We start from the raw sequence: 56,176 nt of genomic DNA on the forward strand, positions 1-56,176 counted from the left end.
TGCAAAGAACTGTTCCTTCTGTTCCTGCGTATATCTCCGCCGCCCAGCGGGCTTCTCCGTTAAAGACGACACGGTCGTTGCAACTCCCATAAAATCTGGGTGTTGCAACGACCGCTGGAACCCGCCCGGGAGGGGACGGGCCGCCGTCGTATATTGCGCGTTTACTTGAGGCCGAGCTCGCGGGTGGGAGTCTTGAAGGATTCCTTGGCCGTGAGGGCGGAGATCGCCGCAACGCTGCAGATGACTGCCGTGAAGATGCTGATCTGGACCCAGCCGCCGGGCTTGATGCCGCCCATGGCAGCCACGATCGCCGGGGCGAAGCCGGCCATCAGGAAGCCGAGCTGGGTACCGATGGCCAGGCCGGAGAACCGCACCTTGGTGCTGAACATCTCGGCGTAGAAGGACGGCCAGACGGCGTTGGAGGCGGCGTAGCCGAAGGAGAAGAAACCAATGGCCGCCGCGAACATCAGCGGTACGCTGCCGGACTCGAGGCTGAGCAGGAAGACCGGCGTCAGGATGGCACTGGCCACGGCGCCGTAGATGAAGACGGGCTTGCGGCCGATCTTGTCCGCCAGCATGCCGAACAGCGGCTGGGTGCCGAGGGCCACGAAGTTGGCGCCGACTACGAGCCAGAGGGTGGTGGTGCCGTCCACGCCGGCCACGGTCTTGGCGTAGCTGATGGCCAGGGTGCCGAACACGGTGGAGACTGCGGCGATGAAGGCGCAGGCTACGACGCGGAGGACGTCGCGCCAGTGGTGCTTCAGGAGGTCGGCAACCGGGAGCTTGGAGATGGTGGCGGACTTCTGGGCTTCGGCGAATGCCGGCGGTTCGTGCAGCGTGCGGCGGATGAAGAAGGCCACCAGGACCACCACGGCGCTGAGCCAGAACGGGACGCGCCAGCCGATGCCGTACTTGATCTCGTCGGGCAGCGCGAGCACGGGGATGAAGACGAGGGCGGCGAGGATCTGGCCGCCCTGGGTGCCGGTGAGGGTCCAGGACGTGAAGAACGAACGGCGGTTGTCCGGTGCGTGTTCCAGGGTCATCGAGGAGGCGCCGGCCTGCTCGCCGGCGGCGGAGAGGCCCTGGCAGAGGCGTGCGAGTACCAGCAGGGCCGGAGCCCACCAGCCCACCGTGTTGAAGTCGGGGAGGCAGCCGATGAGGAAGGTGGAGGCTCCCATCAGCACCAGGGTGAACATGAGGACCTTCTGCCGGCCCACACGGTCGCCGAAGTGGCCCAGGATGACCGCGCCCACCGGGCGGGCCACATAGGCGAAGCCGAACGTGGCGAAGGACATGATGGCGGCGTTGGCATCAGCATTGGGGAAAAACACGTGCGGGAAGATCAGCGCTGCGGCGGAACCGAAGATGAAGAAGTCGTAGTACTCGACGGCGCTTCCCAGGAAGCTGGCGAGGGCTGCCTTCTTCGGGGTCCCGGCCGGTGCAACGGTGCCCGGCGTCGTGGACGGGAGTGTCTGGCTCATGGTGTTCCTTTGTGTGACGACATTGTCGCGGATGGATCAGGATTTTCGCAGCTGCCGCGCTTCGTTTCTGGAAACCCCGGCCAAGGCCTTGATGGTTGGCCCTTGCCGGCGGCGGCTGGTGGTCCGTGTAAAGACCCGGACGAGTAGCCACATGGTGGGAGCTACTTGTGCGATATAGCAATGATGGCTGTGAGGACTGTCACTTGTCAAGAAAAATAATCACTATCTAGAAATAGCTCTCACAATGTGGCAACATCAAGGTATGAGTGTGAATCAAGACACAGGGCTGGAAGCCGCCGGACGAGTCGCTGCTGCGGCGGACGGGGGAACCGCAACAGCCAAGGCGCCCAAGGCGACCAAGGAAGACTCCCGCACGGACATGGTGGGCAAGGCGCTGGGCCTGCTTGTCCTGCTGGGCGATGAACCACGCGGAGCCAGTGCTGCGGAGTTATCCCGCCGCGCGGAGCTGCCGTTCAGCACCACCTACCGCCTGCTTGGCTCGCTCACGCGGGACGGTTTTGTGGACTACGAGCCGGACGGCCGCCGCTACCACCTGGGCCTGCGCGTCTTCCAGCTGGGCCAGCGGGTATCCAACCACCATGGATTCGCCGGCACCGCGCTGCCCATCCTTCGCCGGGTCACCGAGAAAACCGGGGAGGCCACCATCCTCTCCGTCCGGGACGGCAACCATCACCTCACGGTCAATAAGGTGGACGGGCCGCAGACGTTCCGTGTGACGAGCGATCCGGGGCACCTCGGCGCACTGCACACCACGTCGGTGGGCAAGGCCCTGGTGGCTTTCGCCGAGGATGCCGAGCGGAAGCGCCTGGTGGAGGAGCTGCCGCTTGACCCGCTGACGGAATTTTCCATCACGGACCGGGAGGCCTTCCGGGCCGAGATCGACCAGGTCCGCCGCCGGGGCTACGCCGTCATGGACGAGGAGAACGAGCTGGGCATGCGCGCCGTGGCCGTTCCCGTCTTCAATGCCCAGGGGTACGCCTTCGCCTCCCTGGCCACGGCCGTTCCGGTCTTCCGGCTCGGCCTGGACGACCTGGTGGCCCTTGTTCCCGTGCTGCAGGAAGCCGCCGCGGAGCTGGCAGCGAGGCTGCCGCAGCGATGAGGTGCGCCGCTCGCGGAACCATGCGCCGTCGTCGTAATTTGTTCGCGATAAGAACAGTAGTGCAACATGTGAACTTTTCCTGTACTGTAATCCCTATCACCCGGCGAGCAGCCGGCGCCCAGTGCGTCCCGGCAAGCCGAGTGCCGTTGTCAAAGGAGCTAAACGGATGAGCAATCGAGCAGAGTCCTTTCTGGTGGGCCTCGTAGGCGATGGCGTGATGCCGTCGCTCACGCCCCACATGCACGAACGCGAAGGCGACGTGCAGGGCCTGCGGTACCTCTACCGCCCCATCGACCTGCTGGAGCTGGGCCTCCCGGGTGAATCCGTGGGCGAGCTCCTGAAGAGCGCCCACCGCCTGGGCTTCAACGGGCTGAACATCACCCACCCGTGCAAGCAGCTGGTCCTGGACCACCTTGACGAAATTTCCCCGGATGCCCGCCGCCTTGGAGCGGTGAACACGGTGACCATCCGGGACGGCCGCTTCATCGGCCACAACACGGACTTCTCCGGCTTCGCTGCCGCCCTTGCCTCGGGCCTCCCCGGGGCCAAGCTGGACCGCGTGGTCCAACTGGGTGCCGGCGGCGCCGGTTCCGCCGTCGCCTACGCCCTGCTCACCGCCGGCGTCCGCCACCTCGACCTTGTGGATACGGATGCGGACCGCTGCGCCGCGCGCGCCGCGGAACTGGCCGGGTTCTTCCCGGACAGCACCGTTGTGGGACGCACGACGGCGGAGCTGCCGCAGCTGATGCCCCTCGCCGACGGCCTGGTGCACTGCACCCCCGTGGGCATGGCCGCGCACCCGGGCGTGCCGCTGGACCTCTCCCTGCTCGAATCCCGTCACTGGGTGGCGGACATTGTCTACCGCCCGATCGAGACCGAACTGGTCCGCGAAGCCCGTGCCAAGGGCTGCGAGGTGCTGGACGGCGGCCGCATGGCCGTGGGCCAGGCGGCCGATGCCTTCAGGATTTTCACGGGGCTGGAAGCGGACGCCGACCGCATGCGCTCCCACTTCCTGGAACTCGTGGCTGCCGAAGAGGTGGCTGCCTGATGCGCACCGGAATCGCCACTGTGTGCCTGTCCGGCACGCTGAGGGAAAAAATGCACGCCTGCGCCATTGCCGGCTTTGACGGGATCGAAATCTTCGAGCAGGACCTGGTCACGTCCTCACTGAGCCCGGAGGACGTCCGGAAGATGGCCTCTGACCTGGGCCTGACGCTGGACCTCTACCAGCCGTTCCGCGATTTCGACAGCGTTCCCGACGACCTCCTCGCGGCCAACCTCCGCCGCGCGGAAGCCAAGTTCAAGCTGATGTCCCGCCTGGGCATGGACACGATCCTGGTCTGCTCCAACGTCGGCACGGCCACGATCGATGACGACGCCCTGCGCGTAGAACAGCTGGGACGGCTGGCCGCACTCGCCGGGGACCATGGCGTGAAGGTGGCCTACGAGGCGCTGGCCTGGGGCAAGTACGTCAATGACTACGAGCACGCCCACCGCCTGGTGGAAGCCGTGGACCATCCGAACCTGGGCACCTGCCTGGACTCCTTCCACATCCTTTCCCGCGACTGGGACACCGCGCCCATCGAAGCGTTCCGCGCGGACAAGATCTTCTTCGTCCAGGTGGCCGACGCCCCGAAGCTGTCCATGGACGTCCTGTCCTGGAGCCGCCACTACCGAGTGTTTCCGGGCGAAGGCCAGTTTGAGCTCGCCAAGTTCATGGGCCATGTGGTCCGGGCCGGGTACACCGGGCCGGTCTCGCTGGAGGTCTTCAATGACGTCTTCCGCCAGTCCGACGTCGACCGCACCGCCGTGGACGCCATGCGGTCGCTGATCTGGCTGGAGGAGCAGAGCGCCAAGTGGCTGGGTGCGAACGCGGCACCTACTGACGGCGCTGCCGCCCCCGGCCGCCGTCGTTATCCCATGGAACTGGCCACCCTCCCGCAGGTGGCCGAACCGGCAGGCTTCAACTTCGCCGAAGTCAAAGCCGCTGACACCGCAGGGCTCGAGACGGTGCTGGGCCAGCTGGGATTCGAATTCAACGGCAGACACCGCACCAAAGACGTGCAATTGTGGAGCATGGGCCACGCGCGCGTGATCATCAACGAGGCGGCGGTGGATGCCGGGGACTCTTCACCCGCGATTGCCGCCCTCGGCTTCGACGTCGATTCGCCCGTGATTGCCGCCGCCCGCGCCCAGCAGCTCAAAGCGCCCGCCGTGCCCCGCAAGAGCCAGGCCAACGAGGAAGTGTTCCAGGGCTTCGCCGCGCCGGACTCCACCGAGATCTTCCTCTGCCAGGGCAGCCCGGACGGCACCGCGGCCTGGACCCGCGAGTTTGGCGAGGGGCTGGAAGTACCGGCCGCCGGCGGCCGCAATGCGGTGATCGACCATGTGAACCTTGCGCAGCCATGGCAGCACTTTGATGAAGCCGTCCTTTTCTACACCAGCGCCCTGGCCCTCGAACCGCAACCGTTCGCCGAGGTGCCCAGCCCCAGCGGACTGGTCCGCTCCCAGGTGATGCTGACGGCGGACCGCGCCGTGCGCCTGGTGCTGAACCTTGCCCCCGTGATCCAGCAGGACGGCGCGGAGGCCGGAACCGCCCACCGGAAGACGTACCAGGAGCACATCGCCTTCGCCGTGGACGACCTTGTGGAGACGGCCCGCGCCGCCCGCGACCGCGGACTGGATTTCCTGCGGATCCCGGCCAACTACTACGAGGACCTGGACGCGCGGTTCGACCTGGACCCCGCCTTCCTGGCCACCCTCCGGGACCTGAACCTGCTGTACGACCGCGATGCCGACGGCGAGTTCCTGCACTTCTACACCGCCACCGTGGGCAGTGTGTTCTTCGAAATGGTGGAACGCCGCGGCGGTTACGACGGCTACGGCGCGCCCAACGCGCCGGTGCGGCACGCCGTCCAGTACGACCACCTGCACCAGCTGAGCCGCTCGACCTGACCAGACCAACCACACCACAACCAACACCAACAATTGAAAGGAGGCTGCTGTGCCTGAAGACATCAACCTTGAGATTTTCAACGCCGACCCGATCACCGAAGACGTGTCGGACGCGGCGCCCCAGGCCGGAACCGAAGCCGCACCCAAGACCTATGCGCCGCTTGATGCCGCTGCGGAATCGCAGGCGGACCTCAGCGCCGAGATGAAGTCGATCGGCGAAGCGTATGCGAAGGCGCTCAAGGACGGCGCGCCAGCGGAAATCCAGCCCCGGCTGGACTACGCCCCGTACCGCAGCAGCGTCCTGCGCCACCCGACCAAGGACCTGCATCACGCGGATCCGGAGACCATCGAGCTGTACTCGCCGGCCTTCGGTCACATGGACGTGCACGCACTGGAATCGGACCTGACCATCCAGCACAACGGTGAACCCCTGGGCGAACGCATCCTGGTCTCCGGCCGCGTGCTCGATGGCGACGGCCGTCCCGTGGCCGGACAGCTCGTGGAGATCTGGCAGGCCAACTCGGCCGGCCGCTACATCCACAAACGGGACCAGCACCCTGCCCCGCTCGACCCCAACTTCACCGGCGTGGGCCGCTGCATCACCGGCGCCGACGGCTCCTACAGCTTCACCACCATCAAGCCCGGCGCGTACCCGTGGAAGAACCACCTCAACGCCTGGCGGCCGGCGCACATCCACTTCTCCCTGTTCGGGCAGGAATTCACCCAGCGCATCGTCACCCAGATGTACTTCCCCGGTGACCAGCTCTTCCCGCTGGACCCGATCTACCAGTCCATCGTGGACCAGGATGCCCGGGACCGCCTGGTGGCCACCTACGACCACGACCTCACCAAGCCTGAGTGGGCGATCGGCTACAACTGGGACATTGTCCTGACGGGCTCCAAGCGGACCTGGACTGAAAATGAAGCCTTCGGCACAGAAGGAGACGAGGAGTAGTCGGATGAGCAACCCCACGAAGCTGACCCCCACACCCGGCCAGACCGTAGGCCCCTTCTACGGCTACGCCCTCCCGTACGACAAGGACCGTGAACTGCTGGCTCCGGGTTCGCCGGGCTCCATCCGCCTGCAGGGCACTGTGTACGACGGCGCCGGGCACCCCATTCCGGACGCGATCCTGGAAATCTGGCAGCCGGATTCCGATGGAAACGTGGTGCACCGGACCGGTTCGCTGGTCCGGGACGGCTACACGTTCACCGGCTTCGGCCGCAGCGCCGTGGGCAACACCGGCGTGTACACGTTCACCACGGTGAATCCCGGCCCCACCGGGCCCGGCGCAGCACCGTTCATCTCCGTGGCCGTGTTTGCCCGCGGCCTGATGAACCGCCTCTTCACCCGGGTGTACCTGCCGGAGAACAAGGAAGCCCTGGCAGCCGATCCGCTGCTCTCCTCCCTGGACCCCGAACGCCGCAGCACGCTGATTGCGCGCCGCGATGCGGACGGCGGCCTCACCTGGGACATCCGGCTTCAGGGCGAGGGCGAAACCGTGTTCCTCGACTTCGAGGGTTCAGGGCGTCCCGAAGGTGCAGCTGCCGGGGGCGCCGCACAGTGAACGGTTTCCACGTGTCCGACGGCGACGTCGGCCTTCTCAGCCCCGTGTCGGCGTCGCCTGCTGTGGCGGCGCTGACGGGGGACCGGGCGGTCCTTGCGGCGATCCTCGCCGTCGAGGCCGGCTGGGCTTCGGTGCTGGAGAAGGCGGGCCTCGCGCCGGCCGGCTCTGCCGCCGTCGTGGATGCCGCCGCGGACGTGGACCGCTATGACGTGGCGGGCATCGCCGTGCGTGCGCAGGGCGGTGCCAACCCGGTCATCCCGCTGCTGGCCGACCTCCGCGCCGAGGTCAAGGCCCTGGACACGGACGGCGTGGGTGCCGGCGGTGTTGGTGCACTGCGTGCCGTGCACACTTCGCTGACCAGCCAGGATGTGCTGGACTCGGCGCTGATGCTCCTGGCCGGGAACGCGGTGTCAGCGCTGCTCCTTGACCTTCGCGGGAGCACGACGGCGCTGGCGGCCCTTGCGGAGCAGCACGCGGACACGCTGTGCGTGGGCAGGAGCCTGACCCAGCATTCGCTGCCGTTTACGTTCGGGCTCAAAGCGGCGCAGTGGTTCCACGGACTGGCCGCTGCCGCGCGGCGCCTGGAAGCTGTCGAGCTGCCGCTGCAGACCGGCGGCGCCGCGGGAACGCTTGCCGCCGCGACCGTGCTGACCCGGGACTCGGTGGACACGCCGTTCGACCTTGCGGGGAACCTGGCCGCGCACCTTGGCCTGGCGGCCGCACCGGGGCCGTGGCACACCAACCGGCTGGCCGTCACGGCGCTCGGCGATGCGCTGACTGCGGTGACGGATGCCCTGGGCAAGATCGCCAGCGACGTGCTGTTCCTCAGCCGGCCGGAAGTGGGCGAGCTCGGCGAACCCCGGGCCGCCGGGCGCGGGGTGTCCTCGGCCATGCCGCAGAAGCAGAATCCCGTGTTGTCCGTCCTGGTACGCAGCGCTGCGCTGCAGGCCCCGAACCTGGCCGCGCAGCTGCACCTGGCGGCGGCCAACTTCAACGATGAACGCCCGGACGGCGCCTGGCACAGCGAATGGCCCGCCTTCCGGCAGCTGCTCCGCCTGGCGCTCGGCTCGGCCGGGCACCTGCGCGAGCTCGCCGAGGGCCTGCAGGTCTTCCCCGCGGCCATGCGGCGCAACCTGGAACTGTCCGGGCCGCTGCTGCTCAGCGAAGGAGTGTCCGCCGCCGTGGCGCCGCTGCTCGCAGAGCGGGACGGCCACAGCGGCAAGCAGCAGCTCCAGGACGTGGTGGACCGGACCCTCCAGGCTCCGCCCGCGGAGAAAGCCGCCACGTACCGCCGGCTCCTGCGCGAAGCGGTCCCGGTCAGTGCCCTTCCCGACGAACGGCTGGAAGAACTCCTGGACCCGGCGAGCTACCTGGGGCAGGCCGGCGAAATTTCCCGCCGCGTCCTCGCCGCCTTCCCCGACTTTGCGCGCACCCCCACCGAAACAGACCCGAACGGAGGCCCCCGTGGCTAGACCAACAGTCAAGGCAGTACTGCTCTCCCCCCAGCGCCCGCTGGGGGACAAGCCCCTGCTGGTGGTGGGGCCGTCACTGGGGACGTCCTCGGTGCTGTGGACGCAGGCCGGCGCACTGCTGGGTAACGACTTTGACGTCGTCGCCTGGGACCTGCCCGGCCATGGCGTCTCACCGGCCGCGAAGGAAACGTTCGACGTCGCCGAACTGGCTGACGCCGTCGTCGAACTTGTCGATTCCATCGCCCCGGGCGAGCGGTTCCACTACGCAGGCGTGTCCCTTGGCGGAGCCACCGGGCTGCAGCTGGGCATCAAGCACGGCGAACGGCTCAAGAGCCTCTCCGTGCAGTGCTCCGGCGCCAAGCTGGGCACCCCCGAAGGCTGGCTGGAACGGGCCGAAAACGTCCGCACCCAGGGCACCGCGGTGATGATCCAGGGGTCGGCGCAGCGCTGGTTCGCGCCCGGATTCATGGAACGCGAGCCCGAGCTCAGCAGCCGGCTGCTGCACTCCCTGCGCGACGCCGACCGCTTCAGCTACGCGTTCTGCTGCGAGGCGCTGGCCGGCTTCGACGTCCGGGCAGAGCTGGGCAGCATCCGGGTTCCCACCCAGGCTGTTGCCGGCGCGGAAGACGGTGTTGCGCCGCCGTCGTTCGCCCAGGAAATCGTGGACGGCATCACCGCCGGCGGGGGAACCGCCAACGCAGTGACCCTGAGCGGTGTGGCCCACCTGGCCCCGTTCGAGGCACCCGGGCACGTGGCAGACCTGCTCAGGAACCTCATCTCGTGGACCGAATCGGCGGGCGGGAAATGAGCGGCGCAGGGGCACAGCGCGCAGGCGCCGAACGGAACGGCGTTGTCCAGCCGGACGCCACCAGCAAGGAAATCTACGACGGCGGCATGGTGGTCCGCCGCGAGGTGCTCGGCGCCGCGCACGTTGACCGCGCCAACGCCAACAAGGACTCGTTCACCGAGGATTTCCAGGACATGATCACCCGCATTGCGTGGGGCGGCATCTGGACGCGGCCGGGCCTGACCCGGCAGATGCGTTCCGCCGTCACCATCACCGCAATGGTGGCGCACGGGCACTGGGAAGAACTGGCCATGCACATCCGCGCAGCCATCACCAACGGCCTGAGCAGGGATGACATCAAGGAAATCCTGCTGCAGACCGCCATCTACTGCGGAGTTCCCTCCGCGAACACCGCCTTCAAGACAGCGCAACAGGTTTTTAAAGAAATGGATGCAACCTCATGAATCAGGCTTTTGTGTACGACGCCGTGCGCACCCCGTTCGGTAAGTTCGGCTCGGGTCTCGCTGCCGTGCGTCCGGATGACCTTGCGGCGCATGTGATCGGTGAGATCGTGAAGCGTGCTCCCGGTTTGGATCCGGAGCGGATTGACGAGGTGGTGTTCGGCAACGCGAACGGCGCCGGGGAGGAGAACCGGAACGTGGCCCGGATGGGCACGCTGCTGGCCGGGTTGCCGGTTTCGATCCCGGGCACCACGGTCAACCGGCTTTGCGGGTCGTCGCTGGATGCGGCGATCATCGCGTCCCGGCAGGTCAACGCGGGGGACGCTGAGCTGATGCTGATCGGCGGGGCGGAGTCGATGTCGAGGGCTCCGTGGGTGCTGCCGAAGACGGAGAAGCCCTACCCGGCCGGGGACTTGAACCTGGCCTCGACCACGCTGGGCTGGCGGCTGGTGAACAAGGCGATGCCGAAGGACTGGACCATCTCCCTGGGCGAAGCCACCGAGCGTTTGGCCGGGAAGTACGGCGTGACGCGTGAGCAGCAGGATGAGTTCTCGGCGAACTCGCACAACCTGGCCGCCGCGGCGTGGGACGAGGGGTTCTATGACAACCTGGTGGCTCCGGTGCCGGGCACGGACCTGGTCCGCGATGAAGGCATCCGGGCGGGGTCCTCGGCGGAGAAGCTTGCGGGGTTGAAGACGGTGTTCCGTGCCGAGAACGGCACGGTCACGGCCGGGAACGCGTCCCCGCTCTCCGATGGCGCGTCCGCGGCGTGGATCGGTTCGGAGAACGCCGCCGGGATCCTGGGGATGGAACCTTTGGCCCGGATCGCGGGCCGGGGTGCGCACGCGAACGATCCGCAGTATTTCGGGTACGCGCCGGTGGAGGCTGCGAACAAGGCCCTCGCGAAGGCGGGCATCAGCTGGGAGCAGGTGGGCGCCGTCGAACTTAACGAGGCGTTCGCCGCGCAGTCCCTGGCGTGCATCAACGCCTGGGGGATCGACCACGAGATTGTGAACCGGCACGGCGGCGCGATCGCGATGGGCCACCCGCTCGGCGCCTCCGGCGGCCGGATCCTGGGCACCCTGGCCCGGTCCCTGCAGGCCTCCGGTGAACGCTGGGGCGTCGCCGCGATCTGCATCGGCGTCGGCCAGGGCCTCGCCGTCGTCCTCGAAAACATGACCGCTGCCGGAACCAACACAGGAAAGGCATAAGCAATGCTGAATTTCATTGACACCGTCGGCGAGGCCGTCGCCGGCATCAAGGACGGTTCCACCGTGATGATCGGCGGGTTCGGCAACGCCGGCCAGCCGTTCGAGCTGATCGATGCACTGCTGGACTGCGGCGCCCGCGAGCTCACCGTGGTGAACAACAACGCCGGCCAGGGTGACCAGGGCCTGGCCTTGCTCATCAAGGAAGGCCGGGTGAAGAAGATGATCTGCTCCTTCCCGCGGCAGTCCGACTCATGGCACTTCGACGCCAAGTACAAGGCCGGCGAGATTGAACTGGAACTCGTCCCGCAGGGCAACCTGGCGGAGCGCATCCGTGCCGCCGGCGCGGGCATCGGCGGCTTCTTCACCCCCACCGGCTACGGCACCATGCTGGCCGAGGGCAAGGAAACCCGCATCCTGGACGGCCGCGGCCAGGTGTTCGAGACCCCCATCCACGCCGACGTCGCGCTCATCAAGGCACTCAAGGCGGACGGTGTCGGCAACCTGGTGTACCGCAAGACCGCCCGGAACTTCGGCCCCATCATGGCGGCCGCGGCGAAACACACCATCGTCCAGGTCTCCGAGATTGTCCCCACCGGCGGCCTCGACCCCGAGAACGTCGTGACCCCCGGCATCTACGTGAACAGCATTGTTCGCGTCAACTCAGTGAAGGTGGCCTGACATGAGCGCACAGACAAGCAGCGAGACCGGCGCGGTCCAGACCAGCGACACGACCCTGGGCCGCGACGACCTGGCCCGCCTGGTGGCCCGCGACATCAAACCCGGTTCGTTCGTGAACCTTGGCATCGGCCAGCCCACCCTGGTGTCCAACTACCTCGAGCCGGAGCAGAACATCACGCTCCACACCGAGAACGGCATGCTCGGCATGGGCCCGGAAGCCAAGGGCGACGCGATTGATGAGGACCTCATCAACGCCGGCAAGATCCCCGTCACCGAACTGCCGGGAGCGTCCTACTTCCACCACGCCGACTCGTTCGCCATTATGCGCGGCGGGCACCTGGACATCTGCGTGCTCGGCGCGTTCCAGGTCTCGGCCACCGGCGACCTCGCCAACTGGCACACCGGGGCACCGGACGCCATCCCCGCCGTGGGCGGCGCAATGGACCTGGCCACCGGCGCCAAGGACGTCTTTGTGATGATGACGCTCCTGACCCGCGACGGTGCGTCCAAGATCGTGGAAGCCTGCACCTACCCGCTCACCGGCGTGGGCTGCGTGACCCGCGTGTACACGGACAAGGCGGTGTTCCTCACGGGCCCCGGCGGCGTCCAGGTGCGCGAAACGTTCGGCTGCACCCTCGAGGAGCTCCAGGCCCTGGTGCCGGTCCCCCTCACAGCAGCCCCCGCCGTCGAACGCTAACGGCCACGCCCACAGCGCGAACGGACACTTAAGCCCCACGCCGCCGGGGCCGGAAGTGTCCGTTCGCGCTCACCCGCCGGGCCGGAAGTGTCCGTTCGCGCTCACCCGCCGGGGCCGGAAGTGTCCGTTCGCGCTCGGGGGACGGCGGAGGCTAATAGGATTAGTAACCATGACCGACGCAGCAGCAGAGACCGCGCCCAGGCCCTCCTCTGCGCCCCAGGCGAGTGACCAGTACGTGCAGTCCCTGGCCCGCGGGCTGGCCGTGATCCGGGCTTTCGACACCGACCATCCGGTGATGACCCTCACCGAGGTGGCGGCACGCACCGACCTGACCCGCGCCACCGCCCGCCGATTCCTGCACACCCTCGTGGAACTGGGCTATGTCCGCACCGACGGGAAAACCTTCGCCCTCACGGCCCAGGTGCTCCAGCTCGGCTACGCCTACCTGTCCGGCCTGTCGCTGCCCCAGCTGGCCCAGCCGCACCTTGAGGAGCTTTCGCTGCGGCTGGGCGAGTCGACGTCAGCCGCTGTCCTGGACGGGAAGGACATTGCCTACATCGCGCGCGTCACCACCCGCCGGATCATGAATATCGGCATCACGGTGGGGACGCGGTTCCCGGCCTACGCCACGTCCATGGGCCGCGTGCTGCTCGCTGCCCTTCCGCCGGCCGCGTTGCAGAAATACCTCGATGAGGCTGAAATCAAGCCGCTCACGCCCCGGGCCATCGGCACCCGGAAAGACCTGGTTGCCGCCCTGGACGTGGTCCGCGCGCAGGGCTGGTGCCTGCTGGACCAGGAGCTCGAACTTGGCCTGATGTCCATCGCTGCGCCGGTCTACCACGGCCCCACAAAGGTGGTGGCAGCCATCAACGTGTCGCTGCAGGCCCAGTCCGTGGCCACCAAGCCGGATCCCAAGGCCTACTTGGAGATGGTGCAGAAGGAAACTGTGGAGACGGCCCGGCTGATATCCGCGGACCTCTCAGCCAAGCACTGAGCGCCCGGCAAAGCCCGCAGGCTCAGTCCTGCTTCCCGTGAAGGGTGATCGGCTCCACGGGCGGCCACCACTTGGTGGGCGGACCGATGACAAACCGGCGCCCGCTCACTTCGGTGGGCGTGATCCGCACCAGGATGTCCTTCGCCCCTTCCTGCCAGGGCGACGGCGTCTCGGCAGGGGCGTCCTCACCGGGCTGCACCGCCTGAGCCGCCCCCTTGACCACCACGCTCCACGCGATGGTCCCGTATACGTTCAGCCCGTCGGCTTCGAGAACCACCGATTCCCCGGACAGCACGGCGTCCAGCTTGGTTCCGGGTCCCGTCCGGAAGATCACCGTGCCTTCATCGGGCAGGTAGTTCACCGGGAAGATTTCCGGCTTGCCATTGCTGATCACGGCCAGCCGTCCCACGGAGGCGGAGCGAAGGTACTGCCAGCATTCACGGACGGTAAGTGCGGCTGTTTCCGGCCCCGGCCCAGAGGTGTTCATGGTGCTGAGCCTAGGCGTCAGGTCCGCGTTGCGGCAAGGCAGTAAGACCCTGATTTCAGTTACGCTTCACTTTGGGGGAATCCCCGGACAATCTGCCTGCGAAGGACGTCATGACCCAGAACAATAAGCGCGCGGCCATCATCATCAATCCTGCCAAGCCGGTGGACGTTGACGTGCGCGCCCTGGCGGCCAAGCACTGTGCGGAGAACGGTTGGGGCGAACCCATCTGGCTGGAGACCACCAAGGAGGATCCCGGCGTCGGACAGGCCAGGGAAGCACTCGAACAGGGTGCGGACATGGTGATTGCCGCCGGCGGTGACGGTACCGTGCGGTGCGTCGCTGAGGTCCTGTCAGGCGGTGACGTGCCGATGGGGTTGCTTCCGTTCGGTACAGGCAACCTCCTGGCCCGTAACCTGGGCATGGACGTCACCGACTTTGACGGTGCCATGGCCGGCGCCCTGGCAGGTACGGAGCGCAAAATCGACGTTGTGCGCGCGGTCCGGAGCGATCCGGACAAGGAACAGCTCTTCCTGGTGATGGCGGGCGTGGGCTACGACGCCACCATCATGGCGGACACCAACGAGGACCTCAAGGACAAAGTGGGATGGCTGGCCTACGTGGACGCCGGCATCCGGAACCTGCCGGGCAAGCCGGTGAAGGCCACCGTCGTGATTGACGGCAAGACCGTGGTCCGCCGTGGAGTCCGCAGCGTGATGATCGGCAACTGCGGCAAGGTCCAGGGCGGCCTTGAAATCTTCCCCGACGCCAAGGTGGACGACGGCCTGATGGACGTCGCCGTGCTCGCTCCCCACCATGGCCGCCTGGGCTGGCTTTCCGTGCTGGCCGGCATCATCGGCAAGGGCCGGAACAAGGACACCTCCGTGGAGTACTTCCAGGGAAAAACGGTGGAGGTAACGCTGGAACACAACGATGACTACCAGCTGGACGGAGATCACGAGGGCGAAGGCAAGCACGTCCGGATGACCATCGAACCCGCAGCGCTGACCCTGCGCATGTAGATCCTCCCTGCTCGCAGTGCCCTACCCGGCCAGCAGCCTGCCCCACTTCGGCGCGAGCAGGGGAGACCCGGCCAGTTTGAGGCAGTGCCACAGCGTCACAGCCACGGAATCCAGCACAGGAACGCCGGTTTCCTCCTCGATCTCCGCCGCGATATTGGCACCGTACAGGTTGGTGCAGAGGTAGATCAGGGCATCCGGGCGGGCTGCTGCGAGCTCCAGCGAGCCCGGCCGCATTTCGTCGTCCGTGACCCGGCCGAATGACTCGTTGTCGCTGAGTCCCAGTGCCCGGTGGTCGATGGTCTTGATACCGTCCCGCTCGTAGGAGGCCATGACGGCGCGGTTGACGTCCTCCGTGTACGGGGTGAAAAGGCCGATCCGCTCCGTGCCGAAGGACTCAAAGGCCGCCAGGTAGGCGAGCGTGGACGTGGTGGCCGGAATGCCGCCCGTCGCGTCCACGATTTCCCGGACCAGTTCGCGGTCGTGGTCCGCGCCGAGCCAGGACCCGGACGTGCCGTTCCAGGCGATGACATCCACATCGGCCGTCGCCAGTTGCTCGGCGGCGGCCCGCATGACGGCGGGATCAAACTGCTTGTCGGAGGAGCGGTCCAACGCGATCCGGGTGACGGGGATCCTGGTGAAATGGATGGTGACGTCGTCCCGGTCGCCCAGGATGCGGTAGCTCTGCGGCTCCAGGCAGGTATTCGAGGACGGCACGATCATGCCGATGCGGGTCTTGCGTGCTGCGGAAGGCATGGATGCTCCTACTTGGCTGTGGAAAGGGTTGCGGGAGTGGCAGTGGACCCGGCGCCGGACGCCAGATGTTCGCGGAAGCCGTTCCGGGCCACGAAGCGCCCCACGGCGCCGGGATCGTGGAAGCCGCCGCCGTCGAGCACAACGCGCCCGGCGGACACCACGACGGCGGGCCAGCCGGTGAGTGCCCGGCCGTCGAAAGGCGAGAAATCAGTTCCCATGTGCAGCGCGCCGCCGTCGACCGTCCGTTCCTCGGCGGGATTGAAGATCACCAGGTCGGCGTCGAAGCCCTCGGCGATGGATCCCTTGCCGGGCACCGCGTTGATGCGGGCCGGCCCGGCGGCGAAGACTTCCACGAAGTCCTCCACCGAACTGCCGGCGGACGCCATGGCCGTGAAGGTGACCGGCATCCGGGTTTCCACGCCGGGCAGGCCGTGAGGCATGGCGCGGATGTCGTCCCTGCGTTCGCGTTTCTGGGACAGGTCATAGCAGGAGTGGTCCGAGGAAACTGTGTGGATGGCGCCGTCGGTCAGCCGTTCCTTGAGCGCGGCGACTGTTTCGGGGCTGCGCATGGGCGGGCAGCAGGCGTACCACTCGGGGAACGCGGAGCCGTATACCCTGTCATCGAGGGTGAGGTAGTGCGGGCAGGTCTCGGAGTAGGCTTCCTGGCCGCGGGCCCGTGCCTCGGTGACCAGGTCGACGGCGCCGGGCGTGGACTGGTGCACGAAGTAGACCGGAGCCTTGGTGTACTCGGCCATGGCCAGGGTTTCCTTGACGGAAATTTCCTCGGCCAGCTCGGGACGGGTCCGGTGCAGGTGCTCGATCCCGATCCTGCCGTCGTCGGCGTGCTGCTGCGTGCAGTCGCTGATGATGGGGTCGTGTTCGGCGTGGATGTAGGTGAGGCCGTCCAGCCTGACCATCTCGCGCATCACCTTCAGGATGGTGTCCCCGTCCGCCATGGTGGTGCCGCGGTTGGTGGTGTACATCTTCACGGAGCGCACACCCTCGGCGGCGAGCTGCTCCAGCTGCCACGGAACGGTCTCGTCCCAGCTCACCACTGAGCCGTGCAGGGCGACGTCGCAGCGGGACTCCTGCGCCAGTTCCTTCTTGTGCAGGACCGCCGCCAGCGGGGTTTCCTGGGCGTCGCGGGGAATGCCGAAGTCGATGATCGTGGTGGTGCCGCCCCAGAGCGCGGCGGTGGAGGTGGTGCGGTAGTCGTCCAGGGTGCGGAAGCGGCCGGTCACCTGGGCCACGTGGCAGTGGCCGTCCACGCCGCCGGGAATGACCAGCCGGCCCGCGGCGTCGATGGTGCGGGCAGCGGCGGGGACGGGTTCGGCAGCGTCGACGAGCTGTTCGATGCGGCCGTCGCGGACCACTACGTGGGCGTTCCTGCGGCCGGAGCTGTTGACCACGGTGCCGTGGGCGATGACGAGATCGGGAATGCGGGACATCCTTGTCCTCCTAGTTCGTTGAAACGGCGCTCGTTGAAGCGGTTTGTGCAGACTGTGCGGCGGCCAGGGCGGCGTCGAGGTTTTCGGAGAGGCCCTTGCGGGCTTTCATGGGCGGCGCCGCGAAGGCACCCGCGCGGTGGGGTCCGGACTGAAGTCCGACGACGGCCTCCGCCATGCGGATGCCGGCGGAGATGCCGTCCACCACCGGAACCGGGATGTGGCCCCGGAGTTCGCGGGCCAGCCCGGCGAGGGGTGCTCCGGCGAGGATGACGACGTCGGCACCGTCCTCCGCGACGGCCTGCCGGCTGAGTGCCAGCAGCGTTTCCTTGAAGTCCTGCTGCACGGAGCCGATGGCGTTGAGGCTCTCGTTGATGGAGCGGATGGAGGCGAGCCGTCCGCTGAGCCCGAAGCGCTCCACGCAGTCGAGGTACCAGGGCCGGATCCGGTCCGAAATGGCGATGATCGAGAAACGGTGCCCCTGCAGGGCGGCGGCGCACAGCGCGGCTTCCGTGATGCCGATGACGGGGACGTCCGTGAGTTCCTTCAGGGCCGGCATGCCGGGATCCCCGAAGGCCGCCACGACGACGCCGTCGATGGATGCGCCGTCGACGGGTGCCGCAGTGTATTCGGCGATCACCTCGGCCACGGCGCCGGCTGCGATCAGGGACTCAAAGCGGGTTTCGATGTATTCGACGCCGTGCCCGGCGGTGCGGACCACCAGTTCGGTGCCCGGCGAGGCGGAGCGCAGGGCTTCCGATTCGATCAGCGCCGTGACGTCGTCGCTGATATTGGGGTTGATGACGAGGAGTTTCATTTTTTCTTCCGGTGAAGGGAGGGTTCTGTTTTCTGGAAGTCGTCCGGGAACTGTTCGCGGTATTTGCCGATGTGCGACGCCGACTGGGCGGCGGCGCGGTCCGGATCGCCGCTGGCGATGGCGGCGTAGAGTTCGCGGTGCTCCTGGATCAGTTCGGGCAGGTCGCTCACGTGGCGGAACAGCCAGTGCATGCGGCCCTGCAGCGGCTCCAGGGCGGACCTGAGGAAGCCGTTGTCCGCGATCCTGGTGATGGCGTCGTGGAATTCGCTGTTGGCGCGGTGGGCCTCCATGACGGCGCCTTTCGCGAGGCAGCGTTCCGCCTCGTCCAGCAGTCCGTCGAGGTAGCTGAGGTCCTCGGCGGTGGCCCGGACGGCGGCGAGCCGGCAGGCCAGCACCTCCAGGGACTGGCGGACATCGAAGAGATCCTCCACGTCCTTGGGGCTGAGGGTGCTGACTTCGGCGCCGCGGGCGCCCCGGTCGCTGAGGAGTCCTTCCTGGCGAAGCATCCTGAGGGCCTCCCGGACGGGGAGCCGCGAGACGTTGAATTCCGCTGCCAGGTCGCGTTCCACCAGCCGGGTGCCGGGAGCGTAGTGCCCTTCAAAGATCCTGGTGCGGAGTGTGTCCCGGACAGTCTCGCGGAGGGGGCGTTCCTTGTCCTGGGTTTCTTCTGCGGCAAGCATGGTGCTCCATTCGGGTTCTTGAGGGGTGGTGCGCTCCCGGCGCCGGGAGGAGGTGCTGCGGTGCCTAGCTTAGGGCCGGTGGCCTAGACGGGCAGGCGCTTGTTGTAATCCAGCAGGAGAACGGACACGCCCATGATGATCGCGGACCCGACGAAGTACAGCAGCGCCCAGGTGTAGGAGCCGGTGGCGCCCACGATCAGGCCGACAGCAATGGGAGTCACGAAGCCGGAGATGTTGCCGCTGAAGTTCATCGCCCCGCCGAGGACGCCGGCGTTGGTCCGGCCGCCCAGGATGGAGGGAATGCTCCAGAAGAGGCCCACCCAGCGGAGGAAGAACATCACCACGGAGAGGAGTACGACGGCGGTGGTCGGGTCAGCGACGACGGTCACCCCGATGAGGCCGCCGATCACGACGACGCTGGAGATGCCCAGCAGCGTCCGCATGACGCGGTTGGCCGAGGCGCCGGCCGCCCGCCACTTGTCGGCGATGGTGCCGCCGAGGATTTCACCGACGAAGCCGGCGCCGAAGATCACGAAGGTGGACCAGCCGATGGTCTTCAGGTCGAAACCCTTGGCCTGGGCGAGGTACAGCGGTCCCCAGGTGAGCAGGCCGTAGAAGACGCCGTTGAAGCCCAGCCAGCCGAAGCACATGGCCCAGAAGGAGCGGAACTTCAGGTACGGGAGCAGGGCGCGCTTGCCTTTGCTGCCGTCCAGTTCGGCTTCGGCATCCTCGGCGGCATGGGAGGCCTCGATGTATTCGGCCTCGGCAGCGTTGACGGCGCGGTGCTGGCGCGGGTTGTCCCGGACGTACCACCAGACGGCGAGGCCCATGAGCACGGTGGCGGCGCCGGCGATGATGAAGGCCGTGCGCCAGCTGCCGGTGGAGGCGATCAGGCCGGCAATCAGGATGCCGCCGAGCCCGGCGCCCAGGGGAGCTCCGGCGTCAAGGATGGTGGCGCCGCGGCCACGTTCGGATTTGTGCATCCAGATGGCGTTGAGCTTGCCGCCGGCGGGCATGACGCCGGCTTCGGTGACGCCGATGCCGAGGCGGGCGATGAACATGCTCAGGAAGCCGCCGGCCAGTCCGGAGGCTGCAGTTGCAGCTCCCCAGCCGACGCAGGAGGCTGTCATGACCTTGCGTGGGCCGAACTTGTCGATCAGCCAGCCGACGGGGATCTGCATCAGGGCGTAGGTCCAGAAGAACGCGGAGAGCAGGAGGCCCACGAGTTCCGGGGCGAGGTTGAATTCCTTTTGGATGATGGGGAGCGCCACCGAGATGGATCCCCGGTCAATGTAGTTGACGGCCACGAGGACGAGGAGCAGGAGGAAGAGCTTCCAGCGGACGTTGGTGCGCCGTTGCACGCCGTCCTTGCCGGTCTGGTCTGTTTGGCCCTCGGGTGCGGAGGGTCCGGTGGATGATGTCTGGGTGCTTGGAAGAGACACAGCTTCTCCTTCACGGGGAAGATTGCGGGCAGGGGTAAGACTCTGGGCCGGCCGCGGCCTGGTTCGGGCGGAGGCCTTGCACTCCCGTGCTGGATCCGGGGATACGCCATGGGTGGCGCCAGCAGCCGGGAGGATGATCATTTTTGGGATCCCGATTTGGGATCCCAAAATCAAAGATAGAAGTGACCCCCGCCACTGTCAAGGTTTTTCGGACGACACCCGCCCGGACCGCCTATTTACCGATTGTGACTGCCGGCCTCAGGCGCGTGCGCCAGGATCTCCGCGAGTTCGGCCAGCCGGTGCGCCCGCGCCGATTCCGCCGGAGTGAACGGCTCGCCCGGCCGGTAGAAGGTGATTGGGCCGTGCCAGGCCGTAGGGATCTTGAGTACCGTTCCGGCGTCGGCCGAGGCCGGAGCTTCCTGGCGGCCCTCAACGGCCTCGGGAACAATCCTGGCCGACAACAGCTCCGCGACGGCCAGGGGAAGCTCATCCGGGTTGCCGGCAATCCGTGCTGCCAGGCTCAGCGCCTTGGTCTGACCGTCCGCCATTGCCAGGGCCGTGGTGGGCCAGACGTGGGGGTGTCTGCCGCCGCCGGCGCGCAGGGCATCCACCAGTTCACGTTCGCCCAGGTTCCCGGGAGCTGACAGGACGAACTCGTCGAGCACGCCGCCTGCCACCGGATGTAGGTGGATGCTGAGGATATTGGTGTCCAGCCGGGCAAGCGCCTGCGTGATTTTCTGGAGTGAGCCGGGCTGGTCGTGCAGCACGGTGCGCGCACGCCACAGGGCCGGTGCAGTGTCCAGCCGTTTGCGGTGCCGCAGGGCAGGAGCGTGAAGCCAGCTCCTCAGCATCCGGGCCGCGGAAGGCTCGGCCACCCAGATCACCAGCACGGTGGCGGTCAGGGTGAGGACCAGGACTTTCGCCACGTAGGGGAGATGCGTCTCCACCACGGCCGCGTGCACCAGCAGCTCGATGGGCAGCATGACGGCGATGTTCGCCAAGGTCAGCCGTGTTTTTGTGGGCTCCGGCATCTGGCCGCAAACCTCGCAGCTCAACTCGGCCGGTTCGGGGGACTGTGCCTTGCGCTTCATACTCACATCATGTCCGGACCCTGTTTCAGGGGCGTTGCGGCCGCGTCACGAACGCCAGCATCGTTGAATTGGCGCGGTTTCTGCACTACTTGCCCGTCCGGACGCCGGCCGCTCGGAGAGGCTCGCGGGGACGCCGGCTGCAGGCGCTGCCACGTAGTCCCGGGTGTCCCGGGTGTTAAGGCGTGCACGTAATTTCCAGCATGACCACCCGACGGCCCGCTTGGCGTCCGGGTACCACACGTGTGCAGCACAGACAGCATGCATTGAAAGCCGGGTAGGTGGCCCTCGTGACGGGGATACAGGCCCACAGCTTGTATAGGGGGAGGCATCAACCGGTGCCGCCTACCAAAGGTCGGGGGGGATAGGCAATGGCGATTTCGTCTGCGGGCATATCGCGTTCATCCGCCGTCGGCTCCGCTGCAGCCGCCCGTTCCGCTGCCGCCGTCGGGCATTCCCCGAAGAGCACGGACGGGCAACCGTCCGCACGCAAGCCGTCCGGCCGCGAATGGGCGCGCTACCTGGCCCGTTTCCTGCGCCTGACCGACTCCCTGACGGTGGTCCTTTCGGTGCTTCTCGGATATGTGCTCCGGTTCGACGGCGGGCACTCCTTTGCGGAAAGCCATGACAACGCGGTGGGCGCCGTCCTGGCGGCAGGCCTCGTGGTGCTGTGGCTCGGCGCCCTCCATTTCTACCGGACGCGGGACCCGAAAGTCCTGGGTGTCGGTTCCAGCGAATACAAGCGCGTGGCTGTTGCCACTACACGGGTCTTTGGCCTGCTGGCGGTGTTCCTGGTGGTATTCCGGCTGGAACCGGCATGGGCGTTCTACGTGGCGTCATTCCCCCTGGGGCTTCTGGCGCTGGTGGGTAACCGGTGGCTCGCACGCCGCTGGTACAACCGGAAGCAGGCCGACGGCCAGTTCCTGGTGAAGGCGATCGTGATTGGCCAGCCGGAGGATGTCCGCTACGTACTCGGCCGGATCGCCAAGAAGACCGGCGCGGCCTACGAAATCCTGGGGGTGTCCCTGCCGGGAGCCCGCAGGGGCATGATGCTCGACGTCGACGGACGCCGGATTCCGGTGCTGTCCTCCACCGACGACGTTGTCCGGACCGTGGGAAAGCACGGTGCCGAGGCAGTCATCGTGGCGGGGCCGGTGCCGGGAGGCAACCAGTACATCCGGGAGTTGGGATGGCGGCTGGAAGAGCACCGCGCTGAACTGGTACTGGCATCCACCCTGACCAACGTTGCCGGCCCGCGGATCCACTGGCGGCCCGTGGAGGGGCTGCCGCTGATGCATGTGGACGTCCCGCAGTACAGCGGCGGCAAACACGTGCTTAAGCGGCTCCTGGACATCGCGGGCGCTTCGGTGGCCCTGGTGCTGCTGTCGCCGCTGTTCCTGGCGCTCGCCGTCGTCGTGAAGCGGAACGGTCCGGGGCCGGTGTTCTTCAAGCAGGAGCGCGTCGGAAAGGCCGGCCGGCCCTTCCGGATGATCAAGTTCCGTTCCATGGTCACTGACGCCGAAGCATCGCTCGGCGCCCTCATGGCAGGCAATCAGGGGGCCGGCGCGTTGTTCAAAATGCGGGACGATCCGCGCGTGACCAGCTGCGGGCGCTGGATGCGCCGCTACTCCCTTGATGAACTGCCGCAGTTCTGGAATGTCCTCACCGGTGAAATGAGCCTGGTGGGACCACGGCCTCCGCTGCAGCGCGAAGTGGAGGCCTACGAACGGCATACCCACCGCAGGCTACTCATCAAGCCGGGCATCACCGGCCTCTGGCAGGTCAACGGCCGCTCGGACCTGCCCTGGGACGAGGCCGTGCGCCTCGATCTCTACTACGTCGAAAACTGGTCGATCATGGGGGACGTCATCATCATGTGGCGGACCTTCAAAGCAATGTGCATGCCTTCGGGCGCGTATTAAGTGGAGGGGACAGATATGGAATCGTCACAGGAGTCCTACCGCCGGGACCTTGACCTGATGGCATCAGCCGCGCCGCTGCGTGCGGCCGTCATCGGTGCCGGCTACTGGGGGCCCAACCTTGCACGGAACTTCAAGGCCGGCCCGGACTGGCAACTGGCCGCGATCGTGGACATGGACCGGGACCGCGCGGCGAAGCTCGCCGCAGCGCACGGGGGCGTTCCGGTCTGCGAATCCATCGACGAGCTGCTGGATACGGTCGACGTCGATGCAGTGGCAATAGCCACTCCGGCGCACACGCACCACGGCATCGCCCTGACAGCCTTGCGCGCGGGTAAGCACGTGCTGGTGGAAAAGCCCCTGGCCGACAGCAGGGCCAAAGGCGTGGAGATGGTCGAAGAAGCGGAACACCGCGGGTTGGTCCTGATGGCCGATCACACCTACTGCTACACCCCGGCTGTCCTGAAGATCCGGGAACTGATTGCCGACGGATCCCTGGGCGAGATCCTGTTCATCGACTCGGTGCGGATCAACCTGGGGCTGGTGCAGCCGGATGTGGACGTGTTCTGGGACCTGGCACCCCATGACCTGGCCATCATTGATTTCATCCTTCCCGGCGGCCTCCGCCCCATTGAAGTCGCCGCCCACGGAGCGGACCCCCTGGGCACCGGGCGGGACTGCGTGGGGCACCTGACCTTTGCGCTGCCGAACGATGCCATGGCCCATGTGCACGTGAACTGGCTCAGTCCCACCAAAATCCGCCAGATGGTGGTGGGCGGTTCGCAGCGGACCCTCGTCTGGGATGACCTGAACCCGCAGCAACGGCTGAGTGTGTACGACCGCGGCGTCAGCCTGGACCGGAAGTACCGCTCAGCCGCAGAAAAGAAGGCATTCGCCATTTCGTACAGGCTGGGCGACACCTGGTCCCCCGCGCTGCCGGAACACGAGGCCCTCGGCCAGATGGTGGCGGAGTTTGCCAGCAGCATCTGGCATCACCGGCCTGCGCGGACCAGCGGGACATCCGGCTTGAGGGTGCTGTCGGTGCTGGAGGCGGTCAGCCGCAGCCTCAGCGGCGATGGCCAGTCCGTTGCCGTCAGCGGCAATGAAACCCAGTTGGAGGGACGGCGATGAGCACGCTGCAGGGCGCACGGGTCCTGGTCACCGGCGGAGCCGGCACCATCGGTTCCACGGTTGTTGACCATTTGATCACCGCGGGTGTCGAACGGGTTTCCGTCCTGGACAACCTGGTCCGCGGCCGCCGCGCGAACCTCGATGACGCGGTTGCCGGCGGCAGGGTGGAGCTTGTGGAAGGGGACCTGCGCGACCGGGACCTTGTGCACGACCTCACCCGCGGCAAGGACATCGTTTTCCACCAGGCCGCCATCAGGATCACCCAGTGCGCTGAGGAGCCGCGGCTCGCGCTGGAAGTACTGGTGGACGGCACCTTCAATGTGTTCGAGGCTGCCGCGGAGCACGGTGTTGGCAAGCTGGTGGCGGCCTCCAGCGCCTCGGTCTACGGGATGGCGGAGGAATTCCCCACCACGGAACGTCACCACCACCACAACAACGACACGTTCTACGGGGCCGCGAAGTCCTTCAACGAGGGAATGGCCCGCAGCTTCCGCGCCATGACCGGCCTGGACTATGTCCTGCTGCGCTATTTCAACGTCTACGGACCCCGGATGGACGTGCACGGCCTCTACACGGAGGTGCTGGTCCGCTGGATGGAGCGGATCGCGGACGGGCAGCCGCCGCTGATCTTCGGCGACGGACGGCAGACCATGGACTTCATCCACACCCGGGACGTTGCCCGCGCCAACATCCTGGCAGCCGGCAGCGGTGCCTGTGAGGGCGTTTACAACGTAGCCAGCGGGGAAGAAACCAGCCTCCTTGAACTCGCCGAGGCACTGCTGCGGGCCATGGACTCCGACCTGCGGGTGGAACACGGCCCGGACCGGGCCGTCAACGGCGTTGTCCGCCGCCTCGCGGATACCTCGGCTGCACGGCTGGACCTTGGCTTCACGGCTGAAACCGGACTTGAGGACGGCCTCAGGGAACTCGTGGACTGGTGGCGTCCGCTGCGCGGCGAGATTGCCGCCGCCCGGGTGGGAGGCGTGCGGTGACCATCAGCCAGGATCAGGCGGTGAGCCGGATCAATGTCATGAAGCCGTGGCTCGGAATCGAAGAGGCGGAGGCTGTGGCGGAGGTGATTGCGTCCGGCTGGGTGGCCCAGGGTCCCCGGGTGGCGCAGTTCGAGGAAGCCTTTGCCGCCGCCCAGGGCGCGATGCACGCCGTCGCGGTTTCCAACTGCACCACAGCGCTGCACCTGGCGCTCAAGGTGGCGGGCATCGGGCCGGGCGACGACGTGGTGGTGCCCTCCTTCTCCTTCATTGCCACCGCCAACGCCGCCGGCTACGTCGGTGCGAGGACGGTGTTCTGCGATGTTGAAGAGGAGACCGGCAACGTCTCCGCCCGGACCATCGCCGCCGCGCTGACACCAGCCACCCGGGCCGTGATCGTGGTGGACCAGGGTGGAATGCCGGTGGACCTCGATCCCATTCGCGCGCTGTGCGACCCCCTGTCCATCACCGTCGTGGAAGATTCAGCCTGCGGGGCGGGCTCCACATATCGGGGCCGGCCCGTGGGGGCCGGCGCGGACCTGGCCGCGTGGTCCTTCCACCCGCGCAAGATCCTGACCACCGGCGAGGGCGGCATGCTGACCACGCTGAACGCAGAGTGGGCCGGCCGGGCACGAAGGCTCCGCGAACATGCCATGAGTGTTTCCGCGAATGACCGCCACGCAGCCCTGCTGGCCCCCGCGGAGGAGTACCTGGAAGCCGGGTTCAACTTCCGGATGACCGACATGCAGGCCGCGGTGGGGCTGGTCCAGTTGGGGCGGCTCGGCGAGGCCGTGGCACGCCGGCGCGAGATCGTGGCCGGTTATCAGTCCGGCCTGGACAGCGTCGGGGGCCTGCGGCTCGTCCGCGATCCTGTTTACGGCACCAGCAATTTCCAGTCCTTCTGGGTGGAGGTCCTGCCGTCGTTCCCGCTTAACCGCGAGGAACTCCTGGAGCGCCTGGCGCTGGACGGCATCTCGGCCCGCCGCGGAATCATGGCCGCGCACCGGCAGCCTGCCTACGCGGGGCTGGACACCGGCCACACGGACCTGTCCTCAACCGAACGGCTGACGGACAACACCCTGATCCTGCCGGTGTACCACCAGCTGACGCCGGACGAGCAGTCCCGGGTATTGCGGTCCATCCGGCTCGCCGGCGGGGAGGGCACCCGTGGCTGACCTTATCCTTATCGCCGCCAGCGGGCTCGCCCGCGAAGTGCTCGCCACGGTGCGGGACAGCGGCCAGTTCGATGTCATCGGAGTCCTCGACGACGACCGGGGCCGGGCCGGCACCACGATGGACGGCTCGCACGTCCTGGGACCGGTCAGCCACGCCCTCAACTACCCCGACGCGAAGGTGGTGGTCTGCGTCGGCGCAGGAAGCGGGCGGGCCGCCGTCGTAGCCCGGCTTGCAGCCCTCGGGTTCCCGGACCGGCGTTATGCCACGGTGGTCGATGATTCGGTGCGGCTTCCGGAGGGCTGCCGGATCGGCCACGGCAACATCCTGCTGGGCCACGTCACGCTGACCGCCGACGTCACCATTGGCAACCACGTGGTGGTGATGCCCGGGGTGACCCTTACCCACGACGACGTGGTGGAAGACTTTGCCACGTTCGCGGCCGGCGTTTCGCTGGGCGGCGGGGTCCGCGTGGGGCGCGCAGCGTACCTGGGCATGAACTCCTGCGTCCGGGAACGGACCGCCGTCGGCGCCGACTCCACCGTGGGTATGGGGGCCGTGGTGCTGGCCGACGTTCCAGCCGGCGAGACCTGGGCAGGCGTTCCGGCGCGGGCCATCAAACGCGCCATGGCGGTGATCTGATGCGTCGCGCCAGGCCTGTCCACTTTGCCGGTACCGCCGCGGTCACCGTGGTGGTGCCCTGCTACAACTACGGGCGGTTCCTGCCTGCAGTGGTGCACAGCGTACTGGCCCAGGAGCGTGTGGCCGCCAGGGTCATCATCGTGGACGACGCTTCCCCTGACGGGTCGGCCGACGTTGCCCGGTCCCTGGCGGCGGCGGACCCGCGCATCACCCTCGTGTGCCACGAGCGGAACCAGGGCCACATTGCCACTTACAACGACGGGCTGGGCCGGGTGGAGACGGAATTCGTTGCCCTCGTATCCGCAGATGACCTGCTTGCACCGGGCGCACTCGGCCGGGCCACGGACCTGATGACTGCGCATCCGGGGGTGGGCATGGTCTACGGGATGCCCCTGGAATTCGACGATGCCAGCGGAGCACCCGATGCCCCTGCCTTCGACCGGAAAGGCAGCTGGACCGTCTGGTCCGGCCGGGAGTGGCTGCAGTGGGCGTGCTGGCGGGGCCGGTGTTTTATTCTGTCCCCGGAAGTCGTCATGCGGACGGAGGCCATGCGGCAGGTGGGGCCCTACAACGCCGAACTGCCGCATTCCGGGGACCTGGAGTACTGGATCAGGACCGCAGCGCGGTGGGATGTGGGCCGCATCAACGGTCCGGCACAGGCCTACTACCGCGTGCACGGGAACAACATGCACCTGACCAGCTTTGACACCATGCAGGTGGACCTCAAGCACCGGCTGGATGCCTTCGATGTGCTCGCCAGCGGCGAACTGGCCGCGGACCTGCCCGGAGCAGCCCGGCTGCACCGGATGGCCAGGCGCGGAGTCAGCCGGGAGTCGCTCCTGCTGGCGGAGCGGAACCTCGACGCCGGCGGAGCAGTTGCCGCATCCGAGGCATTGCTGGCGGTGGCCGGGTCCGCTGACCCGTCGGCTGCGGCCACCCTGCGAGGCAGGGCCTTGCGGTACCGGCTGGCGCGCTCCCGCCGGCATGCCGCACCAGCCCGGCTCCAGAGCCTGATCGAAGGCTACCGGCGCCAGGTGGACAGGGTCCGCTGGACCGCGTGGCGAAAAGCAGGCATCTCGTGAGCACCCAAGTCAGCCCGGAGGCGGGTCTCCAGACGGTCAGGACCGGGCTCCGGGGCGGACTCCTTTGGGGCGCAGTGGGTGTCGGCTCAGGCAGGGTGCTGCAGTTCGTCACCACGGTGATCCTTGCCCGAATCCTTGCCCCCGAGCACTTTGGCGCCCTCGCCATCGCCCTGGTGGTGCAGACCATCGCCATGAACGTCACTGAGCTGGGGGCCACAGCCGCGCTCGGGCGGGCGGACCGCGACCCTGCAGAGATAGCGCCCACCATTTTCACCATCGGCCTGGTGACGAGCACGGCCATCACTGCTGCAGTCTTCGCCGGTGCGCCCGTCCTCGCGGGAGCAATGGGTGATCCCTCGGCCGCGCCCATCGTTCAGATCATGGCCTTCACCATCCTCCTGTCCGGCCTGTCCGGGGTCCCCGCCGCGATGGTTTGGCGGAACTACCTCCAGCGCCCCCGGGCCCTCGTGGAAATCGCCGGCGTGCTCTGCAGCCTGGCCCTGGTCATCCCGATGGCACTCGACGGCTGGGGGGCCTTCGCGCTGGCCTGGTCGAGGCTTGGCGGGCAACTGCTCACCACCATCGGGTACTGGCTTGTGGCTCCCCGGCGTTTCCTGCCGGGATTCCGCCGGGCCGAGGCCGCCTACGTCCTGCGGCTGGGAATGCCGCTGGCGCTCGCGAACCTCGTTGTTTTTGCCACCCTTAACCTGGACTACGTCATTGTGGGCCGGAACCTCGGAACGGCGGAGCTGGGAATCTACCTGCTGGCATTTAACCTCGCCAGCCTGCCCAGCAGCCTGATTACCGCCGTGATCCGCACGGTGGCCGTCCCCACGTTCGGCCGCCTGCACAAAGCGGGGAGGCTGGCCGAGGCGGCGCCTGCCGCACTGGGTGCCGTTGCCTACCTGGCGCTGCCCGTCTCCGCGCTCCTGGTAGGCCTGTCCGGCCCCTTGATCCAGGTTCTCTACGGCCGGGAATGGACCGGCGCGGCTGCGGCCATGATCGGACTCGGTATTTTTGGGGCCGGCCGCATCCTGACGGAGATGCTGGCTGACCTGTGTGTCGGGGCGGGCCGGACGGTGGGCCTTTTCTGGGTCCAGGTGGTGTGGTTCGTGGCCCTGCTTCCGGCACTCCTGGCCGGGGCCTCGTACGGCGGCCTGGCAGGCGTCGGCGCAGCACAGGCAGCAGTGATCTGGCTTGTGGTGCTCCCGGTCTATTTCCTGATGGTCCGACGCACGGTGGCCGCCCGCACCGGGGCGATGCTGCTGCAATGCGTGCCGCCGGCGGCCGTGGCCGCCCTGTCCGGCCTGGCAGCCTGGATGACGGCAGGAGCCCTACGCGAGCCGTTCCTGGCTGTGGCGGCTGGAGGCCTCGCCGGCACCGCGCTCTACGCCCTGCTCACCCGGCGCTACGCCCTGCGGATGCTGACCACCCTGAAATCACTCACTGCCGCCGACGCCGCGGAGGCCGCCTCGGAGGACGCCGCGCAGGCCAACACCACCGACACGCTGACACTAAGGAGCGCACAATGAACCTCCCCGCGCAACTCCGGATCCCGCTAGTGGACCTCGTCGCCCAGCAGGCCGAAATCCACGAAGAGCTGGCCCCCCAGCTCGAGGACATCATGCAGCGGGCGGCCTTCATCGGCGGCAAGGAGGTGGAGCTGTTTGAGCAGCAGTACGCTGATTTCCTCGGAGCCCGCCATTGCATAGGCGTCGGAAACGGCACGGATGCACTGGAACTCGCGCTGCTGGGTGCAGGCGTGCAACCGGGGCAGGAAGTCATTGTCCCGGCGAACACGTTCATCGCAAGCGTGGAAGCGGTCGTCAGGGCGGGCGCCGTCCCCGTCCTTGCGGATGTGGACGAAGAGCATCTGCTGCTGGACCCCGAGTCCGTCCGGCGCTGCGTAACCGGCCGGACCGCGGCCATCCTTCCGGTCCACCTTTTTGGCCAGGTGGCACCGGTGGAGCGGCTTGCCGCCATCGCCGAACAGTGCGGGGCAGTCATCATTGAGGATGCCGCGCAAGCGCAGGGCGCTTCACGGTTCGGCAGGTCCGCAGGGACGCTGGGCCGCATCGCGGCCACGAGCTTCTACCCGGGAAAGAACCTTGGCGCCGCCGGTGACGCAGGTGCCGTCATTACGGACGACGACGGCGCTGCCCGCCTGGTCCGGCTGCTGGGCGCGCATGGCAGCGAACGCAAATACGAGCACGAGGTCATGGGATGCAACTCGCGGCTGGACACCGTCCAGGCTGCGGTGCTGCTGACCAAGCTCAAGCGGCTGCGTGAATGGAACGACCAGCGCAGCCGGGCTGCCGCGCGGTACCAGTCGCTGCTGGCGGAGGTGGGCGGCGTTCGGCTGCCCAGGTCCGCGCCGGGAAATTCGGACGTATGGCATCTCTTCGTCGTCAGGCTCGAGGACCGTGACGCGGTTGCGGCCCACATGCAGCAGTGGGGGGTGTCCACCGGCGTCCACTACCCGGTGCCCGTCCACCGCACGGAGGCGTGGCGGAAGCTGGGACTGGAATCCGGCAGCTTCCCGGTTGCCGAGGCGGCGTCCCGCCAGATTCTGTCCCTGCCCATCTACCCGCACATCACCGTGAGGCAGCAGGAACACGTGGTGGCGAGCCTGCGGAGCGCCCTTGGAGTCGGAGCATGACAGGGCCCAGCATCCTGAAGCGGATCCACACCATGGGAACCCGGGACATCAGCAGGCGTGTTGCCCGGCGTGTTGCCGGCAACCTGGCCCGCCGTTTTGACACCGCCGGGCTGGACTTTCCGCTGCTCCCGGAGGACGTCGCTGATTCGACGCGGCTGCAGTTGGAGGCGCCGCCCGCCGGAAACGGCAAGGCCCGGCTGAACATCGCCTGGCTGTGCACGCCGCCCAGCCCCGGATCCGGCGGCCACACCACGCTGTTCCGCATGGTTGCGGGGATGGAGGCGCGCGGACACCGCTGCACCGTGCTGCTCTACAACCGCCACGGTTCCGATCCCGTCCGGAATACGGCAATCATCCGCCAGCACTGGCCGCATCTCACGGCCGCCATACGCCCCGTTCCCGAGGTTATCGAAGGATATGACGGATGTGTGGCCACGTCGTGGGACACGGCCCACGTACTGGCTCGCAGAAGTGGCGCAGGCACCCACCGTTTTTATTTCATCCAGGACTTCGAACCGTTCTTTTATCCCCGCGGAAGCCTGTATAGCCTCGCGGAGGACAGCTACCGCTTCGGCTTCCACCACATTGCGCTGGGCGGCATGGTGGCAGCGACACTCCTGGAAAACGTCGGGGTCCGGTCTTCGACGGTTCCGTTCGGCTGTGACACCGGGGTGTACCGGCTGGAGAACCTCGGACCGCGACGCGGGGTGGTTTTCTACGCCCGGGAGGCGGTGGACCGGCGCGGGTTCCTTCTCGCCCGGCTGGCGTTGGAGGACTTCCATGGCCGCCATCCTGAGCAGCCGATCCATGTTTACGGCGACCCGATGCGACGTTGGGCCGTGCCGCACCTCCATCACGGAAAGCTGAGCCCCGGCCAACTGAATACCCTGTACAACGCGTCCCTGGCCGGCCTCGCCATGTCATTCACCAACATCTCCCTGGTGGCCGAGGAAATGCTCGCTGCGGGAGCGACTCCCGTGGTCAACGACCACCGGTATGCTCGCCTGGACCTCCCCAATCCAGAGGTCGGATGGGCGCCCGCAACGCCGGGAGGGCTGGCAGACGCCCTGTCCCAGGTGGTCGAAACGGCGTCCGGACCCCGCAGCTTCCAGTGCTCAGCCGGAGTCCGGCAGGGCTGGGGCGGCACCCAGGATGCCGTCACAAGGCTGATCAGCCGCGCCGTGGCAGGCATGCCGGCGACCGCCGAAAGCGGAGGCCGCGGATAATGGGCGGCCGCCGGTGGATCCTTGCCGTCCTGCTGGGGCTGTACGTGGCCGCCCTGGCGGCAGTCGGCTTCTGGCCCTCGCCCGTGGACCGTCCGCTGGCCGGCTTCCTCAGCGAAATACTCGCCGTCCTGCGCGGGAACGCCCTGACGTCCGGCATCCGCTACGGCCATGTGGAAGCCGCCGCCAACGTTGCCCTGTTTGTCCCGCTGGGTGTCCTGGTCGCCCTGCTCCTGCCGCCGCGTCGCTGGTGGCTGGCAGCGGTGACCGGGCTCCTGACTTCCGGGGCCATCGAGGCTGTCCAGTACCTGCTTTTGAGCCAGCGCCAGGCAAGCCTCGCCGACCTGGCCGCCAACACGCTCGGTGCCCTGCTGGGTTCACTCTGCGTGGCATCGGCTCTCCGCCGCGTGTCCCGGGGACCCGGCACACCAGCAACTGCGCCGGTCTCCGGCAACACCACCCCCGGGAGGAACCCCATGATTACCATCGCTACCTCGGCGGATGTGGCGGAATCCGCCACCATTGGAGACGGATCGCGGATCTGGCACCTGGCACAGATCAGGGAAGACGCCTCCGTGGGCAGCAACTGCAACATCGGCCGCGGCGCCTACGTTGGGCCGGCCGTCCGGGTCGGGGACAACTGCAAGCTCCAAAATTACGCGCTCGTCTACGAACCGGCGCGTTTGGCCGACGGGGTCTTTATCGGTCCCGCCGCCGTGCTCACCAACGACCTCCACCCCCGTGCCATCACCCCCGACGGAACGCTCAAGGGAAACGACGACTGGGTAGCCGTGGGTGTGACCGTCGGAAGGGGCGCCTCCGTCGGGGCGCGGGCGGTCTGCATCGCCCCGCTCACCATCGGCGAGTGGGCCACCGTGGCCGCCGGCGCCGTCGTGACCCGGGATGTCCCGGCCTATGCCGTGGTGGCCGGCGTACCGGCGCGCCAGATGGGCTGGGTGGGGGAGGCGGGGCATCCGCTCAAGCAGGACGACGGCGGCAGCTGGCTGTGTCCGGCCACCGGCCGGCGGTACGTCGAAACTAATGGGCAGCTCGTGCCCGGACAGCCGAACTGAGGGGGCACCATGGAAAAGTTGGACAGCAACAGGGTCATTTTGGGTGGCACGCCGGTCGATCTGATGGACCCGGAGCCGGCGTTGGAACTCATCCTTACCAGGGCCGGCCAGCGGGGACTGCCGCCGCTGGGGGTGGCGTCCGTCAACCTGGACCACCTGCACCATTTCGGCACCGGCGGCCGCTGGGCCGGAACGCTGCATGCGGATCCGGCCAGTGCCGTGGACTGGCTCTACCTGCTCGACGGCGCGCCGCTGGTCTCGCAGTCGCAACGGCTGACCGGCCACCGCTGGCCCCGGCTGGCGGGCAGCGACCTTGCCTCCCCACTGCTTGCACGGGCGGAGCAGCTGGGCCTCACCGTGGGTTTCCTCGGCGGCTCGGCGGAGAACCAGCAGCTGCTGGCCCGGAAGATTGAGGAAGAACACCCCCGGCTGGTGGTAGCCGGCATGTGGTCGCCGGACCGGGAGGAACTGGCCTCTCCCGAACACTCAGAGCGGATCGCCAAAGACATTGCCGGCTCCGGCGCCCGGATTCTCTACGTAGGACTCGGCAAGCCCCGCCAGGAGCTCTGGATCGATCACTACGGGGCGATGACCGGGGCCGCCGTCCTGCTGGCGTTCGGCGCGGCTGTCGATTTCCTGGCCGGCCGCGTCCAGCGTGCTCCGCGGTGGGCAAGCGACCACGGCCTGGAATGGGGCTACCGGCTGGCCTTGGAGCCCAAGCGGCTCGCCGGCCGCTACCTTATCGACGGCCCGCCCGCCTACGTGAAGCTGCGGACGGCGTCCTGCACCGTGCCGCCGCCGGTACCAGAGCGACTGTCCCCGGCGGGTCCCGCTCCGCGGACTCCCGGCCGTTTCACCGGACAGGAGGGTGCAGCGGACGCCGTCGTCGTCGTCGTTACCTACAACAGTTCCCAGGGCATCGGTGCACTGCTGGACAGCCTGCGGGCCGAAACGGACCGGCTGACGCTGCGCGTGGTGGTGGCGGACAACGCCTCCGCCGACGGGACCCTGGGCCTGGTGCGCAGCGCGCACCCGGACGTGGTCTCGTTTGCCACCGGCGGAAACCTGGGATATTCCGGCGGGATCAATGCCGCCATGCGAAAGGCAGGCGACGCGGACGCCGTCGTGGTCCTGAATCCCGACGTCACTGTGGGGCGCGGCAGCCTGGGGACGATGCTGCACCGGCTGAACGCTTCGCGGGCCGGAGCCGTTGTACCCAGGCTCCTCAACGACAGCGGATCAACGAGCCCCTCCCTGTACCGGGAACCCAGCATCACGAATGCCTTCGGCGACGCTTTACTGGGGCGGCGGGCCGCCAACCGTCCCGGCTGGCTGGCCGGCACGGACTTCAATCCGGAAAGCTACGCCCATGCGCATACGGTCCAATGGGCCACCGGCGCCGCGCTGATGGTCCGGCGCAGCGTAGCCGACTCCCTGGCGTGGGATGAGTCCTACTTCCTCTACTGGGAAGAGACGGATTTCTTCCGCAGCCTGCGGGCGCTCGGCGAAACCATCTGGTACGAGCCAACGGCCATCATGACGCACGGCGGCGGCGGTTCGGGAAGTTCCCCGCAGCTGAACGCGCTGCTTGCCGTCAACCGGGTGCGCTACATCCGCAAGTACCACTCCGCCGCATACTCCGCAGTCTTCCACGGCGCCGTCGTACTCTCCGAGGCACTGCGCTGTTGGAAGGCGGACCGGCGGGGAGTCCTTCGGACCGTCCTCAACGAGGGCAGCTGGCCTGCCCTCCCCGGCCCCAGCAAAGACCCGGAGGCCGGCTATTTTCCAAGGGGCTCGGTGATCATGCCCGCCCATAACGAGGCCAACGTGATCGCCCGGGCACTCGCCCCGCTGGCCCCCTTGGCCGCAGCCCGGCAGGTGGAAGTCATTGTGGTCTGCAACGGCTGTACTGACAATACTGCGGAGATTGCCCGGCGGTTCGAAGGGGTCACGGTGCTGGAATCCACGGCAGCGTCCAAGCCGTCCGCAATGAACGCCGGAGACGCCGCGGCGTCTGAGTGGCCGCGGCTGTACCTGGATGCCGACGTCGAAATCACCGCGGACGCCCTGCGCGAACTCTTCCTGGCCCTGGCCCCCGGCGGGCTGCAGGCCGGCCGGCCAGCAGCCCGCTACGACCTGCAAGGCGCGCATCCGCTCATTCGCGCCCAGTACCGGGCACGGTTGCGGCTGCCGTCCAACGCCACGAGCCTTTACGCAGCCGGTGCCTTCGCCCTGTCCAAGGAAGGGCATCGCCGCCTGGAGGAGTTTCCGGAGGTGCTGGCGGACGACCTCTATGTCGACAGGCTTTTTGGACCTGCGGAAAAGGCAGTCCTCGACGTCGAGCCCATCGTGGTGCGTCCGCCGCGTGCCCTGAAGGACCACCTGGCTGTGATGCGGCGGGTGTGCCGTGCGAACGCCCAGGTCAACAGGATGGAGGGACAACGCAGCAGCACCGCGCGAACCGTTTCGGAGTTGATCCGTTCAGTCCGAGGTCCGCTCTCGGCGCTGGACGCGCTGATCTACGCAGGCTTCGCCATCGCGGGCCGAAAAGGTGCCGGCGTCCCGCGCCCCGGCTGGGAACGGGACGTCAGCAGCCGGGGCGCAACGCCGGAGCGGCTGCGGCGCTGATGAACTACACAGAGCTGCATCCGATACCGGGCATGGCGCCTGCCGGTCCGCCATGGCTGTTGAAGGCAACTGTGTTCTCAGTCATGGCCATCCCGCCGTACCTGGTGGTGGAGCCCATCGGAGCCAGCGCCAACCTTCCCGAGATGCTCGCTCTGGGCCTCTTCGGGCTCTGGCTCCTCTCCACCGTCCTACGGCTGCACGACCCCGTGGTGTTCCGGCACCCCGGGCGGGCAGCGGTGCTCCTGCTGTTGTTTGCTTCGTGCGTGAGCTATGCGCACCTTTTTGCCGGCCTGAGCGGAGCCAGCACCGTCGCCGGCAGGGCCGCAGCGGACCGGTGGATACTGCTGATGTTTGCCGCAGCGGGAATCGCGTTTGTGACCACGGAGACCGTGCGCACGCTCAAGGACGCCAGGGTGCTGGTCCGCTGGGTCCTGGCCGGCGGCACAGTCTGCTGCCTCGTCGCGATCATTCAGTTCGCCTTGCACACCAATCCCGTCGACTGGATGAAGCCAATCATGGTTGGCTTCACCGATAACAACTCCGGCATCAGTTTCCAGGAACGCGCCTCCCTGATGCGCGTCTCCGGCACCACCATGCATCCCATCGAACTGGGGGTGGTTTCTGCCATGCTCCTTCCGCTGGCTGTCTGGCGCGCACTCTACGACCGCCAAGGCTGGAAGCGGCTTCACTGGGTGGTGGTTGCCCTCTTCATCCTCACGAATGCCATGACAGTCTCCCGGTCCGCGTTGATCGGCCTGGTCATCGCCATGGTGGTCACGGTCCCGTTCCTGCCCCGGACGGCCAAGCGCTGGTCGCTCGTCCTCTTACCGTTCGGGGCCGCCGGCCTCTTCGTCGGAGTGCCCGGGCTGCTCGGGACCCTTTTCAATACGAGCACGGCCGGCAGTTCGGATTCATCCATTACGTACCGGACCGAGGACTACCCGCTGGTGCTGCGAATGGTGGCCGACCGGCCGTGGTTCGGGACGGGACCCGGTACGTGGATGCCGGTCAGGGCTATAGATGTCCTAGACAACCAATATCTCCTGGTGGCAGTGACGATGGGAGTGATCGGGCTGGTGGGCTTGATTGCCTACCTGCTGGTGCCCGCCCTGGCGGCGCTCGCCGCTGCCAGGGGCGCCCGGGACGGGGAGCTGGGATTGCTCGCGGCAGCAGCGGCAGCAGCCGGGTTTATCGCCACTGTGGCTTCGGGAACCTTCGACTCGCTGTCCTTCCAGGTCTTCGCGTTGCTGCTTCCGTTTTTCATAGGTCTGTCAGGGGCGTCCTGGCTGATGGTTAAGAATCAACTGGACCCACGCCGGACTGAGCCCTCGCGGGCTGATGCCGGGAAGGTCCCCTGGGGGTAGGAAGAAACCATGGATCCGATTTCCGTCTTGAAAACGCTCTGGAGGCACAAGTGGGTGGCCATGCCCCTGGTGGTGCTGACCATCGCGGCGTGTGTCTACGTCATGTTCTTTGCGCAGCGCAGCTATCAGGCCACGATGACGTATGCGTTGATCACCCCGAAGGTTCCCACTGCCCTTGAGATGCAGGAGGACCCCAAGCTGGCCAAGATCAACGGGGATAATCCGTACTTGAGAAGTCCGGACAGCACCCTGCTGTCCCAAGTGCTGATCACCAAACTGGGTGCGCAGGAAACACTCAAGAGCCTGCAGGACCAGGGCCTGGGAACTGAATACACGGTGTCACAGGCCAGCAGTATCGGCTCCGGCATGCTCCTGGTGCTTACGGCATCGGGGTCGTCGCCCGAGCAGGCGGTGGACACCGCCGTCGCCTTGGGAACAAGGCTCACCACGACCCTGCACGACGTGCAGAAGATCAACGGCGCCGACGAAATTTACCTGTATGCCGCGCTGCCGGTCGACGGGCCGGGCCAGGCGGAGGAGATGTTCTCCAGCCGGCTGCGGACACTGATCATTGTGGGCGTCGGCGGTGTGGTGCTGGTCTTCGGCGCAGTCTCGGTTGCCCGTTCCCTCGAGCTGGCCAGCGCCGGCCGGCGGGTCAAGGAAAAGCCGGCGAGGCACGCGGGCGTTTCCGAAGGGGACTCGCGCGGACCGCAGGTGCCCGGTTCCGGGCGCCCCCGGGAATCCGAGGACCACCATCTGTCGCACCCTGACCATGGCCTGCCGGGCGGCTCCTTCAGGGTCCCTGTTCCGGACAGGGAACACCGGACCTAAGACGGGCCTGAGCAGGTAACAGCGGGGTGTCCTGCGGCAAGCAATCCAAGTATTGCCCGTACGGCATGGCGGTCCACAAGCGGGTATTCCGCAGCGTAACAGCGGTGTCCCGAGGGAAAATGCGCGTACGTGACTCTCGTGACTGCAGCAATGAGTGGCGCGTTGAATGGAAGGGCATATCCAGTGCCGTTTTGACGAGCGGGAGGACCCGGTGACCATCAGCGAAGACCGTGCGGTAAGCCACATCGGTGTTATGAGGCCGTGGCTCGGGCAGGAGGAAGCGGATGCCGTCGTACAAGTGCTTGCTTCGGGCCGGATGGCCCAAGGCCCTCGCGTGGGACAGTTTGAGGAGGCGTTCGGCGCGGCGCAGCAGGCGCCGCACGCCGTCGCAGTGTCAAGCGGCGCGGCGGCACTCCACCTGGCGCTGAGGGTTGCCGGGATTCAACCGCAGGACGACGTCGTCATGCCCTCGTTCTGCCCCACAACGACCGCCGACGCCGTCAGCAGCCTGGGCGCCCGGCCGGTCTTTGCCGATGTCGAGGCGGATACCGGCAACGTATCGCGCGGCACCATCGAGGAGTCGCTGACGCCGGGTACGCGGGCGGTGATCGTTGTGGACCAGGGAGGCGTGCCGGTTGACCTGGACCCGATTAAGGAACTGTGCGACCCGCTGGGCGTCACGGTCATCGAGGACGCTGCATGCGGAGTGGGGTCCACGTACCGGGGCAGGCCGGTGGGAGCCGGTGCCGACCTGGCTGTGTGGTCCTTCGATTCATGCGAGGTGCTGACCACCGGGGACGGCGGGATGCTGACCACCCGGAATGAGGCCTGGGCCAGCCTGGCCCGGCATTTTCGTGAAGAAACCGGAAGCGGTTCCGGAGCCGAACACGGCATGACCGACCTGCAGGCTGCCATCGGACTGGTCCAGCTTGGGCGGCTGCAGGAAGCCGTTGCCCACCGCCGGGAAATTGTGGCCAGCTACCAGCTTGCCCTCTCGCGGCTCGGGGGCGTGCGGTTCCTCAGGGAGCCGGACTACGGAACCAGCAATTTCCAGTCCTTCTGGCTTGAAGTGCTGCCTTCGTTCGCACTGGCGCGTGATGAGCTTCTGGACCGGCTGTCGCGCGACGGTATTTCGGCTGGCGGCGGGCTGACCGCGGTCCACCGCCAGCCGGCCTACCGGCACCAGGACACTGGTGCGGCAGACCTGTCAGTCACCGAACGGCTGGTGGACAGGCTGGTGGTCCTGCCGGTCTACCATCAATTGACTCCCGGCGAGCAGTCGCGGGTCCTGCGCTCCGTCCGGCTCGCTGCGGCCGGGATACCCGCCACCGTGCGGAGGGGCAAATGGAACGGCGGGTTCCGGCGGGCGGACGCCGCCAGCGCCTGATCACACGTTCGTCAGCGCGGGTCTTCTTTCAGCGCGGGTCGTCGGAGTCCTTCGCTGCGGGTCCGGCCGCCTTTCCCGCCAGGATAAGGTCCCGGTCGTTACCCGCGAGCTGGGCCAGCAGGTCGCGGATCTCCGCCAGCAGCGCCGTGTCCGCCGGCAGGGGCTCTTCCTCGGGTTCCGCCGTCGCCAGCCGGCTCTTCACCAGCGAGTTGATCTTGTTCATTGGCGCCACGAAGATGAAGTACACCACTGCGGCGGTAATGAGGAACGTCACGAAGGCGGTGATCACTCCGCCGAAGTTGACGAACGTTTTGTCGTTGCCGGGCCAGATGTGGAAGCCGAGGCCTTCGGTCTGGACGCCGCCGGCCGCGGCGATGATCGGGTTCACGATGTTTGTGGTGAAAGCGCTGACCAGAGCCGTGAACGCCGTGCCGACGACGACGGCGATGGACAGTTCGATCACGTTGCCGCGAAGGATGAAATCTTTGAATCCTTTGAGCATGGGGGCCTCCGGTATGCGTTTCAGTCTGCGATTCAACCGATAGACGATACCAGTCCGCGGCCCCGCGGCCCGTCCCCGCGCGGTGGAGCCCGACACATTCGACGGCGGCGCCGGACGGGCCGGGCGTAGGATTTGGAGTGGACGCCAACGCTGCCGCCATCAGACTGGCACCGTATGGAAAGGCGCGACCCCCGTGAAGATGCTCGCCGAGATGTTCACTATTGCCCCCGGCAACAAGGACCATCACGTAGCCATCCGCTGCGCCGTCGGCGTCTTTGTCCCACTGATCATCCTGGTCCTCATGGACCGGGTGGATCTGGCAATCTTTGCTTCCTTCGGCGCCTTCACCGGGATCTACGGCCGCGGCGAGCTGCACCGGAAGCGGCTCTTCATCCAGATGCGCGCCGGATCGCTCATGCTGCTCGTCATGCTCCTGGCCACCCTGTCCGCCCGGGCCAGCCAGGCCCTCGGGCTGTCGGAGACGGCCAGCACGTGGACGCAGGTGGCAGCCACCACGGTGGTTGCGGGGGCGTGTTCGCTGGTGATTGCCTGGTGGCGGCACCGGCCGGCCGGTTCGTTGTTCCATATCTTTGCCTTCGCGGCCATCGCCTCGATACCGAACCAGCCGCCGCTCTGGCAGTGCATGCTCGTCGCCATCCTGACTACCGTGTTCTGCCTGCTGATCGGCATTTCCTCCCGACTGGTGCGGAGCCGGCGGACGCCGTGGGCCATGCCCGAGCCCGCCAGGCTCACACCCGGCGAAAAGCGTGCCGCGCAGCTCGAAGCGGTGGGCTATATCGTGGCTGCGGGCCTGGCGGGAACCCTGGCCACCGTGGTGGGCCAATGGCTGGGTTTCGGCCACCACTATGGGCCATGGTGGCTGCCGTTGTTCCGTTGGTGGGCCGGACCACCCGGCACCGGGTGGCCCGGGGCATCCAGAGAATCATCGGCACCGTGCTGGGGCTGGTTGTCCTGGCCGGGGTGCTCCTGCTGAATCCTGCCCCGTGGCAGATTGTCCTGGTGATCGCCGCATGCCAGTTCGGGGCGGAGATGTTTATTGCACGCCAGTATGTCCTGGCGCAGATATTCGTGACGCCGCTGGCTCTGAGTGCCACGTTGCTGGCCGCCCCAGCTCCGCCGGAAGTCCTCCTCAGGGACAGGATCGTGGAGACGGTGATCGGCGCCGCCGTCGGGATTGCCGTCGTGGTGGCCCCGGCCGTGTGGCGGCGGCTGCGGGCGCGGGACAGGGCGCAGCGCCTGGCGGCATAAGGGAGCGCGCGGCAATCCCACGAAGGCCCGACGGCGGCCCCTACCGCCGGATCCCCGTATGTGGGACACTTCAAACCATTCAACGGAAGGTGGCGGTGTGGCAAACTCGGGCTCAGGGGATTCGGTGGTGGACCGTGTGGTCCGCGTTATCGGCGCCTTTCCGGAGGGCGTCAACGTCCTGCCGCTCTCCGAACTCGCAGCCCGGGCGGGGCTCCCGCTCACCACGGCGCACCGGCTGGTCCGCCAGCTGGCCGGTCACGGGCTCCTGGATGTCGGGTCCGGCGGTTCGGTGCAGCTGGGACTCCGGCTCTGGGAGCTGGTCAACCGCAATTCGCCCACGCTGGAACTGCGCCAGGCGGCCATGCCGTTTATGGAGGACATCCAGCAGGTCCTGAACCAGAACGTGAACCTTGCGGTCCTGGACGGCTGGGAAGCCCTCTTTGTGGAGCGGCTTTCCCGCCGCGGTTCCGTGGCTAACCGGGCGCAGGTGGCCGGCCGCATGCCTGTCCATGTATCGTCCGCCGGGCTCGTCCTGATGGCCAACCAGCCTCATGCGGTCCAGGCGGAATACCTCGCTGGCTTCCGGGATCCTGCCGGCAGGCTGACAGTGGAGCAGCTCCGCGCGCAGCTCAGCGAGGCTGCGCACCAGGGCTACGCCCAGCTGGCCGGCGTGGTGGATCCGGACACCTGGGGCATTGCCGTCCCCGTGACGGACCGCAAGAAGCGGACGGTGGCCGCGATCGGCGTCGTCGTTCCCTTGCACGAGGTGCGCCTGCAGGCGCTGGTGCCGGCGCTGCAGACAGCCGCCCGGGGCATCGGACGCCGGTTGGTTGAGCTGCAGGGCCCCGCGTAGCGAGGATTAAGAGAGGTGTAGCGCCATGATTCCATTCAACGGAATTCCTGTAACGCCGATCACCCCTTCGGGCGCACACTGTTAGCCAGACGATCCAACAGGCCCCGGACTCATCCGCCGGCCTCCGCAACGAAGCGAGGAACACCATGGCAGCCCGCAAAGTCATCACCACCCAGGTGGCCATCCTGGGCGCCGGCCCGGCAGGACTGATGCTCGCGCATCTGCTGGCCAAGGCCGGCATCGAATCCACGGTCATCGAAATCCGCAGCCGCCAGGAAATCCAGGAGACGGTCCGGGCCGGCATCCTGGAGCACGGCACCGTGAACATGCTGGTGGACAGCGGCGTCTCGGACCGGGTGCTGCGGGACGGCGACCGGCACGACGGCATCGAGCTGCGCTTCAACGGCGAAAGCCACCGGATCGACTTCCAGGACCTCGTGGGGGAGTCGGTGTGGCTGTACCCGCAGACGGATGTGTTCATGGACCTCGCCGCTCGCCGTGAGGCCGACGGCGGGGACGTCCGCTACAGTGTCACGGACACCACCATTCACGACATCGAAGGTTCGCCGAAGGTGTGGTTCACGGACGCCGAGGGTGTGGAGTACGAGCTGCAGGCCGACTTCATCGCCGGTGCGGACGGTTCCCGGAGCCACTGCCGCTTCCAGATCCCCGAGGCGGACCGCAAATGGTACTTCCACGAATACCCCTTCGCGTGGTTCGGCATCCTGGCCGAGGCGCCGCGCAGTTCCGATGAGCTGATCTACGCCAACTCGGAGAACGGCTTTGCCCTGATCAGCCAGCGGACCGAGACCGTCCAGCGCATGTACTTCCAGTGCGATCCCAATGAGGACGTCAACGACTGGAGCGAGGACCGCATCTGGGACGCCTTCCGCAGCCGGGTCAACGGCAACGGTTTCGAACTCAAGGAAGGGCCGGTCATCGACAAGATGGTGCTGAAGTTCCGCAGCTTTGTCCACGCCCCCATGCGCCACGGCAAGCTGTTCCTGGCCGGCGACGCAGCGCACACGGTGCCGCCCACCGGCGCGAAGGGCCTGAACCTGGCCATCCACGACGTCAAGGTCCTGTTCGAAGGGCTGGAAAGCTACTACAAGGGCGGCTCCACGGTGCTGCTGGACGTGTACAGCGACCGCGCGCTGGAACGCGTCTGGAAGGCCCAGCAGTTCTCCTACTGGATGACGTCCATGCTCCACACGCCCGTGGATGCGGATGACTTCTCCCGAGCACGCCAGCTGGGCGAGCTCAACTCCGTTGTTTCGTCCCGCCACGGCAGGGCGTACCTGGCCGAGGCCTACACCGGCTGGCCGTCCGCCTGACGTTCCGGCGCGGCAGCCCGCTGTCGTGGTCTGCGGCGGACGGCGGCTCAGGGCGCCAGAAGTCGCCGGACTGCTGCGGCGATGGCGGCAGCGTCAGGCTGCTCGGCCCGCCTGACCGTGAGCAGATGGAGCAGCACGCCGTCGCCGTAGTCAGCCACGTCGCGGGCCCGGGCAGGCGCATCAGCTACCCCTAGCGCGGTGAGGGCCTGTTCCAGGCCGCCCACCAGGCGGAAGTGCCCGGCGGTCACTGAATCGGGCCGGTCGAGCGAGAGGGCCAGCCGGGCCCGGGTGAGGCCGGCATGCTGTACGGCGAGGGCCAGCACCAGGCTGGCCAGCTGATCCGCCAGCTCCTCAATGTTCCCTGGCGGACCGGCCGGCCCCTGGTCCTGCAGGAGCGCGGCGTCCAGCTCCAGCAGGCGGTCCAGCACCGCTTCGACGAGGTTGGCGCGGTTCCGGTAGTAGTTGGAAGTGGTGCCTTGGGGCAGCTGCGCCGCAGCATCAACGGCCCGGTGGGTAAGGCCCTTCATGCCCCTGTCCGCCACCACCTTGAGGGCGGCATCCATCAGTTCCCTGCGGCGGTCCGGCATGGGACCAGTGTAATTGCCCTTCCAATTCACTACAAAAGTAGTAACATTTCCGGCATGGAAACAATCTCGATTGTTGGCGGGGGCATTGCCGGCCTGGCGCTGGCCTCCTGCCTGGACCAGGACCGCTTCGAGGTGACCATCATCGAGAAGCGGCCGGAGCTGCCGGCCGTTGGAACAGTGCTGGCCATGTGGCCCAACGCGCAGCGCGCGCTGGAAAGAGCGGGCGTCCTGGCCGAGGCCCGGGCCGTGAGCCCTGTGGTTGGAAGCGGCTCCATCCGCGATGCGTCCGGCAATCCCTGGATCACCGTGAACGGCGGCGATATGTTCGGCATTTCCAGGATCGACCTCCTGCGCCTCCTCGACTCCGCCGTCCCCGCATCGGTCCGGCGGACAACGGCCACGGCCGGTTCCGTGCCGGCGGAGGCGGGACTGGTGGTTGGCGCCGACGGCGTGCACAGCGTTGTCCGCCGGGAAGCGTGGGGTACGCGTACCGCCGCCCGGCTCACGTCATGCCTTGCCGTGCGCGGCATCGTTCCTTCCCGGGTGGACCCCCAGGACGTGGGCGAGTACTGGGGCCGGGGAGACCTCTTTGGCGTAGCCAACGCCTCCCTGGGTATCAATTGGTACGGGAGCTACCGCTCCGGTCTCGGCCCGTCCGGGATCGACGTGGCCGCGGTCCTTGAGCAGACCCGGCATCACTTCGCAGGGCATGCGCCGGTGATTCGCCGTGTGCTTGCCGAGGCCACCCCTGAACACACTCTTGTGCAGCGGATTTGGACCACACCGCGGCTGCGTTCCTACGTCCGCGGCAACGCGGTGCTGATCGGTGATGCCGCCCATGCCATGACGCCAAACCTCGGCAGGGGAGCGTGCGAGGCGTTGGTGGACGCAACCACGCTGGCTGAACTGTTGAACACGCTTCCCGTGAAGGAAGCCCTCGCGTCCTACAACCGCCGCCGGCGGCTCCGCACGCAGGCCCTGGCCCTGGCGTCCTCCGCGATGATGAGGGTGGCATTGGCGGATCGTGCCCAGCCGCTGCGTGACCGCCTCCTGGGGCTTGCCCGACGGCGGAACCAGCGTGCCGCCGTCGTCAGCAGTTCCCCGCGGTGAACAGCGGTTAGCCAGGAAAGTCAGCGGATACTCAGCGGACGGGGGCGGCGGGCTGCCTGGTATCGTCACCGGCGGGAGCGTCGGCGGGGAGTGCCGGGCCGGCGACCTGCGCAGCAGGGGGCACGGCCGGAAGGCGCTTCCGTCCTGTCCCGATCCGCCGGGACCGCCCGTACACGAGATACATGGTGACGCCGGTGATGACCATCAGCAGCACGGTGTAGACGAAGGTATTTGCCACGCCGTCCACGCCCTCTGCGCCGTCCGTGTTGGCCTTGATGACGAGGCCGAGCGGCTGGACCAACGGGTGCGCCAGGAAAATGGCGGTGTCGTAGTCGTCCAGCATGCTGTTGAAGTTAAGGGCGGCGATGGCCGCTGCGGCGGGAAGGACCAAGGGGAGCAGGATGCGCCGGAACACATAGATGGTCCTGGCCCCCATGATGGTTGCCGCCTCCTCCAGGGAGGAATTGACGGAAGCAAAGGAGGCCTTCAGCATCCTGAGCGTAAACGGGATCTTCACCGTCACAAACGCGATCAGGAGGATGACGGTGGTCCCGGTCAGGACGGCGCCGCCCACCAGCGGGTTCGGGTGGTCGTAGCTGATGATCAGCCCCAGTGCCAGCAAAGCCGACGGCAGGATCCAGGGGATGTGCAGCAGGTACTCGAACGTGGCTGTCACCCAGTTTTTATGCTTCTGCAGGATCCGCGCCACAAAGAGCAGGCCGCCGACGGCGATGACCGCAGCAAGTGCGCTGTAGATGATGCTGATGACAAAAGGCCTCAGCCCCGAGGGCTGGGTCAGCACGCGCACGTAGTTGTCCACCGTGAGGCTGCCCGGCGAGAGCTGGCCAGTCTGGATGGCGGCGCCGTCGGCGAAGGAAAAAAGCACAATCAGGACTACCGGCAGTGTGTACACCGCGAACAGCAGGTACGCGGCTGCGTGGACGGCGATATTGGCTGCCGGGTTGCCGATTTTCTGCTTCTGCAGCGCGGAGGAAACCTTGGATACCGAAAAGTACGTCCCGCCCTTTTCCAGGCGCGACATCACCGCGAGCATCAGGATCGTGGCTACGCCCAGGATGACGGCCAGCAGCGCCGCCAGATCACGGGACGTGGGGCTGTTTGTAAACGTGAGGATCATCGGAGTGATGGTCTGGAAGTCGCGGCCGCCGAGGACCTGGGGCGCGCTGAGCGCCCCCAGGCCGGTCAGGAAGGACAGGATGGTGACGGCAAAAAGCGTGGGCTTGAGCATGGGCAGCACGATGCGGTGAAGGATGGTCCAGGTGGAGGCGCCGAGGTTTCTGGCCGCTTCGATGGTCTGGTAATCGACGCCTTTGACGGCGTTCGCGACGAAGAGCATGTGGTTGGTGGTGGTGGCGAACGTCATGACCGCCAACACGGCGAAGAATCCGGAAAACCAGCCGGGGTCCATGCCGGGAAATACGTTGAGCAGGAAGACAGTGACGATTCCCTTGTCGCCGTAGATGAACTTGTAGCCTGCTGCCAGCACAATTCCGCCATAGATGAAGGTGGTGGCGTAGCCCAGGAACAGGATCCTGGAACCGCGGATCTTGAAGTAATGGGTGACCAGGACGATGAAAATTCCCACCACGTTCACCGTGATGGAGAGTGCCACAGCCAGCAGGAAGCTGTTGCCCAGCGACTTCATGGCGCGCTGGGAGGAAAGAAGCTTCTCCGCCGCCCGGCCCGAAAAGCTTCCGTCCGGGAAGAACGTTTCGATCAGCACGTTCGCGTTGGGCCAGACGAGGAAGGCTGCGATGAACCATGTCAGGACCGTTCCCACGATGATGATGAACGGGGAACGAAGCATGCTCCTGGCCGGGGTTCCGCTCATCGGAGGGCCGCCGCCTGGTCCTGCGCTTCTTCGTCCTGCTCTGCAGGATCCTGCGCTGCAAGACTTGCGCCCGTGTCGGGGCGGTACTGCAGCACGTGGTCCGGCTGCACATACACGGTGGTCTGCGCACCTGCTTCGGGGTGCACGCCGCCGTCTTCCTTGACCAGCAGCCGGATCTCGGCGCCGTGGCTCTCCACCACGTAGCGGCTGTGGAGGCCGTGATAAGTGCGGGACACCACCTTGCCGGGAAGCCCGACGGCGGTGCTGCCGGCTGCTGTACCGCCGGCTGCCCCGTCGCCGGTTGCGGGTGGCGTCAGTGATGCTTTTTCCACCCGCAGGTAGGAATTGGCGGCCGTGCTGAGCCCCGCGCCGGAGAGCCGGTTCACTTCGCTAACGAATTCCGTGGTCAGCGTGGAACTGTCGCCGATGAAATTGCACACGAATTCCGTGGCTGCATGGTCGTAAATCTCCTGCGGAGTGCCCACCTGCTCCACTACGCCCTTGTTGAAGACGGCCACGCGGTCACTCATGGCCAGGGCTTCGTCCTGGTCGTGGGTCACGTAAACGGTGGTGATGCCGAATTCGCTCTGCAGGTCCTTGAGCTGCTGCCGGAGCTGGTGCCGCAGCTTGGCGTCGAGATTGGACAAAGGCTCATCCAGCAGCAGGATCTTGGGCCGGAGGACCAGTGCGCGGGCAACTGCCACCCGCTGCTGCTGGCCCCCCGAAAGCTCCGCCACGTTCTTGTCCAGCTGTTCGTCGCTGAGCTCCACCCGGCGCGCAATGTCGCGCACCAGGCGGTCGCTCTCGGCGGACTTCTCCTTCCGGACGCGCAGCCCGAAGGCGATGTTTTCCCGGACGCTCATGCTGGGGAACAGGGCGTAGTTCTGGAACACCATCCCCACCTGGCGCTTATCGCTGGGCAGGCGCGTGACGTTCCTCCCGTCCACATGGACCGTTCCCGCAGACGGTTCGATGAACCCGGCCAGGGTCCGAAGCGCCGTCGTTTTGCCGCAGCCGGACGGGCCCAGCAAGGTGAAGAATTCGCCCGGCCGGACGTGGAGGTCCAGGTGCGGAATGGCAATGAAGTCGCCGAAGGAAACTTCGATGTTGTCCAAGCGGATCATGGGGAGCCTGTCTGGTGTGGCGGTTGAAGCAGGAAGGGCGGGGCAGGGCTTAGGTCATGTACTCGAGCTCGATCTTCTCCACCCAGGAGCCCATGTTTTCCTGGACGAAGTTCCAGTCGATGTCCTGCTGCTTGAGCCCGTCGAAGAATTCGACCACCTCCGGTTTGGCCTTGGCGGCCGCGCTCTTGTTCACGGGCATTGAATTGAACTGCTGCGCCCATTCACCCTGGACGTCGGCGCTGCCGAACCAGTCGATGAACTTCAGGGCCTGTTCCTTCTTGTCCGTTCCCTTCACCAGGGCCACCTGCTCCACTGCGAGCGGGACACCCACGGAGGGCATCACTGTTTCGACGTTCACCTTGAAGGACTTCTCGCGCTCAGCCACGATCGACGACGGCATCTGCCCCATGTCCACTTCCCCTGACGCGATGCGGGCAAAGAGGTCGGTTTTAGCGACGGCCGGGCTGCCGTTCTGGAAGTACTGCTCCACCTGCTTCCAGCCTTCGTCCGAGATGCCCAGCTCCCCGGAGTCGTCCTTGTAGCGGGAGAGGATGCCCGCGAAAACCAGTTGCGCCGTGGCGGTGCCGAGCCCCGTGACCCGCTCATAACGCGTCTTGAATTCGTCCTTGGACCACAGGTCGGTCCAGTCCTTCGGTGCCTGGTCCGGCGTGAACTTGTCCGAGTTGTAGCCGAGCAGGATGGCCTGCTTGACCAGCGGCCAGTAGGCCTTGTCGTCGCCGCCGTCTGCCAGCGACGCGTCGACTTCGCCGGCCCAGGCCGGTTCGTAGGCCTCGATGGCATCGGCTGCCTTGACCTGCGCGAAGTACATGTTGTTGAGGCCGAAGGCGACGTCGGCAATCGGGTTGTTCTTCTCGGCGATCAGCTTGTTGGTCGCATCGGCCCCGCCGGCGCCCACAATCTCAATCTTGAAGCCGGCTTCCTCGGCCTTCTTCGTCAGCCACTCCCCGCGGCCCTCGCCATTGGAGTTGGTGTAAACAACCAGCGTGTCGCCGGATGCCCCGCCGGCGGACGGAGTTGCTGATGATGTTTCGGGTGCTGCGGCGCCGGCACCGCAGCCGGCCAGAAGGGTGAGGGCGACGGCGGCGGCAACCATGGTTTTGAGTTTGTGCACGATTGAGACTCATTTCTGAACTGGAACCGGAGCATTGTCCGGCAAGCCTATAGCGGCTCATGCCGAATGGGGCCGTTTATAGCTATCGATTCGATAAACTACCCGGCCTCGGCGTTCGAGTCTTGTCGGGGCTCCCTAACGGGGTGTGCCCGCGGCTTTAACGTGCGATGAACTTCCAGCGTCCCCGCAGTGCGCCCTCAGTCCTGTTCCAGGGTCTCTGTCAGGTGGTGCGTAGGGATGCGGTCGCGGTCGTAGGTGATTTCGGTGTAGCCGTGGGGTTCCGGCTTGCCGTGCGGGTTGAGGTTCACGAACACGATTTCCTCAATGGTGAGGATGCTCTGCCGGGTGATCATGTTCCGTACTTCAGCGCGCATCGTCAGGGACGTCCGGCCGAACCGCGTGGCGGTCAGCCCCATCTCGATCAGGTCGCCCTGCACCGCGGAGCTGACGAAATTGATTTCGGAAATGTATTTGGTGACGGCCCGGCCGTTGCCGAGTTGCAGGATGGCGTAGATGGCCGCTTCCTCGTCGATCCACTTCAGCAGGCTCCCGCCGAACAGCGTGCCGTTCGCGTTGAGGTCTTCAGGCCGCACCCATTTGCGGGTCCGGAAAGTGATGTCTGCCGATTCCATAGTGCGAGATTAGCCGACGGCGGCCCGGCTGCCGCAGTGTGACGACGGCGGCAGGCGCCTGCCGCCGTCGTCCGGCCTGATTGCCGCTGCGCCGGAGCCGGCGGGCCGCCAGCGGCCGCCTCAGGCCATTGCGGTGTGCGCAGCGCTGTGTGAGTCGATCTTCTTGGCGTAGCAGTACGAGTGCTCAACTCCGATGTAGGGCCCGAAGTTGGGCACTTCGTCGAAGCCGCAGCTTTGATAGAAGTTCCTGCCGTCCGGCTGGGCCGAGCCCGCCTCTGCGGTGATCGAGGTGACGCCCATGCCGTAGGCGTGCGCCTCCAGCGCAGCGAGGATGGAGCTCGCGACGCCGGAGCCCCGAGTGTAGGGGAGGACGTACAGCCGCTTGATCTCCGCCGTCTTCGAGTCCAGCATCCGCAGCCCGCCGCAGCCCACCGGCTGGCCGGAGCTCTTCTCGTAGGCAACCAGGAACACGGCGGTGTCCACTTCCGACGGCGGCGGTCCGGGTTCATGGTCTTTCGTGCCGAAGCGGGCATCCAGTTCCGCCTGCTGGGCTGCGCGCAGGTCGGCGCCCACGGGGTTGGCCCACGTGACTTGCCTGATGTTGAGACGGGGGTTGGTCTGCATCACTGCCTCGATTCGCCGAAGGGCCGAAGGGTTATGCAAAACAAGCCTATGAGGGGGCCGTTTCCGCGGTGTTTCCTGCGCGTAAGCGTCCGGAGAACAGGACGCCAACAGCCTTCGTCAGGTAGGAAGCCCGTCTAGCTATCAGATCGGCTAGGATAATTCAATGGCTTTGAACAGCAGTGCCGGGTCCGGCTATTGGTACGGCGCCGACGGGCAGTTCGACCATGGCGCGGCCGTCCTGCAGGCCCTGCGCGAATACCGCCATGCCGAAGTGGCGACCCGGCGGTCCGCCAGGGACTCAATGGGCATGGGGGAGACCGACATCCTCGCCCTGCGCTACCTGTTGCGTGCGCGGGCGTCCAACCGGTCCGTCGTTCCCAAGGATCTCAGCATGTTCCTGGGCATCACCAGCGCCTCCACGACCTCCCTAATTGACCGCCTGGTGGGTAGCGGCCACGTCCGGCGTGAGCCCCACCCCACAGACAGGCGGTCGCTCATCGTTGTTCCCACCGTCGAGTCCGACACCGAAGTCCGCGCAACCCTGGGGGATATGCACCGCCGGATGATGGCCGTCGCGGAGGAGCTGACAGCCGAAGAGGCTGGCGTCGTCATCGCATTTCTCCAGCGCATGCGCGGGGCGATTGAGCCGCACCCTGGTTCCCCGCCGTCGCAACTCCCCTCCGACCCGGCTAAGCAGGACCCGGCTAAGTAGTTAGACAAACTAGTTATCTAGACTACTTATATGTATGCTTACTATCAGGTTATCCCCCGATGGTTGGCATAAGGAGTTGCGTTCACTTGGTCGCATTTACCGGGTTTGACGGGCCGGACCAGCGGTCCGGGCTTGCCGTGCCGGAGTCCGGCTCCCGGCTGGAATACGGCCGCATCTCCAACGGCCCGGCGGGCTATCCGCCCGAACACTGCGGCGTTCCCATGGAGTGGTCCACGCCGGCTGCCCGGACCATGGCGGCGTATTCCTACGATGCCGGCGAAACTCTGGCTGACCTGCCTGACGTGTGGCGGTGCTCTTGCGGGTTCCAGCTGGACTCCTGGGTCAACATGGCGCCTGCCGCCGGTGTTCTGGCCGATATCAGCCGATCGTGACGGGGACGGGCGCACGTCAGTCCCGCGAGATCTGGGATGAACATTCAGACGCGCGTTATCTCCTCAACGAACGCATCGGCATCGGCGCCACAGCCGAGGTGTTCCGCGGCACCGATCTGCGGGACGGCCGTCCTGTCGCCATCAAAGTGGCTGCACTCGCCGAGGACCGGCATAGGGTGCGGCTAGCCGCCGAGGCGGCACTGATGGCGGGGGTGCGGCACCCGGCACTCGTGCGGTTCGTTGATCAGGGAACCGCCGCACCGGACTGCCCCTGGCCGGGCCGCGCCTTCCTTGTCCAGGAGCTTGTGTACGGAAGCAGCCTGGCGGAAAGGATCCGCTCAGGTCCCGCGCCCGGAACTGAAGTCGCTCCCTGGGCGGTAGGGCTCCTCTCCGGGCTGCGGCATCTCCATGCGCGCGGGATAGTGCACCGCGACATCAAGCCTGCGAACCTCCTGCTGAGCCACCTGCGCAAATGCCCGGTCCGGATTGTCGACTTCGGCATAGCTGCGCCCGCCGGGACCAGGCCGGAGCCGGGGACATCGTCCGGCACGGTGCAGTACATGAGTCCGGAGCAGGCAGGCGGCGGGGTGGTCCGGCCTGCGGATGACATCTATGCCCTGGGCCTGGTCCTCCTCGAATGCCTCACGGGAGCCAAGGCCTTTCCCGGGACTGCCATCGAGTCCCTCGTCGCAAGGACGCAACGGAGCCCGGCCATACCCCGGCACCTTGGTGCACCGTGGGAATCGCTGCTGGAATCAATGACGGCCATGCACGCGGCCGACCGCCCGACGGCGCTGGAGGCCACGGCTGAGGCTGCCATGCTGCTGCAGCCGCCGCATCCGCTTCGCCGGCGCGTGGCCGCACGCTCGGGGAGCTACTGCTAGGCGGGCCTGCCCGTAGGGTCCCCGGCGGTCGGGTCGGCCAGGGCCAGCCCGCCCACCGGGCTGTCGTCCCAGTGGATGAGCTTCCAGCCGTCGTCCGGAGCGCCTTCCAGGGCAACAATGCCGGTGTTGTTGAGAACGTGCTTTGCGGCAAAGCCCGGTTCAATATTCGCTGCCCGCAGGCCCGCCCATGCCCGGATGGCAGCACCGTGGCTGACCACGGCAACCGCCCCGGAGTCCCCGATGCCGTTAGCCCGTTCGGCCACCGTGGCGATCGCGGCGTCATAGCGGTCGAAGAAGTCCCGTCCGCTCGGCCCCGCGGGCATCCGCCGGTCCAGGTCGCCGTCTGCCCAGGAAAATATGGTGCCCAGGTAGCGTTTGTGCGATTCGTGGTCGGTCAGTTTTTCGAGCGCTCCGGCCTCGATCTCATGAATGCCCTGAATCACCTCGGTGTCCAGCCCGTGAAGCCGGGCAAGCGGCGCAGCGGTGATCTGGGTCCGGACCAGGGTGGAGGCGTACAACGCGTGGATCCGCTCATTCGCTAAGGCGCGGGACAGCGCCTCCGCCTGCTGCTCGCCGAGTTCGGTGAGTCCCGGCCCCGGGTGCGCGGTGTCCAGCTGGCCCAGGACGTTGCCGGGGGTCTGGCCGTGGCGGATGAGCAGGAGCCTCATTTGAGGTGGTCCACCAGCTGGTCCGCGATGCCCGTGTACTTGCCCGGAGTCAGGGCCAGCAGCCGGGCTTCGGCTTCTGTGGAGAGACCCAGGCTCTGGACGAATTCCTGCATCCGTGCGGCATCCACGCGCTGGCCCCGGGTCAGGTCCTTGAGGCGCTCGTAGGGGTTTTCCATCCCTTCGACGCCGGCAATCGCCTCGGCGCGCATCACCATCTGGATCGCCTCGCCCAGGACTTCCCAGTTCGTGTCCAGGTCAGCGGCCAGGACGTCCTCGGCCACGTCCAGGCGCTCCAGTCCCTTGGCCACGTTGGAGATGGCCAGGAGGGAGTGGCCGAAGGCCACGCCGATGTTGCGCTGGCTGGAGGAGTCGGTGAGGTCGCGCTGCCAGCGGGAGGTCACCAGGGTGGAACCCAGTACGTCCAGGAGGCCGGAGGAGATCTCCAGGTTGGCCTCGGCGTTCTCGAAGCGGATCGGGTTGACCTTGTGCGGCATGGTGGAGGAACCCGTGGCGCCGGCCACCGGGATCTGCGCGAAGTAGCCGATGGAGATGTAGCTCCAGATGTCCGTGCAAACGTTGTGCAGGATCCGGTTGAACCTCGCGACGTCGGCATACAGCTCAGCCTGCCAGTCGTGGCTTTCGATCTGGGTGGTCAGCGGGTTCCAGGTCAGGTCCAGGCCTTCGACGAACGACTTCGCGACCTGCTGCCAGTCAGCGCCCGGAACGGAGGCCACATGGGCGGCGTAGGTGCCGGTGGCCCCGTTGATCTTGCCCAGGTATTCAGTCCCGGCAATGCGGTCCAGCTGGCGGGTCAGGCGGTGGGCGATGACGGCAAGTTCCTTGCCCAGCGTGGTGGGGGTGGCGGGCTGGCCGTGCGTGCGGGACAGCATGGGAACCGCGCGGTTGTCCTCGGCCATTTTGCTGATCTGGGCCACCAAGGCACGGGCCGCGGGCAGCCACACGTCCTCCACAGCGCCCTTGACTCCGAGGGCATAAGAGAGGTTGTTGATGTCCTCCGAGGTGCAGCCGAAGTGCACCAGGGCGGTCAGGTGCTCAATGCTGATGGCCGGCAGGCGGCGGCCGATGTAGTACTCCACGGCCTTGACGTCATGGACCGTGACGGCTTCGATGTCGGCGAGTTCGGACACCGAAGCGGCGTCGAATTCGGTGACGATCGCACGGAGCTGGTCCTGCTGGTCCTGGGTCAGCGGGCCGGCACCGGGAAGCACGTTGTTGCTGGTCAGGTGGATGAGCCATTCAACTTCCACGGCCACGCGGTCCCGGTTCAGGGCAGCTTCAGACAGGTAGTCCACCAGGGGGGCGACAGCGGACTGGTAGCGGCCGTCCAGAGGGCCGAGGGCAATCTTGTCCGGCGACGCGGCAAGCGCCAGGCGTCCGGAAGGCGTACGGGTGTCAGCTGTGGCGGCAGTTTCAGGCATGCCCTGATTCTTTCACGAAGTCGCGCCGCCCCTTAAGCGCGGGGTCCGTGTGACTTTTCCCCACCAGGCCGGAGGCTCCCGGGCCTCTTTTCGTTGTCCACATAGCCGACGACGCCAGTTCCGGCAGGCGCTCCCGCTACGTAGCGTCGTCATCACCGAACAGACATCAAGATAGACACGGTCAGGAGATATCGAATGAGCGGCAGTTTCACCGCGGCAGATGCCAATGCGTGCGCCTCGCGGAGCTTCGAGGTTCAGCAGCTCGCCTGGCGGGTCGCCTCGTTCGCCTACAACCTCGACACGTTGACGCTCAGGTTCGGCCGGGTTGAGCTGTCCGAATGGCAGTCGCCTGCCGGGCAGGCATACCGCACCGCCGTCTCCCTGCAGGCGGCCGCCCTGGGGCGCGCGAGGGAGCGGCTCATGGCGGCCTCCGACGCTGTGCTTCGCCATTCACAGCAGGTCCCGGTCGCATCCCAGCGGACTCCAGGGGGAGGATACTGATGGCCGAGGCCACCCCCTCCGGAAGCGGCGGACCGCTGGGGCCACTGGAACTGGCAACCGAAGGCACCATGCGGATCCGTGGCGGAATGGGCGGAATCCGCTTCCAGCTGGAGGAGCTCATGGCGGGCGTGGCGGAGCTGGACGGCATGGCCGACGAACTCGCCAACGTTGAGGTCGGAGTGCGGCGGATTTGGGAAGAGCTTTGTCCCTACCAGTACGAGCCGCGGCCCAGCGGGACCGCAGCACTGATAGCAGTGGGCGAAGGTTGCCAATCGGTACGTGCTGTCAGGGAAGCACTCCAGCGCCTCGGCGACCAGGTCCGCGCAAGCCATCGCGACTACGAAAGAGCGGAGTCCCTTTCGGTGGCAGGGTTCCGGCTCCCGCAGGACGGCTGGAACTTCCTTCCCTTGTTGTTCGTGGATCTTACCCAGGCAAACTACCCCAGCCGGGATGCAGCGGAGGCCCTCGCGCTGCCGGTGGCAATCGGGCTGCTGACCACCATTGCGAAGGAGGACCTCGCCCGGGCCATGGCCGCAGAGCTGGCCGCCGGGCGGTACATGTCAGCAACAGGTCCCGTCCTTCGCAGGTTGGCGGAGAACCACTTCCCGCAGTTGAAACCCAGGCCGGTCACTGCGGTAGAGGAACTGACACGCGACGTCGACGTCGACACGTCCCCGGCGGGCCTGCTCGCCCGGCTCAGGGAGCTGGACGCGGACGGGCACGGAACGATCGAGGTGGTCCAGGTCGAGAACGGCGGGCGCAAGGCATTCATCGTCATTGTCCCCGGGACGCAGCGCACGGATCCGCCCGGCGGAGCGAACCCGCTGGATGAGGCAGGAATTGTGGAGGCACTGGGATACGGCTCGGAGCAGCTCAATGCCGCTGTTGCCTCCGCCTTGCACCAGGCCGGGGCATCCAAGGGGGACCAGGTGGTGGCCGTCGGCTACAGCCAGGGCGGCGCGCATGCCATGAACCTCAGCAGCGACAAGGCCTTCCTCGCCGAATTCGACCTGAAATATGTACTGACAGCCGGTTCGCCGGTGGGCGGGATTACCCCGGCAGCCGGAATCACGTCCCTCCACCTTGAACACCGCCAGGACTGGGTCCCCGGCAGCGACGGTATTCCGAACGCGGACACCCGGGACGGGGTCACCGTCACCCTCACAGACAGGGTGGTTACCCCCGACGGAAAAGACCCCGGCCTCGGGCCTGGCCACAACCTGGAAAATTACGAGGCAGCGGCCAGAACGGTTGCCGCGAGCGGGGACCCGTCCCTGGTGGCCAATACCGCAGTCCTCGCCGGAG

General features: G+C 67.0%; 52 protein-coding genes and 2 pseudogenes (1 of these 54 cut by a window edge). 37 read left to right on the top strand and 17 right to left on the bottom strand.

The annotated features are described in order from the left end of the window. Positions 1 to 161: 161 nt before the first annotated feature. Positions 162 to 1,481 carry an MFS transporter gene (locus RW112_RS18925; protein ID WP_317783245.1) on the bottom strand — a complete coding sequence of 440 codons (1,320 nt, stop codon included), beginning with the start codon at positions 1,479 to 1,481 and terminating at the stop codon, positions 162 to 164. A 262-nt stretch (positions 1,482 to 1,743) separates the two neighbouring features. Here RW112_RS18925 and RW112_RS18930 point away from each other — a divergent pair, with 262 nt between their 5' ends. The 12 genes from RW112_RS18930 (at position 1,744) to RW112_RS18985 (ending at position 13,424) form a co-directional block, all read left to right on the top strand. Next, a complete protein-coding gene (locus tag RW112_RS18930) occupies positions 1,744 to 2,601 on the top strand; it encodes an IclR family transcriptional regulator (RefSeq protein WP_317783246.1) in 858 nt (285 codons plus the stop codon). A gap of 166 nt (positions 2,602 to 2,767) precedes the next feature. Then, positions 2,768 to 3,649, top strand: a complete 882-nt coding sequence (locus RW112_RS18935; RefSeq protein ID WP_317783247.1) for a shikimate dehydrogenase — start codon at positions 2,768 to 2,770, stop codon at positions 3,647 to 3,649. Continuing rightward, positions 3,649 to 5,556 carry a bifunctional sugar phosphate isomerase/epimerase/4-hydroxyphenylpyruvate dioxygenase family protein gene (locus RW112_RS18940; RefSeq protein WP_317783248.1) on the top strand — a complete coding sequence of 636 codons (1,908 nt, stop codon included), beginning with the start codon at positions 3,649 to 3,651 and terminating at the stop codon, positions 5,554 to 5,556. Before RW112_RS18935 ends, RW112_RS18940 begins: the two co-directional genes overlap by 1 nt. A 49-nt stretch (positions 5,557 to 5,605) precedes the next feature. Further along, positions 5,606 to 6,511, top strand: coding sequence for a protocatechuate 3,4-dioxygenase subunit beta (gene pcaH, locus RW112_RS18945; RefSeq protein WP_317783249.1), 906 nt, complete (start codon positions 5,606 to 5,608; stop codon positions 6,509 to 6,511). Positions 6,512 to 6,515: 4 nt separating this feature from the next. Continuing rightward, on the top strand, positions 6,516 to 7,124 hold the full coding sequence (gene pcaG / locus RW112_RS18950) for a protocatechuate 3,4-dioxygenase subunit alpha (protein ID WP_317783250.1): 609 nt from the start codon (positions 6,516 to 6,518) through the stop codon (positions 7,122 to 7,124). An 11-nt stretch (positions 7,125 to 7,135) separates the two neighbouring features. After that, positions 7,136 to 8,596, top strand: coding sequence for a lyase family protein (locus RW112_RS18955; RefSeq protein WP_317783388.1), 1,461 nt, complete (start codon positions 7,136 to 7,138; stop codon positions 8,594 to 8,596). Continuing rightward, positions 8,589 to 9,404: an alpha/beta fold hydrolase gene (locus tag RW112_RS18960; RefSeq protein ID WP_317783251.1), complete on the top strand. Its 816-nt coding sequence runs from the start codon at positions 8,589 to 8,591 to the stop codon at positions 9,402 to 9,404. Before RW112_RS18955 ends, RW112_RS18960 begins: the two co-directional genes overlap by 8 nt. Then, positions 9,401 to 9,847, top strand: a complete 447-nt coding sequence (pcaC, locus tag RW112_RS18965) for a 4-carboxymuconolactone decarboxylase (RefSeq protein ID WP_317783389.1) — start codon at positions 9,401 to 9,403, stop codon at positions 9,845 to 9,847. Before RW112_RS18960 ends, pcaC begins: the two co-directional genes overlap by 4 nt. Further along, positions 9,844 to 11,055 carry a thiolase family protein gene (locus RW112_RS18970; RefSeq protein ID WP_317783252.1) on the top strand — a complete coding sequence of 404 codons (1,212 nt, stop codon included), beginning with the start codon at positions 9,844 to 9,846 and terminating at the stop codon, positions 11,053 to 11,055. The genes pcaC and RW112_RS18970 overlap by 4 nt, the downstream gene beginning before the upstream one ends. 3 nt (positions 11,056 to 11,058) lie before the next feature. Beyond that, positions 11,059 to 11,733 (top strand): 3-oxoacid CoA-transferase subunit A, encoded by a 675-nt coding sequence (locus RW112_RS18975; RefSeq protein ID WP_317783253.1) that lies wholly within the window; start codon positions 11,059 to 11,061, stop codon positions 11,731 to 11,733. A 1-nt stretch (position 11,734) separates the two neighbouring features. Next, positions 11,735 to 12,430, top strand: a complete 696-nt coding sequence (locus RW112_RS18980; protein WP_317783254.1) for a 3-oxoacid CoA-transferase subunit B — start codon at positions 11,735 to 11,737, stop codon at positions 12,428 to 12,430. 169 nt (positions 12,431 to 12,599) lie between these two features. Then, the gene (locus tag RW112_RS18985) at positions 12,600 to 13,424 is read left to right on the top strand and encodes an IclR family transcriptional regulator C-terminal domain-containing protein (protein WP_305942833.1); all 825 of its coding nucleotides are present in this window, start codon (positions 12,600 to 12,602) and stop codon (positions 13,422 to 13,424) included. Positions 13,425 to 13,446: 22 nt separating this feature from the next. Here the strand turns inward: RW112_RS18985 and RW112_RS18990 are convergent, their stop codons facing one another. Then, positions 13,447 to 13,911: a pyridoxamine 5'-phosphate oxidase family protein gene (locus RW112_RS18990; RefSeq protein ID WP_317783255.1), complete on the bottom strand. Its 465-nt coding sequence runs from the start codon at positions 13,909 to 13,911 to the stop codon at positions 13,447 to 13,449. A gap of 110 nt (positions 13,912 to 14,021) precedes the next feature. Between RW112_RS18990 and RW112_RS18995 the strand changes: the two genes are divergently transcribed. Continuing rightward, positions 14,022 to 14,930, top strand: coding sequence for a diacylglycerol/lipid kinase family protein (locus RW112_RS18995; RefSeq protein ID WP_317783256.1), 909 nt, complete (start codon positions 14,022 to 14,024; stop codon positions 14,928 to 14,930). A gap of 21 nt (positions 14,931 to 14,951) precedes the next feature. Here the strand turns inward: RW112_RS18995 and RW112_RS19000 are convergent, their stop codons facing one another. The 6 genes from RW112_RS19000 to RW112_RS19025 form a co-directional block, all read right to left on the bottom strand. Next, positions 14,952 to 15,683 (bottom strand): aspartate/glutamate racemase family protein, encoded by a 732-nt coding sequence (locus RW112_RS19000; protein WP_317783257.1) that lies wholly within the window; start codon positions 15,681 to 15,683, stop codon positions 14,952 to 14,954. An 8-nt stretch (positions 15,684 to 15,691) separates the two neighbouring features. Then, entirely contained in the window at positions 15,692 to 17,131 is a 1,440-nt protein-coding gene (locus RW112_RS19005) for an amidohydrolase family protein (RefSeq protein ID WP_317783258.1), read from the bottom strand. A gap of 10 nt (positions 17,132 to 17,141) precedes the next feature. Beyond that, the gene (locus RW112_RS19010; RefSeq protein ID WP_317783259.1) at positions 17,142 to 17,945 is read right to left on the bottom strand and encodes an aspartate/glutamate racemase family protein; all 804 of its coding nucleotides are present in this window, start codon (positions 17,943 to 17,945) and stop codon (positions 17,142 to 17,144) included. After that, the gene (locus tag RW112_RS19015; RefSeq protein ID WP_305942827.1) at positions 17,942 to 18,625 is read right to left on the bottom strand and encodes a GntR family transcriptional regulator; all 684 of its coding nucleotides are present in this window, start codon (positions 18,623 to 18,625) and stop codon (positions 17,942 to 17,944) included. The genes RW112_RS19010 and RW112_RS19015 overlap by 4 nt, the downstream gene beginning before the upstream one ends. Before the next feature lie 83 nt (positions 18,626 to 18,708). Next, positions 18,709 to 20,067, bottom strand: a complete 1,359-nt coding sequence (locus RW112_RS19020) for an MFS transporter (RefSeq protein ID WP_317783260.1) — start codon at positions 20,065 to 20,067, stop codon at positions 18,709 to 18,711. A 236-nt stretch (positions 20,068 to 20,303) separates the two neighbouring features. After that, entirely contained in the window at positions 20,304 to 21,158 is an 855-nt protein-coding gene (locus tag RW112_RS19025) for an amino acid-binding protein (protein ID WP_317783261.1), read from the bottom strand. 368 nt (positions 21,159 to 21,526) lie between these two features. On the opposite strand from RW112_RS19025, the gene RW112_RS19030 reads away from it, so the two are divergent. The 15 genes and pseudogenes from RW112_RS19030 (at position 21,527) to RW112_RS19100 (ending at position 39,256) form a co-directional block, all read left to right on the top strand. Next, positions 21,527 to 23,077, top strand: a complete 1,551-nt coding sequence (locus RW112_RS19030) for a sugar transferase (protein WP_317783262.1) — start codon at positions 21,527 to 21,529, stop codon at positions 23,075 to 23,077. A gap of 15 nt (positions 23,078 to 23,092) precedes the next feature. After that, positions 23,093 to 24,205 (top strand): Gfo/Idh/MocA family oxidoreductase, encoded by a 1,113-nt coding sequence (locus RW112_RS19035; protein ID WP_317783263.1) that lies wholly within the window; start codon positions 23,093 to 23,095, stop codon positions 24,203 to 24,205. Continuing rightward, positions 24,202 to 25,197 carry an NAD-dependent epimerase/dehydratase family protein gene (locus RW112_RS19040; protein WP_317783264.1) on the top strand — a complete coding sequence of 332 codons (996 nt, stop codon included), beginning with the start codon at positions 24,202 to 24,204 and terminating at the stop codon, positions 25,195 to 25,197. The genes RW112_RS19035 and RW112_RS19040 overlap by 4 nt, the downstream gene beginning before the upstream one ends. Further along, complete coding sequence (locus RW112_RS19045; RefSeq protein ID WP_317783265.1) at positions 25,194 to 26,369, top strand: DegT/DnrJ/EryC1/StrS family aminotransferase; 1,176 nt, start codon at positions 25,194 to 25,196, stop codon at positions 26,367 to 26,369. The genes RW112_RS19040 and RW112_RS19045 overlap by 4 nt, the downstream gene beginning before the upstream one ends. Beyond that, positions 26,362 to 27,009 (top strand): NeuD/PglB/VioB family sugar acetyltransferase, encoded by a 648-nt coding sequence (locus RW112_RS19050; RefSeq protein WP_317783266.1) that lies wholly within the window; start codon positions 26,362 to 26,364, stop codon positions 27,007 to 27,009. The genes RW112_RS19045 and RW112_RS19050 overlap by 8 nt, the downstream gene beginning before the upstream one ends. Beyond that, on the top strand, positions 27,009 to 28,091 hold the full coding sequence (locus tag RW112_RS19055) for a glycosyltransferase (protein ID WP_317783267.1): 1,083 nt from the start codon (positions 27,009 to 27,011) through the stop codon (positions 28,089 to 28,091). The genes RW112_RS19050 and RW112_RS19055 overlap by 1 nt, the downstream gene beginning before the upstream one ends. Further along, positions 28,088 to 29,623, top strand: a complete 1,536-nt coding sequence (locus RW112_RS19060) for an oligosaccharide flippase family protein (RefSeq protein WP_317783268.1) — start codon at positions 28,088 to 28,090, stop codon at positions 29,621 to 29,623. The genes RW112_RS19055 and RW112_RS19060 overlap by 4 nt, the downstream gene beginning before the upstream one ends. Further along, entirely contained in the window at positions 29,620 to 30,750 is a 1,131-nt protein-coding gene (locus tag RW112_RS19065; protein ID WP_317783269.1) for a DegT/DnrJ/EryC1/StrS family aminotransferase, read from the top strand. Before RW112_RS19060 ends, RW112_RS19065 begins: the two co-directional genes overlap by 4 nt. Beyond that, positions 30,747 to 31,976: a glycosyltransferase family 1 protein gene (locus RW112_RS19070; RefSeq protein ID WP_317783270.1), complete on the top strand. Its 1,230-nt coding sequence runs from the start codon at positions 30,747 to 30,749 to the stop codon at positions 31,974 to 31,976. Before RW112_RS19065 ends, RW112_RS19070 begins: the two co-directional genes overlap by 4 nt. Then, positions 31,976 to 32,350: pseudogene (locus RW112_RS19075) on the top strand (VanZ family protein); the annotation flags it as partial. The gene RW112_RS19070 and the pseudogene RW112_RS19075, both read left to right, overlap by 1 nt. Positions 32,351 to 32,449: 99 nt before the next feature. Next, positions 32,450 to 33,046: an acyltransferase gene (locus RW112_RS19080; RefSeq protein ID WP_317783390.1), complete on the top strand. Its 597-nt coding sequence runs from the start codon at positions 32,450 to 32,452 to the stop codon at positions 33,044 to 33,046. A 9-nt stretch (positions 33,047 to 33,055) separates the two neighbouring features. Then, positions 33,056 to 35,674, top strand: coding sequence for a WecB/TagA/CpsF family glycosyltransferase (locus RW112_RS19085; protein ID WP_317783271.1), 2,619 nt, complete (start codon positions 33,056 to 33,058; stop codon positions 35,672 to 35,674). Then, positions 35,674 to 37,038, top strand: a complete 1,365-nt coding sequence (locus RW112_RS19090) for an O-antigen ligase family protein (RefSeq protein ID WP_317783272.1) — start codon at positions 35,674 to 35,676, stop codon at positions 37,036 to 37,038. Before RW112_RS19085 ends, RW112_RS19090 begins: the two co-directional genes overlap by 1 nt. 9 nt (positions 37,039 to 37,047) lie before the next feature. After that, positions 37,048 to 37,869: a Wzz/FepE/Etk N-terminal domain-containing protein gene (locus RW112_RS19095; RefSeq protein WP_317783273.1), complete on the top strand. Its 822-nt coding sequence runs from the start codon at positions 37,048 to 37,050 to the stop codon at positions 37,867 to 37,869. Positions 37,870 to 38,035: 166 nt separating this feature from the next. After that, positions 38,036 to 39,256 (top strand): DegT/DnrJ/EryC1/StrS family aminotransferase, encoded by a 1,221-nt coding sequence (locus tag RW112_RS19100; protein ID WP_317783274.1) that lies wholly within the window; start codon positions 38,036 to 38,038, stop codon positions 39,254 to 39,256. A gap of 28 nt (positions 39,257 to 39,284) precedes the next feature. On the opposite strand, the gene mscL is transcribed toward RW112_RS19100, so the two are convergent. Then, positions 39,285 to 39,758, bottom strand: coding sequence for a large conductance mechanosensitive channel protein MscL (gene mscL, locus RW112_RS19105; RefSeq protein ID WP_317783275.1), 474 nt, complete (start codon positions 39,756 to 39,758; stop codon positions 39,285 to 39,287). 193 nt (positions 39,759 to 39,951) lie between these two features. Here mscL and RW112_RS19110 point away from each other — a divergent pair. From RW112_RS19110 to RW112_RS19120, 3 genes and pseudogenes are all read left to right on the top strand, one after another. Next, positions 39,952 to 41,027 (top strand): annotated as a pseudogene (locus RW112_RS19110) (FUSC family protein). A 97-nt stretch (positions 41,028 to 41,124) separates the two neighbouring features. Then, positions 41,125 to 41,880, top strand: coding sequence for an IclR family transcriptional regulator (locus RW112_RS19115; protein WP_317783276.1), 756 nt, complete (start codon positions 41,125 to 41,127; stop codon positions 41,878 to 41,880). 146 nt (positions 41,881 to 42,026) lie between these two features. Further along, entirely contained in the window at positions 42,027 to 43,214 is a 1,188-nt protein-coding gene (locus RW112_RS19120) for a 4-hydroxybenzoate 3-monooxygenase (protein WP_317783277.1), read from the top strand. 47 nt (positions 43,215 to 43,261) lie between these two features. On the opposite strand, the gene RW112_RS19125 is transcribed toward RW112_RS19120, so the two are convergent. Then, complete coding sequence (locus RW112_RS19125) at positions 43,262 to 43,801, bottom strand: TetR/AcrR family transcriptional regulator (protein WP_317783278.1); 540 nt, start codon at positions 43,799 to 43,801, stop codon at positions 43,262 to 43,264. A 54-nt stretch (positions 43,802 to 43,855) separates the two neighbouring features. Here RW112_RS19125 and RW112_RS19130 point away from each other — a divergent pair, with 54 nt between their 5' ends. Next, positions 43,856 to 44,911, top strand: coding sequence for an FAD-dependent monooxygenase (locus tag RW112_RS19130; RefSeq protein WP_317783279.1), 1,056 nt, complete (start codon positions 43,856 to 43,858; stop codon positions 44,909 to 44,911). Between the two features lie 31 nt (positions 44,912 to 44,942). On the opposite strand, the gene RW112_RS19135 is transcribed toward RW112_RS19130, so the two are convergent. The 5 genes from RW112_RS19135 to RW112_RS19155 form a co-directional block, all read right to left on the bottom strand. Continuing rightward, positions 44,943 to 46,763, bottom strand: a complete 1,821-nt coding sequence (locus RW112_RS19135; RefSeq protein ID WP_317783280.1) for an iron ABC transporter permease — start codon at positions 46,761 to 46,763, stop codon at positions 44,943 to 44,945. Continuing rightward, a complete protein-coding gene (locus RW112_RS19140) occupies positions 46,760 to 47,887 on the bottom strand; it encodes an ABC transporter ATP-binding protein (RefSeq protein ID WP_317783281.1) in 1,128 nt (375 codons plus the stop codon). Before RW112_RS19140 ends, RW112_RS19135 begins: the two co-directional genes overlap by 4 nt. Positions 47,888 to 47,936: 49 nt before the next feature. Continuing rightward, positions 47,937 to 49,001 (bottom strand): extracellular solute-binding protein, encoded by a 1,065-nt coding sequence (locus tag RW112_RS19145; protein WP_411709946.1) that lies wholly within the window; start codon positions 48,999 to 49,001, stop codon positions 47,937 to 47,939. A gap of 215 nt (positions 49,002 to 49,216) precedes the next feature. Further along, positions 49,217 to 49,651, bottom strand: coding sequence for an acyl-CoA thioesterase (locus tag RW112_RS19150; protein WP_305942814.1), 435 nt, complete (start codon positions 49,649 to 49,651; stop codon positions 49,217 to 49,219). Between the two features lie 120 nt (positions 49,652 to 49,771). Next, a complete protein-coding gene (locus RW112_RS19155; protein WP_305942813.1) occupies positions 49,772 to 50,275 on the bottom strand; it encodes a GNAT family N-acetyltransferase in 504 nt (167 codons plus the stop codon). 163 nt (positions 50,276 to 50,438) lie between these two features. Between RW112_RS19155 and RW112_RS19160 the strand changes: the two genes are divergently transcribed. The 3 genes from RW112_RS19160 (at position 50,439) to RW112_RS19170 (ending at position 52,263) form a co-directional block, all read left to right on the top strand. Continuing rightward, on the top strand, positions 50,439 to 50,987 hold the full coding sequence (locus RW112_RS19160; protein WP_317783283.1) for a MarR family transcriptional regulator: 549 nt from the start codon (positions 50,439 to 50,441) through the stop codon (positions 50,985 to 50,987). A gap of 86 nt (positions 50,988 to 51,073) precedes the next feature. Further along, positions 51,074 to 51,379: a hypothetical protein gene (locus RW112_RS19165; protein WP_317783284.1), complete on the top strand. Its 306-nt coding sequence runs from the start codon at positions 51,074 to 51,076 to the stop codon at positions 51,377 to 51,379. Next, the gene (locus RW112_RS19170; protein ID WP_317783285.1) at positions 51,376 to 52,263 is read left to right on the top strand and encodes a serine/threonine-protein kinase; all 888 of its coding nucleotides are present in this window, start codon (positions 51,376 to 51,378) and stop codon (positions 52,261 to 52,263) included. Before RW112_RS19165 ends, RW112_RS19170 begins: the two co-directional genes overlap by 4 nt. Here RW112_RS19170 and RW112_RS19175 read toward each other — a convergent pair. Together RW112_RS19175 and purB are read right to left on the bottom strand one after the other, a co-directional pair. After that, entirely contained in the window at positions 52,260 to 52,931 is a 672-nt protein-coding gene (locus tag RW112_RS19175) for a histidine phosphatase family protein (RefSeq protein ID WP_317783286.1), read from the bottom strand. The two genes, RW112_RS19170 and RW112_RS19175, sit on opposite strands and share 4 nt — an antisense overlap. Beyond that, complete coding sequence (gene purB, locus RW112_RS19180; protein WP_317783287.1) at positions 52,928 to 54,370, bottom strand: adenylosuccinate lyase; 1,443 nt, start codon at positions 54,368 to 54,370, stop codon at positions 52,928 to 52,930. Before purB ends, RW112_RS19175 begins: the two co-directional genes overlap by 4 nt. A gap of 195 nt (positions 54,371 to 54,565) precedes the next feature. Here purB and RW112_RS19185 point away from each other — a divergent pair, with 195 nt between their 5' ends. Together RW112_RS19185 and RW112_RS19190 are read left to right on the top strand one after the other, a co-directional pair. Beyond that, positions 54,566 to 54,871 (top strand): hypothetical protein, encoded by a 306-nt coding sequence (locus tag RW112_RS19185; protein ID WP_317783288.1) that lies wholly within the window; start codon positions 54,566 to 54,568, stop codon positions 54,869 to 54,871. Beyond that, positions 54,871 to 56,176, top strand: the 5' portion of a protein-coding gene (locus tag RW112_RS19190) for a hypothetical protein (RefSeq protein WP_317783289.1). The gene runs 119 nt beyond the window's last position; the window shows 1,306 of its 1,425 coding nt (coding positions 1-1,306); it begins with the start codon at positions 54,871 to 54,873; its stop codon lies beyond the right edge, outside the window. Before RW112_RS19185 ends, RW112_RS19190 begins: the two co-directional genes overlap by 1 nt.

The organism is Arthrobacter sp. B10-11 (assembly GCF_033142195.1).
Classification (GTDB): Bacteria; Actinomycetota; Actinomycetes; order Actinomycetales; family Micrococcaceae; genus Arthrobacter; species Arthrobacter oryzae_C.

Excerpts from the sequence above, each read along its gene's own strand:
- RW112_RS19175 (WP_317783286.1), bottom strand. The coding sequence starts at position 52,931 with ATGAGGCTCCTGCTCATCCGCCACGGCCAGACCCCCGGCAACGTCCTG.
- RW112_RS19130 (WP_317783279.1), top strand. The coding sequence starts at position 43,856 with ATGGAAACAATCTCGATTGTTGGCGGGGGCATTGCCGGCCTGGCGCTG.
- RW112_RS18935 (WP_317783247.1), top strand. The coding sequence starts at position 2,768 with ATGAGCAATCGAGCAGAGTCCTTTCTGGTGGGCCTCGTAGGCGATGGC.
- mscL (WP_317783275.1), bottom strand. The coding sequence starts at position 39,758 with ATGCTCAAAGGATTCAAAGATTTCATCCTTCGCGGCAACGTGATCGAA.
- RW112_RS18930 (WP_317783246.1), top strand. The coding sequence starts at position 1,744 with ATGAGTGTGAATCAAGACACAGGGCTGGAAGCCGCCGGACGAGTCGCT.
- RW112_RS19010 (WP_317783259.1), bottom strand. The coding sequence starts at position 17,945 with ATGAAACTCCTCGTCATCAACCCCAATATCAGCGACGACGTCACGGCG.
- RW112_RS19155 (WP_305942813.1), bottom strand. The coding sequence starts at position 50,275 with ATGCAGACCAACCCCCGTCTCAACATCAGGCAAGTCACGTGGGCCAAC.
- RW112_RS19135 (WP_317783280.1), bottom strand. The coding sequence starts at position 46,763 with ATGAGCGGAACCCCGGCCAGGAGCATGCTTCGTTCCCCGTTCATCATC.
- RW112_RS18995 (WP_317783256.1), top strand. The coding sequence starts at position 14,022 with ATGACCCAGAACAATAAGCGCGCGGCCATCATCATCAATCCTGCCAAG.
- RW112_RS19090 (WP_317783272.1), top strand. The coding sequence starts at position 35,674 with ATGAACTACACAGAGCTGCATCCGATACCGGGCATGGCGCCTGCCGGT.
- RW112_RS19000 (WP_317783257.1), bottom strand. The coding sequence starts at position 15,683 with ATGCCTTCCGCAGCACGCAAGACCCGCATCGGCATGATCGTGCCGTCC.
- RW112_RS19140 (WP_317783281.1), bottom strand. The coding sequence starts at position 47,887 with ATGATCCGCTTGGACAACATCGAAGTTTCCTTCGGCGACTTCATTGCC.
- RW112_RS19145 (WP_411709946.1), bottom strand. The coding sequence starts at position 49,001 with ATGGTTGCCGCCGCCGTCGCCCTCACCCTTCTGGCCGGCTGCGGTGCC.
- RW112_RS19040 (WP_317783264.1), top strand. The coding sequence starts at position 24,202 with ATGAGCACGCTGCAGGGCGCACGGGTCCTGGTCACCGGCGGAGCCGGC.
- RW112_RS18990 (WP_317783255.1), bottom strand. The coding sequence starts at position 13,911 with ATGAACACCTCTGGGCCGGGGCCGGAAACAGCCGCACTTACCGTCCGT.
- RW112_RS19100 (WP_317783274.1), top strand. The coding sequence starts at position 38,036 with ATGGAAGGGCATATCCAGTGCCGTTTTGACGAGCGGGAGGACCCGGTG.
- RW112_RS18970 (WP_317783252.1), top strand. The coding sequence starts at position 9,844 with ATGAATCAGGCTTTTGTGTACGACGCCGTGCGCACCCCGTTCGGTAAG.
- RW112_RS18980 (WP_317783254.1), top strand. The coding sequence starts at position 11,735 with ATGAGCGCACAGACAAGCAGCGAGACCGGCGCGGTCCAGACCAGCGAC.
- pcaG (WP_317783250.1), top strand. The coding sequence starts at position 6,516 with ATGAGCAACCCCACGAAGCTGACCCCCACACCCGGCCAGACCGTAGGC.
- RW112_RS18985 (WP_305942833.1), top strand. The coding sequence starts at position 12,600 with ATGACCGACGCAGCAGCAGAGACCGCGCCCAGGCCCTCCTCTGCGCCC.
- RW112_RS18940 (WP_317783248.1), top strand. The coding sequence starts at position 3,649 with ATGCGCACCGGAATCGCCACTGTGTGCCTGTCCGGCACGCTGAGGGAA.
- RW112_RS18925 (WP_317783245.1), bottom strand. The coding sequence starts at position 1,481 with ATGAGCCAGACACTCCCGTCCACGACGCCGGGCACCGTTGCACCGGCC.
- RW112_RS19085 (WP_317783271.1), top strand. The coding sequence starts at position 33,056 with ATGGAAAAGTTGGACAGCAACAGGGTCATTTTGGGTGGCACGCCGGTC.
- RW112_RS19080 (WP_317783390.1), top strand. The coding sequence starts at position 32,450 with ATGATTACCATCGCTACCTCGGCGGATGTGGCGGAATCCGCCACCATT.
- RW112_RS19055 (WP_317783267.1), top strand. The coding sequence starts at position 27,009 with ATGCGTCGCGCCAGGCCTGTCCACTTTGCCGGTACCGCCGCGGTCACC.
- RW112_RS19035 (WP_317783263.1), top strand. The coding sequence starts at position 23,093 with ATGGAATCGTCACAGGAGTCCTACCGCCGGGACCTTGACCTGATGGCA.
- RW112_RS19005 (WP_317783258.1), bottom strand. The coding sequence starts at position 17,131 with ATGTCCCGCATTCCCGATCTCGTCATCGCCCACGGCACCGTGGTCAAC.
- RW112_RS18975 (WP_317783253.1), top strand. The coding sequence starts at position 11,059 with ATGCTGAATTTCATTGACACCGTCGGCGAGGCCGTCGCCGGCATCAAG.
- RW112_RS19120 (WP_317783277.1), top strand. The coding sequence starts at position 42,027 with ATGGCAGCCCGCAAAGTCATCACCACCCAGGTGGCCATCCTGGGCGCC.
- RW112_RS19095 (WP_317783273.1), top strand. The coding sequence starts at position 37,048 with ATGGATCCGATTTCCGTCTTGAAAACGCTCTGGAGGCACAAGTGGGTG.
- pcaC (WP_317783389.1), top strand. The coding sequence starts at position 9,401 with ATGAGCGGCGCAGGGGCACAGCGCGCAGGCGCCGAACGGAACGGCGTT.
- RW112_RS19015 (WP_305942827.1), bottom strand. The coding sequence starts at position 18,625 with ATGCTTGCCGCAGAAGAAACCCAGGACAAGGAACGCCCCCTCCGCGAG.
- RW112_RS19150 (WP_305942814.1), bottom strand. The coding sequence starts at position 49,651 with ATGGAATCGGCAGACATCACTTTCCGGACCCGCAAATGGGTGCGGCCT.
- RW112_RS19025 (WP_317783261.1), bottom strand. The coding sequence starts at position 21,158 with ATGAAGCGCAAGGCACAGTCCCCCGAACCGGCCGAGTTGAGCTGCGAG.
- RW112_RS19160 (WP_317783283.1), top strand. The coding sequence starts at position 50,439 with ATGGCTTTGAACAGCAGTGCCGGGTCCGGCTATTGGTACGGCGCCGAC.
- purB (WP_317783287.1), bottom strand. The coding sequence starts at position 54,370 with ATGCCTGAAACTGCCGCCACAGCTGACACCCGTACGCCTTCCGGACGC.
- RW112_RS19065 (WP_317783269.1), top strand. The coding sequence starts at position 29,620 with ATGAACCTCCCCGCGCAACTCCGGATCCCGCTAGTGGACCTCGTCGCC.
- RW112_RS19070 (WP_317783270.1), top strand. The coding sequence starts at position 30,747 with ATGACAGGGCCCAGCATCCTGAAGCGGATCCACACCATGGGAACCCGG.
- RW112_RS19125 (WP_317783278.1), bottom strand. The coding sequence starts at position 43,801 with ATGCCGGACCGCCGCAGGGAACTGATGGATGCCGCCCTCAAGGTGGTG.
- RW112_RS19185 (WP_317783288.1), top strand. The coding sequence starts at position 54,566 with ATGAGCGGCAGTTTCACCGCGGCAGATGCCAATGCGTGCGCCTCGCGG.
- RW112_RS19030 (WP_317783262.1), top strand. The coding sequence starts at position 21,527 with ATGGCGATTTCGTCTGCGGGCATATCGCGTTCATCCGCCGTCGGCTCC.